The 57,671-nt window shown below is 49.8% G+C and carries 36 protein-coding genes and 1 tRNA gene (1 of these 37 running past the window's edge); 16 read left to right on the forward strand and 21 right to left on the reverse strand.

From position 1 onward, the window contains the following. From HYQ67_RS06190 to HYQ67_RS06225, 8 genes are all read right to left on the reverse strand, one after another. On the reverse strand, nt 1–1,442 hold a 1,442-nt coding region (locus HYQ67_RS06190), incomplete at its 3' end, for an OmpA family protein (RefSeq protein ID WP_202302430.1). A gap of 3 nt (nt 1,443–1,445) precedes the next feature. Continuing rightward, entirely contained in the window at nt 1,446–2,099 is a 654-nt protein-coding gene (gene tssL / locus HYQ67_RS06195) for a type VI secretion system protein TssL, short form (protein WP_202302433.1), read from the reverse strand. Further along, complete coding sequence (gene tssK / locus HYQ67_RS06200; protein ID WP_202302435.1) at nt 2,096–3,433, reverse strand: type VI secretion system baseplate subunit TssK; 1,338 nt, start codon at nt 3,431–3,433, stop codon at nt 2,096–2,098. The genes tssL and tssK overlap by 4 nt, the downstream gene beginning before the upstream one ends. Before the next feature lie 18 nt (nt 3,434–3,451). Then, a complete protein-coding gene (tssC, locus tag HYQ67_RS06205; RefSeq protein WP_202302437.1) occupies nt 3,452–5,002 on the reverse strand; it encodes a type VI secretion system contractile sheath large subunit in 1,551 nt (516 codons plus the stop codon). Nucleotides 5,003–5,042: 40 nt separating this feature from the next. Beyond that, nucleotides 5,043–5,540: a type VI secretion system contractile sheath small subunit gene (gene tssB, locus HYQ67_RS06210; protein ID WP_202302439.1), complete on the reverse strand. Its 498-nt coding sequence runs from the start codon at nt 5,538–5,540 to the stop codon at nt 5,043–5,045. Nucleotides 5,541–5,989: 449 nt separating this feature from the next. Then, nucleotides 5,990–6,310 (reverse strand): hypothetical protein, encoded by a 321-nt coding sequence (locus HYQ67_RS06215; RefSeq protein WP_202302441.1) that lies wholly within the window; start codon nt 6,308–6,310, stop codon nt 5,990–5,992. Nucleotides 6,311–6,332: 22 nt separating this feature from the next. Beyond that, nucleotides 6,333–6,968 (reverse strand): amidohydrolase family protein, encoded by a 636-nt coding sequence (locus HYQ67_RS24190; RefSeq protein WP_202302443.1) that lies wholly within the window; start codon nt 6,966–6,968, stop codon nt 6,333–6,335. Nucleotides 6,969–7,009: 41 nt separating this feature from the next. Next, nucleotides 7,010–7,279 carry a hypothetical protein gene (locus HYQ67_RS06225; protein ID WP_202302445.1) on the reverse strand — a complete coding sequence of 90 codons (270 nt, stop codon included), beginning with the start codon at nt 7,277–7,279 and terminating at the stop codon, nt 7,010–7,012. 582 nt (nt 7,280–7,861) lie between these two features. Between HYQ67_RS06225 and HYQ67_RS06230 the strand changes: the two genes are divergently transcribed. Beyond that, nucleotides 7,862–8,044, forward strand: a complete 183-nt coding sequence (locus tag HYQ67_RS06230) for a hypothetical protein (RefSeq protein ID WP_202302447.1) — start codon at nt 7,862–7,864, stop codon at nt 8,042–8,044. A 286-nt stretch (nt 8,045–8,330) separates the two neighbouring features. Here the strand turns inward: HYQ67_RS06230 and HYQ67_RS06235 are convergent, their stop codons facing one another. After that, a complete protein-coding gene (locus tag HYQ67_RS06235; protein WP_202302449.1) occupies nt 8,331–10,487 on the reverse strand; it encodes a dihydrolipoyl dehydrogenase family protein in 2,157 nt (718 codons plus the stop codon). A gap of 687 nt (nt 10,488–11,174) precedes the next feature. On the opposite strand from HYQ67_RS06235, the gene HYQ67_RS06240 reads away from it, so the two are divergent. Beyond that, nucleotides 11,175–12,074, forward strand: coding sequence for a LysR family transcriptional regulator (locus HYQ67_RS06240; protein ID WP_202302451.1), 900 nt, complete (start codon nt 11,175–11,177; stop codon nt 12,072–12,074). A gap of 314 nt (nt 12,075–12,388) precedes the next feature. Here HYQ67_RS06240 and HYQ67_RS06245 read toward each other — a convergent pair whose 3' ends face one another. The 8 genes from HYQ67_RS06245 to HYQ67_RS06280 all read right to left on the reverse strand — a co-directional run bounded on the left by HYQ67_RS06245 (nt 12,389) and on the right by HYQ67_RS06280 (nt 35,558). Next, nucleotides 12,389–13,450 carry a DUF4331 family protein gene (locus HYQ67_RS06245; protein ID WP_202302453.1) on the reverse strand — a complete coding sequence of 354 codons (1,062 nt, stop codon included), beginning with the start codon at nt 13,448–13,450 and terminating at the stop codon, nt 12,389–12,391. Nucleotides 13,451–14,533: 1,083 nt separating this feature from the next. After that, complete coding sequence (locus HYQ67_RS06250) at nt 14,534–19,771, reverse strand: Ig-like domain-containing protein (protein ID WP_202302455.1); 5,238 nt, start codon at nt 19,769–19,771, stop codon at nt 14,534–14,536. Between the two features lie 392 nt (nt 19,772–20,163). After that, nucleotides 20,164–26,061, reverse strand: coding sequence for an Ig-like domain-containing protein (locus HYQ67_RS06255; RefSeq protein WP_202302457.1), 5,898 nt, complete (start codon nt 26,059–26,061; stop codon nt 20,164–20,166). A 456-nt stretch (nt 26,062–26,517) separates the two neighbouring features. Then, a complete protein-coding gene (locus HYQ67_RS06260) occupies nt 26,518–27,402 on the reverse strand; it encodes an OmpA family protein (protein WP_202302459.1) in 885 nt (294 codons plus the stop codon). Nucleotides 27,403–27,492: 90 nt separating this feature from the next. After that, nucleotides 27,493–30,207 carry an Ig-like domain-containing protein gene (locus HYQ67_RS06265; RefSeq protein WP_237391134.1) on the reverse strand — a complete coding sequence of 905 codons (2,715 nt, stop codon included), beginning with the start codon at nt 30,205–30,207 and terminating at the stop codon, nt 27,493–27,495. A 283-nt stretch (nt 30,208–30,490) separates the two neighbouring features. Further along, a complete protein-coding gene (locus HYQ67_RS06270; RefSeq protein WP_202302463.1) occupies nt 30,491–32,044 on the reverse strand; it encodes a TolC family protein in 1,554 nt (517 codons plus the stop codon). Between the two features lie 32 nt (nt 32,045–32,076). Continuing rightward, complete coding sequence (locus HYQ67_RS06275) at nt 32,077–33,318, reverse strand: HlyD family type I secretion periplasmic adaptor subunit (protein WP_348519208.1); 1,242 nt, start codon at nt 33,316–33,318, stop codon at nt 32,077–32,079. Next, on the reverse strand, nt 33,318–35,558 hold the full coding sequence (locus HYQ67_RS06280; RefSeq protein ID WP_202302465.1) for a type I secretion system permease/ATPase: 2,241 nt from the start codon (nt 35,556–35,558) through the stop codon (nt 33,318–33,320). Before HYQ67_RS06280 ends, HYQ67_RS06275 begins: the two co-directional genes overlap by 1 nt. Before the next feature lie 547 nt (nt 35,559–36,105). Here HYQ67_RS06280 and HYQ67_RS06285 point away from each other — a divergent pair. Beyond that, a complete protein-coding gene (locus tag HYQ67_RS06285; RefSeq protein WP_202302467.1) occupies nt 36,106–37,053 on the forward strand; it encodes a LysR family transcriptional regulator in 948 nt (315 codons plus the stop codon). A 19-nt stretch (nt 37,054–37,072) separates the two neighbouring features. Further along, the gene (locus HYQ67_RS06290; RefSeq protein ID WP_237391127.1) at nt 37,073–38,332 is read left to right on the forward strand and encodes a tetratricopeptide repeat protein; all 1,260 of its coding nucleotides are present in this window, start codon (nt 37,073–37,075) and stop codon (nt 38,330–38,332) included. A gap of 83 nt (nt 38,333–38,415) precedes the next feature. Here the strand turns inward: HYQ67_RS06290 and HYQ67_RS06295 are convergent, their stop codons facing one another. The 3 genes from HYQ67_RS06295 to HYQ67_RS06305 all read right to left on the reverse strand — a co-directional run bounded on the left by HYQ67_RS06295 (nt 38,416) and on the right by HYQ67_RS06305 (nt 42,818). Continuing rightward, on the reverse strand, nt 38,416–39,312 hold the full coding sequence (locus HYQ67_RS06295; protein ID WP_202302469.1) for a LysR family transcriptional regulator: 897 nt from the start codon (nt 39,310–39,312) through the stop codon (nt 38,416–38,418). Nucleotides 39,313–39,375: 63 nt separating this feature from the next. Continuing rightward, nucleotides 39,376–40,317, reverse strand: coding sequence for a helix-turn-helix domain-containing protein (locus HYQ67_RS06300; RefSeq protein WP_202302471.1), 942 nt, complete (start codon nt 40,315–40,317; stop codon nt 39,376–39,378). A 1,016-nt stretch (nt 40,318–41,333) separates the two neighbouring features. After that, entirely contained in the window at nt 41,334–42,818 is a 1,485-nt protein-coding gene (locus tag HYQ67_RS06305; RefSeq protein WP_202302473.1) for an alanine/glycine:cation symporter family protein, read from the reverse strand. 783 nt (nt 42,819–43,601) lie between these two features. On the opposite strand from HYQ67_RS06305, the gene HYQ67_RS06310 reads away from it, so the two are divergent. The 3 genes from HYQ67_RS06310 to kch are packed head-to-tail and all read left to right on the forward strand — an operon-like array spanning nt 43,602 to nt 47,088. Next, complete coding sequence (locus HYQ67_RS06310; protein WP_237391128.1) at nt 43,602–44,516, forward strand: acetamidase/formamidase family protein; 915 nt, start codon at nt 43,602–43,604, stop codon at nt 44,514–44,516. Further along, nucleotides 44,513–45,856 carry an APC family permease gene (locus HYQ67_RS06315; RefSeq protein WP_202302475.1) on the forward strand — a complete coding sequence of 448 codons (1,344 nt, stop codon included), beginning with the start codon at nt 44,513–44,515 and terminating at the stop codon, nt 45,854–45,856. The genes HYQ67_RS06310 and HYQ67_RS06315 overlap by 4 nt, the downstream gene beginning before the upstream one ends. A 53-nt stretch (nt 45,857–45,909) precedes the next feature. Beyond that, nucleotides 45,910–47,088 carry a voltage-gated potassium channel protein gene (gene kch, locus HYQ67_RS06320; RefSeq protein ID WP_202302477.1) on the forward strand — a complete coding sequence of 393 codons (1,179 nt, stop codon included), beginning with the start codon at nt 45,910–45,912 and terminating at the stop codon, nt 47,086–47,088. A 69-nt stretch (nt 47,089–47,157) separates the two neighbouring features. On the opposite strand, the gene HYQ67_RS06325 is transcribed toward kch, so the two are convergent. Further along, nucleotides 47,158–48,003, reverse strand: coding sequence for a 5'-methylthioadenosine/S-adenosylhomocysteine nucleosidase (locus HYQ67_RS06325; RefSeq protein ID WP_202302479.1), 846 nt, complete (start codon nt 48,001–48,003; stop codon nt 47,158–47,160). Nucleotides 48,004–48,236: 233 nt separating this feature from the next. On the opposite strand from HYQ67_RS06325, the gene HYQ67_RS06330 reads away from it, so the two are divergent. The 9 genes from HYQ67_RS06330 to HYQ67_RS06370 all read left to right on the forward strand — a co-directional run. Beyond that, nucleotides 48,237–48,324, forward strand: a tRNA-Ser gene (locus tag HYQ67_RS06330). Nucleotides 48,325–48,908: 584 nt separating this feature from the next. After that, entirely contained in the window at nt 48,909–49,706 is a 798-nt protein-coding gene (locus tag HYQ67_RS06335; protein WP_202302481.1) for an HpcH/HpaI aldolase/citrate lyase family protein, read from the forward strand. Between the two features lie 22 nt (nt 49,707–49,728). Further along, nucleotides 49,729–50,478, forward strand: coding sequence for an electron transfer flavoprotein subunit beta/FixA family protein (locus HYQ67_RS06340; protein ID WP_202302483.1), 750 nt, complete (start codon nt 49,729–49,731; stop codon nt 50,476–50,478). A 10-nt stretch (nt 50,479–50,488) separates the two neighbouring features. Next, entirely contained in the window at nt 50,489–51,442 is a 954-nt protein-coding gene (locus tag HYQ67_RS06345) for an electron transfer flavoprotein subunit alpha/FixB family protein (RefSeq protein ID WP_202302485.1), read from the forward strand. 14 nt (nt 51,443–51,456) lie between these two features. After that, entirely contained in the window at nt 51,457–52,299 is an 843-nt protein-coding gene (locus tag HYQ67_RS06350) for an HTD2 family dehydratase (RefSeq protein ID WP_202302486.1), read from the forward strand. Nucleotides 52,300–52,309: 10 nt separating this feature from the next. After that, nucleotides 52,310–53,473 carry an acyl-CoA dehydrogenase family protein gene (locus HYQ67_RS06355; RefSeq protein ID WP_202302488.1) on the forward strand — a complete coding sequence of 388 codons (1,164 nt, stop codon included), beginning with the start codon at nt 52,310–52,312 and terminating at the stop codon, nt 53,471–53,473. Between the two features lie 42 nt (nt 53,474–53,515). Continuing rightward, complete coding sequence (locus HYQ67_RS06360; RefSeq protein WP_202302490.1) at nt 53,516–54,712, forward strand: CaiB/BaiF CoA transferase family protein; 1,197 nt, start codon at nt 53,516–53,518, stop codon at nt 54,710–54,712. Nucleotides 54,713–54,766: 54 nt separating this feature from the next. Next, nucleotides 54,767–56,140: an MFS transporter gene (locus tag HYQ67_RS06365; RefSeq protein WP_202302492.1), complete on the forward strand. Its 1,374-nt coding sequence runs from the start codon at nt 54,767–54,769 to the stop codon at nt 56,138–56,140. 34 nt (nt 56,141–56,174) lie between these two features. Beyond that, nucleotides 56,175–57,671 carry the 5' portion of an electron transfer flavoprotein-ubiquinone oxidoreductase gene (locus tag HYQ67_RS06370; protein WP_237391129.1) on the forward strand. 189 nt of this gene lie beyond the right edge of the window, so the window shows 1,497 of its 1,686 coding nt (coding positions 1–1,497); its start codon is at nt 56,175–56,177; the stop codon falls past the right edge of the window.

The following is a 57,671-nucleotide window of genomic DNA, read 5'->3' on the forward strand; positions in this document are numbered from 1 at the left end:
GTATGTCCGGCCACCACAATCAGCCAGCCCGGTTTGGCCTTAATGCCAACCAGCGAATTCACCAGCATTTTGGTGGAGCCGGTTTTCAGCTCTGCCTTGCCGGAATCGAACAGCGACATGCTGTCGAGACGGATGGTTTTCGGACCCTGAATGATTTTCTTAATGACCGGTGGAGGCGGTGGAGGTGGAGCCCAGTCGCTGACGGCGGCCTCAACGGGTGGAACCAGGCGCAGTCCCTGATACAGACCCAGGCGATAACGCAGTGGCTCCCCGCGACGCTGCCAGTCGTCCAGCAATGCGCCATCGGCCCTGAGACGCTGCTGGGCCCGCAGTTTCGGGGCAACAGGCTTACCCGTCAGCTGGTGATATAACGCAAGGTGATCGCCAACATTACGAATGAGGCGCTGGTTGTTCATCCAGGACGCCAGCATGGCCAGCGCCAGGAAAATTCCCCCCAGTAATCCGGCATAGCGCCAGAACACCATTCTGCGGCTGACACCCCGTCGGCGTGGTAACGCCGGTAGCAGCAGTTCAGGTAACGGCAGTGGCCCGGTGGTGACAACGGCATCCGGTGGCAGCGCCGTCACGGCAGTGATGTGCTGTTGCCAGAGATTGCCCGCGATACCGCTCACCGGCACCATGCACATACCCTGCACGCAGGGCTTCATCACCGGCAGCTCGCCCTGTCGTACCGACAGCAGGTCATTCACCGCGCTACTCTGCCAGGCAAGCAGACTGTCCAGCCACAGGCCCTGGCTCAGACGCGGAAGACGCCCGTCTGAGCCGGTCTCCCGGGTCCACTCCGTCAGTGACACATTGCCCTGTCCCGGCTGATACACCTGAATACCATTCCTCTGGTTTACCGTGGTAAACCAGACGGGCTCTGCCTCCGCGCAGGCCACTGGGGGCGATACCCAGGTCACGGTCCACAGCGGGGGGAGAGTGCCAAATGCTGCACGGCACTGGACGACAGCACGCTGCCAGCCCCGCAAAGACTGGGTAAAATCATCACCGGATGTGTGCAGCTCAGGCACCACCGCCAGCATGACGGAGATTTGCGACACCAGGGCCGGACGCATCAGGCTCAGGTGCAGTGCCAGGAGTGGCAGCTGTTCTGCATCCTTCACCCACAGATACCAGCCCTGCCGGGTTTCCCGATGACGGGAACCGGACACAAACAGCGGGGCATTGTCGCCACAGACGAGGATAACCGCCCCCTGAAAATCTTCCGGCGGCAGGTTTTCATCCACAATTTCCCGGACAGCGGTCGCCCGCGCCTGAGAAGCCCGACGCTGACGCCAGAGCATCACCCCGGACACCAGAACAACCAGCAGGCTGAGTACCACACGGCTCCCCGTGGACAGAGGCCAGAATCCCAGGATGAGCCACAGCGCCAGTACGGCACCCAGGGCAGTTAACAGACTTCGGTACGCATCCCGCATCGCTTACCCCGGCTTCATAGTCTGGCTTACCAGTTCAGTAAGCGAAGACGAAAGGAAGAACCAGAGAGCCGCGAGAGCGACAACGGCCACAACCCAGGTCAGCCAGTACCAGCGACGACCGCTGCGCAGGCGTGATGCCCGGGCAACAATGGGGGCGTCCTGTGCCAGCGTGAAGGCCGGCACCCGTTCCGCGAGCACGCGAACAATATCTTCCCGACGATTATCATCCTGGGCGCGATACTGACCGACGAACCCCAGTTGCAGAGTCCGGTACATACAGGTCAGGACTGCGGCGTCAGGGGCGGTTTCTTTCAGCAGATTTCGGATCCTTTCCCACAGCTCCTCACCGGCATTGAGGGTGCCAAAGAAGTGTGCCTGCAGCGGGTCACGGCGCCAGGTCAGGTAACCATCATCGGTGGTTCCCCGGTTCATCACGCTCTCATCAAGCAGTGCACACAGGGCATACACCATATGGTCACGGCTGATGTCGCTGTAACCTGCCTCCGTAAGCGCAGCCTTCGCCTCCTGCACCAGGCGGCAGGCCCGACGATAGAGCCCTTCCCCGTCACGGACTTCCTGACCGCCCCGCAGCTGGCTGGCCATCAGCCAGCCCGGGTAGAAAATACGTTCAATCTCGCTGGTATCGGATTTATTCATGAGCGCAGCACCGCAAAGAGTTCAAGATTCACATCCCCCAGTGAGCGCGGGGTGTAGAAGGTGCAGCTACCCATCTCAAGCATCGTCCGTGCCGCCTCAGTACTCAGATCCAGCGAGAAATACTGGTTCTCAAGGCGTAACGGGATAGCGGCCGGAACATGAGTCAGCGGCTTGATAACCATCCCGCTCAGAGCCACATTCACTACATCCGACACATCATCAAAGCTGCCCGCTTTACACAGCTGCGGGAATTTCGTCTGAAGTTCATGATTCGGCATGGAGGAGCGTACGGAGAGGTAGAAATCTGCCCCTTCGCGCAGGCGCGCATCGTGCAGGGCACCTTTCCAGATCTGGTCCTGATGCTCCAGGTGGATACTCACCACCCGCGACGGCAGGCTCGCTTCCAGCAGCTTATCGAGCAGTGCCAGCAGCGGCGGGAATACCCGCTCCGGTCCATCGTGCTGATAAACAGGAATATCCCCGGCGTCGTGCTCCAGTGAGAAGGTCAGCAGGCTGCCGGCCAGACGGGTCAGCTCCCGGTACAACAGTTCCGGGTGACGCTCAGGCGTCTGCAGCAGTTCCGTCAGCACCGGCTCGGCGCTGTTCAGGGCATTGAGCAACCAGAACAGGGAGACATCCGCGACCGCAAAGTCGGCCATCCGCTCATTGCTTTCACGACGCATGGCCATCAGGCGACGACGGCGGGCCTGCAGACGAACCAGCAGATCGCCCAGTTCGGTGGCAAGCCACGGACTGGCAGCAACGGAAAGCATTGGCGGAATAAAGGCCGTGTCACGGCTCCACTGTCCCTGCGCATTACGTACCAGCCGGGCCACCGGACAGGTCAGGTAGGCGGTGTTTTCCTGGCTGGACAGGCGCAGGGTCAGCGCATTACGCAGAATCGCAAGCTCCCCGCTTTCATGACCGGCCAGCTCCTGCACCACCACACGCTCAGCTTTCCAGCGACGCGGGCGCTCACTGTCCTGGCCGTTATCGAGGTTGCCACCATTCGCACTCAGCAGCGGCAGCGCGACAACCACGTCAACAGCCTCACTGCCGGCGGCAACTGACAAATCACAGACCGGAGGAAGCGTGTCTGCCAGGTCAGTATCAACAAGGGTACCGTCCTGAAAGCGCACCACCAGACGGGTGGCGTTCAGGCGCGAGAGCGCCAGTGCGGCATCATCAAATTCTGCCGCCACCACGCCCCAGGGATGAGAAATACCCATCCGGGCGACCATGTCGGCAACGTGTTCACTCCAGCGAGCCTGCTGCTGGAACTGTTGCGGGGCCAGAGCGGCCCCATCCTCCCAAAGTGGGCGGTAAATTTTCATCCCTGATTTCCCCTCGCCTTACGATTTGGCTTTCGGCATCTGAGAAACCAGTGACAGGTTGACGTCCATCCCTTCCACCTGGAAGTGCGGAATGGCGTACAACTTCACGCGGAAGAAGCCCGGGTTATCCTCAATATCTTCTACCGTCACTTTTGCATCGCGCAGCGGGTGAGAAGCCTGCAAATCGTCACCCGGATCGGTCATTTCAGTCACCAGACTGCGCACCCAGGTATTCAGCTCCAGCTCCAGCAGACGACGGTCTTTAGTGGTACCGATGTTTTCACGCTGAATAAGCTTCAGGTAGTGGGCGATACGCGACAGCAGGAAGATGTACGGCAGGCGCGCGTTAATACGGCTGTTGGCAGTAGCATCAGCCGTGTCATACAGCGCGGGCTTCTGGGTGGAGTTCGCCGAGAAGAAGCAGGAGTAATCGCGGTTTTTGTAGTAGGACAGCGGGATGAAGCCGAGGTTAGCGAATTCAAATTCGCGGGTTTCCGGGATCATGACTTCGGACGGGATCTTCACCTGATTGCCGGTACCCAGGTCATACAGGTGAATCGGCAGATCCTGCACGGCACCACCGGCCTGCGGGCCACGGATTTGTACGCACCAGCCGTTGTTGATGAAGCTCTTCACCATGTTGGCGGCAAACGCGAACGACGCATTGGTCCACAGGTATTTGTCGTGATCCGGGCCTTTCACTTCTTCGACGTAGTTGAAGCTGCGCACCGGCACGGTGTCCGGACCATACGGCAGACGACCCAGCACGCGCGGCATCACCAGACCAAGATAGCGGGAATCGTCCGTCTCGCGGAACGATTTCCATTTGATGTACTCGGCACGGTCGAAGTAGTTGCCGATATCTTTGATGGCGGCAACCTGCTCCATATCGTCTTTTAAAAAGAATTTCGGTCCCGCGGAGCCGATAAACGGCATATGGGCAGCAGCGGAAACTTTTGATATATTACGCATCAGCGCCACATCCTGAGCTGACGCATCAAATTCGTACGCAGAGATGACCGCAGCAATGGGCTCCCCGCCAGGGGTGTCATATTCGGCGATGTAGGTCTGCTTGTACAACCCGCTCTGGATAATTTCCGGGCAATCCTCGAAATCCTGACGCAACTCTTCTTTAGATAAATCAAGTAGTTCCAGCTTAACGTTCTGCCTGAAGTCGGTTTTTTTCACCAAATCCTGCAGTCCGCGCCAGACCGATTCCACTTTCTGGAACTCTTCGTTGTGCATGACTTCATCGAGCTGGCGGCTGATCTGGAAATCCAGTTCAGCGATGTGGTGATCAAGCAGGGTCTTATCAAGCTTTTCCACTTTCTGACCTGACTTCTGCAGGCACTGCATAAAGACCTGTACCGCGGCGGTCACACGGGCGTTTGTCGACGTTTCAGCCATCACCGTATTATCATCAAACCCATTAAGCGAGTTCATTTCGGCGACCGGCTCCAGGTTTATTTTGTCGAACAGTGAGGCATATACGCCGCCGGCTGGCAGTATTTTTTCAATGGTCGCGCCCGTCACCGGGTTCTGGGATTCGTTATTGGCTGACATAAGCATTATTTCCAGTTATTCCGTTAATGTTTCCAGTAGTACGTTATTAATCCTGGGACGGGGAAAGGGCATTAAGTTCGTTACGCAACTCATCACTCAGAGTCGGGTCTTTCAGAATCTTTTCAAATTCTTTCTTGAACGTAGTATTGTCGAGAAGATTGGATTTGAGGTCGCGCAGTAAATTACGCATGGCGAGCATGGCTTTCAGCTGTGGTATTTGGCGGGCTATCTGCTCTGGCTCGAAATCTTTCATATTCTGGAAGCTCAGGCGGACATTTTCTTCAGAGCCGTCATCGGCGAGGGTATTTTTTACGGTGAGACTGACTTCGGGGTTCAGCTCAGATAATACCGAGTCGAAATTATTTTTATTAACATTCAATTTACTTCTTTCTGACAGGGTACCGGTAGCTTTACCGTTGCTGAAGTCGCCTACACTCAGTAACTTAAGGGGGAGTTCAACTTTCTTTTGCGCACCTCCCGTGTGTAAATCTAACGAAATGTTAACGCGCGCCTTCGGGATTTCATTCTGAAAGCTTTGGCTCATCCGCTCATTCTCCATTTAATGTGTAATTGGGCTTCCTGCCAGATAAAGAGCATGCAACAGATATAACGGCAGGCCATTTATTTTTACACTTCTCGATACCGCACGTAAACAGGACAAACCCGAATTAATTACTCCCGGGAATTCTGCGTCGAATGCCAGAATGAGCTTAAAACCGCATGAATAGCGGGATTAATGGTAAATCCCAAAGATTGACTTCTAATAAATAAAATTTACTTTTAAACTTCTTTCATGATTTTTTGGGATTTTTTGTGACTCAAATCACTGGCGTGATTTATTAAGAAAAAAGAATAAGTCCAATATCGGACTAATAAACAAACGTAACTATTCAAAAATATGTTCTATACCCTGCGAAACTTTTAAGCCATCCTTTATCACATAAATAAGCACAGCTTAATTGAAATTAGTGGTGACAGCATTATCACTCATTTTCAAACTGGGTTTCCCATACGAAGAATGGCTTCGCTAATGGAATGGCCCCCCACGACGGTATCACAGTGCGAGCCTGTCACTAATGGCGGTTTTTTATCATTCAGTCCTTCACGCCGACCAATTAAATTACCAGCCGCATCCTGGGATACGCTAAGACCGGCAGCTTTAAACTCGTCTCGTAACCAATTTCGGGCTTCAGAAAATTCAGTTGAAAAAGCACTACGAGTCCAGGGGATATCTGCTTTCGTGAACGATGAGAGCATCTTCACCCGCTGCCATAAACGTTCGGCGCTAATGGGCGGCCAGGTAATCGTATTCATGATTGTTGCCCTTCCTGAACCTTTACTTTTTTGCCATGAGGCCGCAGAAAATTACCATAACCAGGTGCACTGGCAATTTTGTGCCCATCAAAAACCAGTGCTCCACGACAATACGTTGCCGCAACCCGCACGGTAAACTCCATCCCTTCAAACGAACTCCAGGGCTGTTCGACGGGTCGTACTTATAGCAATCAGGTTTAAGGATCACGATATCGGCATCCGCACCAGGGTTGAGCGATCCCTTACGGCCATCGAGCAAAAAGTGACGCGCGGGATTGCTACTTAGCTGGCGTGTCACCATGCTTGGGGAAATCCCCCTGACCTGACAACCAGTCCAGAACGCCGGCAGCAGAGTTTCAAGTCCCGGCCCACCAGACGCATTCTTAAATACATTGGGGTTCTCCTTACGCTCAAGGCCCCAACTGACATGGCCTGAGGAGACGGAGGTACAATCGTTATTGGCGATATGTTTCCACAGTTTTTCGGTTTCCGCTTTGGGACGGATGGGAGGATAGTGTTTGGTTCTGGCACCGAAACGCCGTGTATGCTCTTCATGATTGAGCATAAGATACTGAATACAGGTTTCAATGCTGCTGATATGTCCGGCTTGTCGATACATCTTGCATAGCTCGAAACCACGATCGGTGGAAACATGCACAACGTGAGCCCCCCCCCTCGATCAAACCAAGTGAAAACGCTCTACTTCTCGATGATAAGTTCCTGATAAATCCCTTCATCTTTCTCTGCATCTTCCTGCTGTGATACCTGAACGATACGCCATCCCTCTGTGCTTAATTCGGGAATCGTTCCTTTGACTTTCTCATCGCAGGTAAACTGCGTTTTATTCGATAAATTACTGATATTTCCCTGGTGATCCGGTTGCGCGGCCTTAGACTTACACACCAGCGCACTGCCCGCGTTCGCCGTTCCCGTTAATAAAAGCATGGCCACAACTATTAAACGCATCATCTTTAATCTCATCCTTTTTTGTTACAAAAATTCGAATATAGTCCCATAACAACAATTTAAGCTTAAACGAACGCGCCATCACAATTAAAAACAACTTATTATCGATTACATTTTAAAAAAATTGAATTCAATGCTGATGTAGAGGGCGTGTGCATCCCATCAGGAGGATGTATAAACAAAATACCGAGCGATGAAAAAGAATCATACTTCGAGTGCTGAAATAAAATCTGATTAACCATCAAGGTGAATTATCCTCCATGGACATTTCATTATTCAAAGTTCGCCCCACGGCGGGCTTATCATCTCAGGGCAATAATAGTCAGTCTATACAATCAGTTGATTTAAAAGCCCCCTACCCTCGTCTATTTTTAAACTTTAAACCAAACCACTTCATTTAATAAAAGATACGTTCACAAAAAATTACTCAGGGTATTCCGAGGAAATGGATGAAAAATGAATGACAAGTTGATTTATCTCAGGTATTAAAATAACATTATCTGCCAGTATCAATGACTACCACCGTTTGCTTCCAAAGTTGTGCCTTAACTGTATCAATAGCACTTGCCCCAGAAAGGATGACCTATGGCAAAGAGTAAGGAAAACTCCGATGAAGACTTTATCGAAATGGTAGGCCTCTGCTTTTCTGAGGATTTCTCATCACGCAAAAAAATAGATGCATTAATTAACTCGGTTTTTGACAATGAGAATGCTGAAAACACTCCGCTGGCTAGCGGTGAGGTGCAAAAAACTAAATATTCTATTTAATGTTGTGCACTTGTTCGTTCTGTTAATCATTCCTATCCTTACTCTTACTGGAATAGCAGAAGCTTGAACAGCTAAATCAATCTATCTGACCGCCACTAACTCATCGGGAAGAGTAAGTGACTTCATGTCATAAGCACGGGGTTCGAGGCCCCGGTGGCGGCCCATTTCTTCCCTTCGGTTCATGCCTGCCAGTAGCGAGCTTTCGCTGTGCTATTTCCAATACTTTGTCGGGTACCCGTCATTTGGGACTGATGATAATTTTCGTCACATTGCAGGATGACTGCCATCAGGATTTTTTACCCAACCGCCAGCGGTGGAAACGCGCCAGGATATGCAGAGTACGCCTGGGGGCGTGTGCCTTTTTCCATGCGCCGGCAACGTATTTATTGGCTTCACTCAGGGTAGGATAAATATGGATAGTGCCCAATATCTTGTTTAGCCCGTAGCCATTTTTCATGGCGGTAACGAACTCCGCGATCGACTCACCGGCCTGTTCACCGACGATAGTCACGCCCAGAATACGGTCCCGGCCAGGTTCGGTCAGGACTTTGATATACCCGTGTGCAACGTTTTCCGTAATTGCGCGATCCAGCTCGTTGAGTTCAAACCGTGTCACCTCATACGCGATCCCCTTTCGCCTGGCTTCCTGCTCATTGAGTCCTGCACAAGCAACTTCAGGAGCAGTAAACGTTGCCCGGGGCATTAACCGGTAATCCACTTTGAAACGTTTAAACTGGCCGAACAGACCATTCACCGCGGCAAACCAGGCCTGGTGAGCCGCAGCGTGGGTGAACTGGTAAGGCCCGGTGACATCTCCCACAGCAAAAATATGCGCGAAGCGTGTCGCCAGATACTCATCTGTCTCCAGGGTTCCGTCGTCTCTGACGGCAAGCGAGAGCGTCTCCAGGCCAAAGCCACTCACATTTGCCCTTCGCCCCAGAGCCAGCAGGACACGATCAAAGGGCAGCGAGATTTCAGTATCACGTTCTTCGTTATAGCAAACGAGTCGCTGCACGCCTGCTTGCGTTTCAAAACGTACCGTTTGCTGACGCAGGTGCACACACACGCCATCTGCAATGAGGGCCTGCATGACGGCCTCGCTGGCGTCGCTGTCTTCGCGCTTTAACAGGCGTGCGCCGCGTTCAACCAGCGTCACGTCGCATCCCAAACGCTGGAAAGCCTGCGCGAGCTCGCAGCCGACGGGGCCTCCTCCCAGGATCAATAATCGCTGTGGTTTTTCGCGTAATGACCAAATCGTGTCGGTAGTCAGGGCGTCAACCTGTTCCAGGCCGGGTATCTGAGGAATAAATGGCCTTGCGCCAGTGGCAATAATTAACGAGCGGGCAGTGAGATGTTGACCGTTGACTTCGACACTCCAGGGAGACGTAATCGTCGCTTTCCCCTGGATCACTTCAACCCCCAGCTGAGAATAGCGCTCGACAGAATCATGAGGCGCAATACGCTCAATCACCTGCTGCACACGTTCCATGACAGCCGCAAAATTCACCTCAAAGGAAGCGTGACTTAGCCCCAGTAATTCAGCCCGTTTCAGGTCATTGGCCAGTCGCGCCGCGCGGATTAATGCTTTTGAAGGCACACAACCGGTGTTCAGGCAGTCCCCGCCCATCTCGCTCTTTTCGATTAGCGTGACTTTCGCTTTGACGGCCGCCGCTATATAGGCCGAGACTAAGCCGCCCGAACCGGCGCCAATCACCACCAGATTGCGATCGAAGTGCGCTGGTTTGCGCCATCCGGCACAGCGCTGACGTTGCTTGAAAAGATCAAGCGCCTTACGGGAGACAAGCGGGAGCAGTGCCAGCAGAACAAATGCCCCAATCAGCCCGGGGGTCACTATTCCGGCAAGCGAGGTGATTTGTGCAAGTTCGCGGCCCGCATTCACATAGACCAACGTGCCAGGCAGCATCCCCAGCTGGCTGACCCACCAAAAAGTACGTACCGGCAGGCGAGTAAGCCCCATCGTCAGGTTGATAAGGAAGAAAGGAAACACCGGCACCAGGCGTAGCGCAAACAGGTAGAACGCACCATCCCGCTCGATCCCTCTATCAATCGTGCCAATTCGCTGTTGAAATCGTTGCTGAACCCAGTCACGAAGCAAAAAGCGGCTCAAAAGCATTGCCAAAGAAGCTCCGAGTGTGGAGGCAAATGAAACCAATAGCGTTCCTGCCGTCAGGCCAAACATGGCTCCCCCAAGCAACGTCATCAACGCAGCTCCGGGTACAGATAAGGCGGTAATCAGGACATAGAATAAGAAAAAAAGGCTACCTGCCGACCAGGGATTCCGAATAACCCAACTATTCAACATAGCCTGATGGCTCTTCAGTGCCGCCAGATTCAGATAATCTGCTGCCGGGGAGAAGATAAAGATAATCATCACCAGGAAAACTATTGCCAGTACAATAATTTTATTTTTCTTCTGCATCATGCTCATTATCCTTCTACTGGTCGACAAAAAGAACTCAAAAAAATATATTCCCGATGATGCATTATCAAGACCGGCTGCTCGACACCTGGTCCTTCCAGCACTCTATCAGAGCAATCCCTTCTGACGATAGAGTGGACAAACGAAGATGATATTTCCTGGTGAGCGAACCAGAGCATTAATTAACATATCATAACTGTTTCCCTGGCAGATGATATCATGATGGTGAGCAGACCTGACAGACACTTGTCAGAAAATGAATCCTCTGCAAGGGGTGACAAATGAATCAACATCGAGATGATTTTAATTTTAGAAATTTTGTTTTTCATCCCCAGTAAAACAGTCAAAATACTATTTTTCATTACGTTAATATGGCACCATAGATGCCAAAAGGGCCTTCAACTACAAAAATCACTCACACTAATTACCTCCCTTCATAATAATCCCTGCACTTATTTTACTTCAGGCTGCATTTATAAAGAAAAAAATCACTTCATTAAAGTGTTATTGTAATTTACTTATCACGACAAAGTCACAGCCGTATGTTCGATTGGGTCTCAATAACTTATCCTCTGCTTTATCAGCATCACTACTGACAATGACACACACGGCAAGTCAGCGAAAAAAAATACACCTGCAAATTAAATCATCGAAAAATAAAATTTCATATACCAAAAAGAGAGTAACAACATGTTTGATTCAATCGATATAAAAGTACTGAGGGCTGTTTATTTATTAATGACCTGTAAAAGCGTAAAGAAAACAGCCCAACTCCTTGATGTGACACCCGGTGCCGTAAGCTATCTATTGAATAAAGCCAGAAAAGAAACCGGCTCTGTTCTTTTTTTGAGAACGAAAGCTGGCATGATCCCTAACGATATAGCTAATGAGCTTGGGCAGCGTTATCTCAGCCTTTCCAGGCACTTGAGTGATAGCCACCAGACTGATTCATCCAGTGACAGAAAAATATCTATCTGCACCGACTCTATAGTGGAGTTTTTAATCTCAAAAAAAGTATCTGAAAGGAAAAATTACCCGCGACAGATCAGTTTTTTGCCATCAGAAATGGATGATGAAAACCGCCTTCTCGGACTGCGTTGTAAAAAGGTTGATATCGATGCCGGTACCCGACTGCCGCCCGACAGCCACATTGTCCAGAGTTTATTATTTTCCGGCGGTATGAAAATTTTGATGGCTAAAGATAACCCGTTGGCCAACGATGAGTTTACGCTTAAACAATGGAAAACGTGTCGTCATGTGCACTGGTCACGAAAGATAAACTATCTTTACGATGACAAAAAACAGGCCGGGCGTTTTAACAATTTAATGGACAAACGTAAAGTCAGGGTGATGTCCGGTGACTCTCTGAACATGGTGATGGCCTGCGCTTTCTCCGATCACATCATATTGATGCCTGAGAGTCTTTCCCGTTTGATAGTAAAAAGATTACCCATGATTGAACATTCCCCACCACCAGAATTAAACATGCACGTTAACTATTATTTACACTATAACCACAACGCCGCCAATGATGAACAACTACAGGACATCATGAAGACATTGCGGAATATTTTTAAACCTGATGAGTAGAAGTGTTATCGATTTTAAATCGCAGTGATAGCATGTTCCGGCGCTGACAACAAAAAATACAGGTGTATTGCTGGCGTTCTTTTAGCAGGTTTATTAAAGGAGCATGATGGTTAGTCAAGCCTTTTGACCATGCAAAAAAGCACCGAACGATTATCTCGCCGGTGCTTTGCCGATGTTTTGACTAACCCGCAATGTTTTGTCGCAACAGTCTGTCGTAAAATTTAAAAAGGCTATTATAGCAAATAACATATCACCGCGAGTTTCTAAAAGGCCTTCACAAATAACGGATGCATAGTTTCCGTAACCATGCCCGCTTATTCAAAAGGAGCCGGAATCAGATACGGAAAATAATGCGTATACATCTTTTTATTGGTCACCCGCTGGTCGACTGGCTCGCCTAATAGCAGCGTCAGCATTTCACTCATGGCATCATCACTCAGACTGCGGCCATTGATCGCCCCTGCCGTGAATCTTGCCGCGGTCCAGGTGTAATAGGTAATGACATCCGGCACCAGCATACTGGCGACTCTATCGCCATAAGCCTGAGGGTCTTTTTGGCTGTTGGTCACGCTGCTGGTATGGGCCACGCGGGCGGAAACGTATTTGCTCATATCCTGCATATTGCCAGGGCGGCTCCGGTTGTGTTCTGATTTTAATGTTTTATTGTCATCAAACATGAAATAAGAGAGTAGCGGCAGCGCCGAATACTGCACTTGCTCCCAGCTGGAATCCTTTGGCACTGCGGTGGTCATGAACACATTAACTGTTTTCCCCAGCAGCTTATTAGGGACATCCAATACGATGGCAGCACATTTTCGGCCAGAAAAACTGTTCTTCCCTTTTGCTGACGCCCAGATTGCGGGATCATAAGTTCCTTTGGAGAGCTGCTGTTGCAGGCGTTCTACGCCCTGGGAGTTGGCAAAGAAGGGATCTTTCACCACGCCAGCCCATACCCGAACACCTTCAGCCAGCGCGGTTTTTTTATTTAGTTCCCCCGTACCAATTGGCTGCCCTTTTTCCCCGACGGGTGCATCAGGTGCAGCTAATCGATAGACAGTGTATTCCCCATTGTTATTGAACATCAGCGAGAAGGTCTGGCCTGTCTTAAATTTAGCATCATTGGCAATATGGATGTTATAAAGGACACCTGGTTTAAAAACACCATCAGGAGCATTTTTGGGTGACGGGTTAACGTCCATGATGAAAGAAGTTGCATCCACAAGCGATGACTGGAAAACATAATTATCAAGTTGGATAATCCTCGTGTCCGTCATCTCATCTGCTGAATCAAAGTGTTGGCTGGCGAAGGCTCCCCAGGTCCATAAAAGTGAAGTAATCAGTAGAGTAAATTTAAGCACAGGTGTTTGTATTTTCATAATTATTCCTTAATTAGTCTACAGAAAATATATAAAGCTTCCCTGTTGGAAGTGCAGTTATATAGACTTAATACTCTATCCTCTGACGTTATCAGCCTCGTTGAGGAACAGCACAATAGGTGCTTTAAAAAAGGGAACATGTGATTTTCCGCTGTCACATCTACATTTAAAACTTAGCTTTACATGCTTACAGTCATTAACCTCTCTCTTTTCATTCTGTTTAGATCATTTAAAAACGATGCCAGATGACTCATTTCCTATGGTTCCGTAACCCCCCAAAGAATTAAGAACAAGGCTGAAATTTTATCTGCCGCACATATTACAACAAAAAAAACGCCCCGCTTGAACCCCCATCCAAAAAGCAATTTTGATTATTTGAAACAACCGTTACCAGTGACATGACTCTTAATTTAAGACTAGTTTAACAAAAGTTATTGCTCAACCTATAAATCAGCACACGAAAATAACCATGTCATTTGAAAGGTTTAAATGAAAATTAATATACTTTAAAACAAGAACTTCGCAGAATTAAAAGCCAACAAATCGCATCCATCAAGATATAAACACCATGAAGTTGCGATGTGCAGATATTAAAATAGAAACTATGAATAATTGTATATTATTTCATTGAACCTTGATGAGTAAGGGTAATGTTTGCGGATGTTGATATGTTTATTTATCCCTCTCTCAAGCCAGATACTCTCTCCATGTCTTTATCTTCCGACTGTTTCTCTCTAACTCGTGATTCAAAAGCGCCGGGGTGTTTTATCCGTACTGCGTTATCGTCAATTCCAGCGTAACATTAAGGACAAATATTAAAAATGAGAAATCAGAAAATTATCACCATTTTTCCAGATCATGGTTTCAATGCATTAAGAAATGTCGCGATTCAAATGATATTAACCGCTCCCGACTGCGGCTCGTGTTGGTAAACTGAAGTCACTGAGCACATATCGAATACGATCCGCAATAGCGTATAAAAAAAGCACCGACGATATACTCGTTCGGTGCTTTAAATTTTGTGAGGCTTCAGTCAAATGAATTGAAAGCCAGACACAGTTTAGCCGGTTGGTTTAGCCACGATCAGGATTGATGCAGTTCAACCCCCTGCTGGACAAACAGTTCGGCATGACTCTCTGTCTGCTGGTAAACCTCATAAGTAACACCGGCTATCGTAGACTGCCCTGTTTCCTGCCACTGGCTCTGCACGTCATCCAGTTTCAGCTCGATCGTATCTCCCCGCTCCCCCTGGACCGCGAGCTGCTGCTGTCCATCGGAGGTAAACATATCGCTCTGCCCGTGGCTGAGCACATCATTCAGGGTCAGGGCAAGCGTGTCCTCGCTACCGTTATGCAGATTTAACATTGAGCTTTGCGCCACTGTATTCGCTTCGGATGGCGACAAGGCTGACAGATTAATGACCCCATTGGCAGCATCAGACTGGGTCAGTACATCTGTATTGTGAACGTCTGCCACTGCATGTAGCGGCTCTACCGCGGCATTTTGCAAAGCCAGAGAAGAATAGTACGGATAATCCGTAATATCATTCACCCAGACATCGAAGCTCTGGTAGGCATGATCGGCCACTTCATTACCATTGCTGTCCAGCGGAACGATTTTCCAGCTAGCCAGATAAATCCCCCCATTCCAGATGTTATATCCGTTGCCAATTTGGGCGGTAAAAGTCCAGGATCCGTCACTGCCAACCTTGACGGTGTCCATCGTTGTTCCCCCTTCATTAGTATAAATATGAAGCGTACTGTTCGCAGTCCCGCTTCCGTACAAAGTCGGTGAAAGGTCATTAACCATAGGAAGATCGGCATAGGGATCGCCTGGTGGTGCGTAGTTATCTCCATAGACATTATGATTAATCTGAACATTATCAAACACATAAGATAATGTTGGTTTATCGGGTGTGGTCACGGCATCCACATTCACGACAAAGCCGCCTGACTTAACGCTGGCATTCCCTGCAGCATCCGTTGCGGTGGCAGTGAAGGTATGCTTACCATCATTGAGCTGCGGAGTGGTATAGCTCCAGTCACCCTGGCTACCCGCTGTGACGGAACCAATCTCTGTAGTGCCTTCGAATATTTTCACTACACTGTCGGCTTCAGCCTTTCCGTGTAGCTCGGGTTTAGTGTCGTCCGTTTTACCACCGTTACCATCACTTCCCTGAGATCCCCCTACATCATCGTAGTAGCTGTTGATAGTTGGCGCATCCGGCGCGGTGGTGTCGTCATGGTTGCCGGCGACATAATCCACCTTGAACTTGTCGCTGCTCGCACTGTTGCCGGCCTCATCCGCTGCCGTGACCTGAAACGTCCAGTTACCCCGATTTCCGAGCTCGCGCGAACCGTCACTGAGCTGAATGTGCCAGTTTCCGTCGCTGTCGGTTACCGTATGGGCAACATTGCTGTATTTCATCCCCTGCGGTCCCCACATGGTCAGGCTGATTTGGCTACCCGCTTCAGCATGACCGCTCAGCAAACCGTTGCTGTCATCGGTACGACCGCCATTCTCCACCGTACCCGTGGCGGCACCCACGTCATCCAGGTAACCGACTATAACCGGTGCGTCCGTGTGCGTGTCCAGCGTAAAGCCAATGTCCTCCGAGGCCGGGCTCTTGTTACCCGCAGCATCCTCAACCACCGTGCTGAAGCTGTGGCTGCCGTCGGCAAGCTTAACGTCTGGCGTGAACGTCCATTTACCATCATCACCCACCACCGCTGAGCCAATCTGCTTGCCGTTGTCAGAGACAATCACCGTCGTCCCGGCTTCCGCCTGGCCGCTCAGCGTTGGCTGTGCGTCATCGGTGTGGTCGCCATTGTGGATATCGCCTTTCACCGGGCCAACATCATCGGCCAGAACCTGGTGTGTTGTTGCCTCCGGCGCGGTGGTGTCGTCCTGGTTGCTGGCGACATAATTCACCTTGAACTTGTCGCTGCTCGCACTGTTGCCGGCCTCATCTGCAGCCGTGACCTGAAACGTCCAGTTACCCCGATTTCCGAGCTCGCGCGAACCGTCACTGAGCTGAATGTGCCAGTTTCCGTCGCTGTCGGTTACCGTATGGGCAACATTGCTGTATTTCATCCCCCGCGGTCCCCACATGGTCAGGCTGATATGGCTGCCCGCTTCAGCATGACCGCTTAGTACGCCGTTGCTGTCATCGGTACGACCGCCATTCTCCACCGTACCCATGCGGGCACCCACGTCATCCAGGTAACCGACGATCACCGGTGCGTCCGTGTGCGTGTCCAGCGTGAAGCCAATGGCGTCCGAGGCCGGGCTCTTGTTGCCCGCTGCGTCCTCAACCACCGTGCTGAAGCTGTGGCTGCCGTCGGCAAGCTTAACGTCTGGCGTGAACGTCCATTTACCCTCGTCACCCACCACCGCCGAGCCAATCTGTCTGCCGTTGTCAGAAACAATCACCGTCGCCCCGGCTTCCGCCTGGCCGCTCAGCGTTGGCTGTGCGTCATCGGTGTGGTCGCCATTGTGGATATCACCTTTCACCGGGCCAACATCATCGGCCAGAACCTGGTGTGTTGCCGCCGCCGGTGGTGTGGTGTCCGCACCGTTATCGAGCGGCACGACATTCAGGTAGAAAATATCGGATGCGTCGAAGTTACCAGCAGCGTCCTGCGATACAACATTGATCGGCGTTTGGTTATTGTTGTCCCCCACCAACAGAGGGTGGTTATCAGGGATCTGGAAGCTCCAGTGGCCCGTTGCATCCGCGACCGTTGAACCAATAGTATCCGAAGCGATATTACCGCCAACGTTAATGAATACGATGCTGCCCGCTTCCGCTGTCCCTTTCAGCAGAGGCGTGGTGTCATCAGTGGTCCCCCTGCTCAGCACATCCCCCTGATTCACCCCCACATTATCCACAGCGAGGGTAATCACCGGTTTTTCAATTGCCGTATCAACAGTAAAGCCAATAGCCTCCGAGGCCGGACTCTTGTTACCCCCGGCGTCCTTAACCACGGTGCTGAAGCTGTGGCTGCCGTCGGCAAGCTTAACGTCTGGCGTGAACGTCCATTTACCATCGTCACCCACCACCGCTGAGCCAATCTGCTTGCCGTTGTCAGAGACCATCACCGTCGTCCCCGCTTCCGCCTGGCCGCTCAGCGTTGGCTGTGCGTCATCGGTGTGGTCGCCGTTGTGGATATCACCTTTCACCGGGCCAACATCATCGGCCAGAACCTGGTGTGTTGTTGCCTCCGGCGCGGTGGTGTCGTCCCGGTTGCTGGCGACATAATTCACCTTAAATGAGTCGCTGCTCGCACTGTTGCCGGCCTCATCCGCTGCCGTCACCTGGAACGTCCAGTTACCCCGATTTCCGAGCTCGCGCGAACCGTCACTGAGCTGAATGTGCCAGTTTCCGTCGCTGTCGGTTACCGTATGGGCAACATTGCTGTATTTCATCCCCCTCGGTCCCCACATGGTCAGGCTGATTTGGCTGCCCGCTTCAGCATGACCGCTTAGTACGCCATTGCTGTCATCGGTACGACCGCCATTCTCCACCGTACCCGTGGCGGCGCCCACGTCATCCAGATAACCGACGATCACCGGCGCGTCCGTGTGCGTGTCCACCGTGAAGCCAATGGCGTCCGAGGCCGGGCTCCTGTTGCCCGCTGCGTCCTCAACCACCGTGCTGAAGCTGTGGCTGCCGTCGGCAAGCTTAACGTCTGGCGTGAACGTCCACTTACCATCGTCACCCACCACCGCTGAGCCAATTGGCTTGCCGTTGTCAGAGACAATCACCGTCGTCCCCGCTTCCGCCTGGCCGCTCAGCGTTGGCTGTGCATCATCGGTTCTGTCGCCGTTGTGGATATCACCTTTCACCGGGCCAACATCATCGGCCAGAACCTGGTGTGTTGTTGCATCCGGCGCGGTGATGTCATCCCGGTTGCTGGCGACATAATTCACCTTAAATGAGTCGCTGCGCGCGCTGTTGCCGGCCTCATCCACTGCCGTCACCTGGAACGTCCAGTTACCCCGATTTCCGAGCTCGCGCGAACCGTCACTGAGCTGAATGTGCCAGTTTCCGTCGCTGTCGGTTACCGTATGGGCAACATTGCTGTATTTCATCCCCCTCGGTCCCCACATGGTCAGGCTGATATGGCTGCCCGCTTCAGCATGACCGCTCAGCAAACCGTTGCTGTCATCGGTACGACCGCCATTCTCCACCGTACCCGTGGCGGCACCCACGTCATCCAGGTAACCGACGATAACCGGTGCGTCCGTGTGCGTGTCCAGCGTAAAGCCAATGGCCTCCGAGGCCGGGCTCTTGTTACCCGCTGTGTCCTCAACCACCGTGCTGAAGCTGTGGCTGCCGTCGGCAAGCTTAACGTCTGGCGTGAACGTCCATTTACCCTCGTCACCCACCACCGCCGAGCCAATCTGTCTGCCGTTGTCAGAGACAATCACCGTCGCCCCGGCTTCCGCCTGGCCGCTCAGCGTCGGCTGCGTGTCATCGGTACTGTCGCCATTGTGAATGTCGCCTTTCACCGGGCCAACATCATCGGCCAGAACCTGGTGTGTTGCCGCCGCCGGCGGTGTGGTGTCAGGAGCATCAACGATAAAGTCCGTAGCCGGGGATTGTTCACCTGGCTTGCCGTCGGCGTTCACCTCTGCCGCGGTAATGCTGTGCTCGCCGTCTGCCAGCGGGGTTTCCGGCGTGAATGTCCAGTTTCCATTATCATTAGTGGTTACCGAACCAACCGGCTGACCATTGTCGTAAATCACCACGACGCTGCCCGGATCTGCCTTACCAAAAATGGCCGGCTGGGCGTCATCCGTGGTGTCACCATTGTGTATCGGCCCTTTCTGCTCACCGATATCATCCCAGAGCCCATCCACCTCAGGGATAGACGCCGTATCGCCATTGCTGGCGGTGGTAATAATGGTGTAAGTCTCTGACGCGACCAGGATCTCGTCGGTTAAAGGGTCTTTGAGGACAACCTCAAAAGCATACTTGCTGCCCCCTTCAAGCGTATCAGGAGTGAACGACCAGCTACCGTCCGCGCCTACGGTAGTGCTGCCGAGTTGTACGCCGTTGGCGTAAATACGTAGCACCTGCGCTTCACCGCCTTCAATTGTGCCCTGTAGTGTGGGGGTCAGGTCGTCCGTTGTCCCGAAATGACCAATATCTCCCTGCTTGCTGCCTACGTTGTCATTAACACTATCAGTATTAATCAGGCCAGGCGCGCCCGGCGTGGGTATGCTATACCCCGGCCGTTCCACGTTGCTCAGCGCTGCGGCATCTGCCAAAGTATTTACAGTTACAGTTTTATTACGAGTCTCATGATTATCCATAAAGGTATCTCCTGAATATTATTCGATAAAAAATAAAAGAGTCAGCCCGGAAATAACAAAATCACTCATCTTTTATTTTTTTATTTTAAGACGGATCCCAGACCATCCGACAATAATGTTTTTAGCAAACCTTAATCAGGAAATAAAGACCAGAACAGGCCATGAATTGAAATAAGAAAAGCAGATAAAACAACCCTTAACAAACACCAAGAAATACAAAACCTTACACTGCAACATAGCTATTAGAATGAGGTGCTATTATTTTAGAATGTCACAATTTAAATTATAGAAAACATCCACACACAGCATAAGTACACTAATAAAAAATGCCAGCCATGGTTCCCCATGGCTGGCAGGTCATATTTTAATTAAATATCTTAATGACTATTTAATCACACAGTATGAAGTTCAATACCATGCTGCACGAGCAATTCGCTGTTTTGATTTGCTACGTTATACACATCATAAGTCACACCGCTCTCAGTGATTGACCCAGTTTGTTGCAGGCTGGCTTCATTCACACCGGACAGTTCAACCTGCGAACCATCTTCACCCGTAATGGCCAACTGCGTTTTGCCATCATCAGTGAACAGATTCTGCTCGCCGTGGCTCAGAACATCATCAACAGACAGCGCCAGCGTTCCTTTACCCAGTTCATGGATATCCACCACGCCCGGTTCAGTTGTGGAATTGCTGTTCAGACTTTCCAGCGAAATGGCTGAAGAATCCACATGCTGTGCATCTGTACCCAGCAAGGCTGTTGCCAGCTCATGCGCAGGCATCTCTGCGGAATGCAGTTCAGCAGACTGTTGTGCTGGTGCGATGTCTGATTGGCCCCATGTGAAACCATCCACACGAATACCGGTATCACCAGCCCCTTCAGGACCCACGTTAATGGTCATGTAGGAGATCAGTTCACCCGCAGGCGCAGTCCAGGCAATGGTATCCACGATAGAGCTGGAAGTGCCTGCCTGAGCTTCAATCGGCGTGGTGTGTAGCAAGTTACCCGCAGCATCGTAGTAGCTCACGCTCGATCCGGCATAGTTAGCGCCAGCAACATCAAAGCTCACGCTGTTAGTGAGGCCACCAAACTCATATTTGGTTTCAGATTCCGCTAACAGTACCAGCGCTTGTTTACCAAAATCAGGGGTAAACAGTGCAATACCTTTTCTGGTGATTTCAGTTGCGGTGTTATTCGCACTGCCATCAACACCTTCTTTGGTATAGGTAATGGTCAGACCCGTCGGCAACGCCAGCGAATCACCTTCGCTGAATACATGCGTCTCATCAGTATCAAAGTTGTCGCTACCCTGAACAATCACGTCAAAGTGAGTAGGTTCGCTCGGACCACTTGAGTTCCCGGCTTCATCGACTGTTTCAGTAGTGACATCATGCGGGCCAGTATCGAGCGGAGTTTCAGGCGTGAAGTCCCACTTACCATCGTCACCTGCAACCGCCGATCCAATCACTTCGCCATTATCACTGATAATGACCGTTGAGCCTGGATCTGTGTTGCCGTTGAAGGTTGGCGTGGTGTCATCCGTTGCGCCACCCGGTACGACGATCCCCTGGTCAGGACCAGCGTTATCGTTGATGACAACCGCGTCGTTCGCAGGAGCCGTTGTATCAACAGTGAAGTTAAATGGATCCGATGGATCGCTGGTGTTACCCGCCGCATCAGTCGCAGTCAGCGTGATGTCATGTGGACCATCGGCAAGTGCGGCATTTGCATCGGTTTTCCAGGTGCCATCTTCTGCTACCACTGCGGAGCCGATAGCCTTGCCACCATCCAGGACAGTGATGATTTCGCCAGGTACCTGGCCCTTGCCGGAGAAGGTCGGCAGGTTATCATCAGTTACGCCGCCATTCTCAACAGGCCCCTGAATCGTCCCCTGGTCATCGCTAACCGTCAGGTCATCAGGTGTTGCAATAGCAGGTGCATCCGGTGCAGTCGTATCGATGTCCAGCGTGAAAATACCAGACGGTTCGCTTTCACCCGCCACGCTAGTCTGCACTGTCGCTGTCAGAGCGTTAGCTCCTTCACTCAGGTCGCTGGCCGGCGTGAATGTCCATTTTCCGTCAGCGTCGGAAGTGGTGGAACCAATTTTCACATCGTTGTCGTAAATGAATACGGTGCTATTGGCCGTCGCGCTACCGTGCAGTTCCGGGCGCAGATCGTTAGTCGAGCTGTTATTTTCCAGCTCACCGACAATCGGAGCAATATCATCATAAGCGCCATCGATGGAGATAACGATCGCTGAAGTATCAACGGTAAAGTTGAACGCATCAGACGGCTCGCTGGTGTTACCGGCTTCGTCTGTAGCGGTCAGGGTGATGTCATGTGGACCATCGGCCAGTGCCGCTGTCGGATCGGTTTGCCAGGTACCATCTTCTGCAACAACAGCAGAGCCGATAGGCTGACCACCATCCAGTACGGTGATGATTTGACCAGGCACCTGATCCTTACCGGAGAAGGTCGGCAGGCTATCATCGGTCAAACCGCCATTTTCAACTGGCCCCTGAACCGCACCCTGGTCATCGCTGACGGTCAGGTTATCAGGTGTCACAATCGGAGGCGCATCCGGTGCCGTGGTATCAACGGTGAAGTTGAACGCATCAGACGGATCGCTGACGTTACCGGCTTCGTCGGTTGCAGTCAGGGTGATGTCGTGTGGACCCTCAGCCAGTTCCGCTGTCGGATCGGTTTGCCATGTACCATCTTCTGCAACAACAGCAGAGCCGATAGGCTGACCACCGTCCAGTACGGTGATGATTTCACCAGGCACCTGGCCCTTACCAGAGAAGGTTGGCAGGGTATCATCGGTCACGCCGCCATTTTCAACCGGGCCCTGAACCGCACCCTGGTCATCGCTGACGGTCAGGTTATCAGGTGTCACAATCGGAGGCGCATCCGGTGCCGTGGTATCCACGGTGAAGTTGAACGCATCAGACGGATCGCTGACGTTACCGGCTTCGTCGGTTGCAGTCAGGGTGATGTCGTGTGGACCCTCAGCCAGTTCCGCTGTTGGATCGGTTTGCCATGTACCATCTTCTGCAACAACGGCAGAGCCGATAGGCTGACCACCATCCAGTACGGTGATGATTTCGCCAGGCACCTGGCCCTTGCCGGAGAAGGTTGGCAGGGTATCATCGGTCACGCCGCCATTTTCAACCGGGCCCTGAACCGCACCCTGGTCATCGCTGACGGTCAGGTTATCAGGTGTCAAAATCGGAGGCGCATCCGGTGCCGTGGTATCAACGGTGAAGTTGAACGCATCTGATGGCTCGCTGACGTTCCCGGCTTCATCGGTCGCGGTTAGCGTGATGTTATGTGGGCCTTCTGCCAGTTCAGCCGTTGGATCGGTTTTCCAGGTACCATCAGCTTCAACCACCGCGGAGCCGATGGCCTTACCATCATCAAGTACGGTGATGATATCGCCAGGCGTCTGATCCTTACCGGAGAAGGTCGGCAGGGTATCATCGGTCACGCCGCCATTATCAACCGGGCCCTGAACCGCACCCTGGTCATCGCTGACGGTCAGGTTATCAGGTGTTGCAACACCGGTAGTATCCACGGTGAAGTTGAACGCGTCTGACGGATCGCTGACGTTCCCGGCTTCATCGGTTGCAGTCAGGGTGATGTCGTGCGGACCCTCTGCCAGTTCAGCCGTTGGGTCGGTTTGCCATGTACCATCTTCTGCAACAACCGCAGAACCGATAGGCTGGCCACCGTCCAGTACGGTGATGATTTCACCTGGTACCTGGCCCTTGCCGGAGAAGGTCGGCAGGGTATCATCGGTCACGCCGCCTTTTTCAACCGGGCCCTGAACCGCACCCTGGTCATCGCTGACGGTCAGGTTATCAGGTGTCAAAATCGGAGGCGCATCCGGTGCCGTGGTATCAACGGTAAAGTTGAACGCATCAGACGGATCGCTGACATTACCAACTTCGTCGGTCGCGGTCAGGGTTATCTCATGTGGACCCTCTGCCAGTTCAGCTGTTGGATCGGTTTGCCATGTACCATCTTCTGCAACAACGGCAGAACCGATAGGCTGGCCACCGTCCAGTACGGTGATGATGTCACCAGGCGTCTGACCTTTGCCGGAGAAGGTTGGCAGGGTATCATCGGTCACGCCGCCATTATCAACCGGGCCCTGAATAGCCCCCTGGTCATCGCTGACGGTCAGGTCATCAGGTGTCGCAACGGAAGGAACATCCGGCGCAGTGGTATCAACGGTGAAGTTGAACGCGTCTGAAGGTGCACTGGTGTTGCCAACGCTGTCTGTCGCCGTCAGCGTGATGTCATGTGGACCATCTGCCAGCGCTGCTGTCGGATCGGTTTGCCAGGTACCATCTTCTGCCACTACCGCAGAGCCGATAGGCTCGCCGCCATCCAGCACGGTGATGATGTCGCCAGGCGTCTGATTCTTACCGGAGAAGGTCGGCAGGTTATCATCAGTCACGCCATTCATTTCCACTGGACCCTGAACCGCGCCCTGGTCATCGCTGACGGTCAGGTCATCAGGTGTCGCAATTGGAGGCACAACCGGCGCAGTAGTATCCACGGTGAAATCGAACGCATCTGAAGGCGCACTGGTGTTACCGGCTTCATCGGTCGCGGTCAGCGTGATCTCATGTGGACCCTCTGCCAGTTCCGCTGTTGGGTCGGTATGCCACGTGCCGTCAGGCCCAACGATAGCAGAACCGATAGGCTCGCCACCATCCAGTACGGTGATAATTTGGCCTGGCGTCTGGCCCTTACCGGAGAAGGTTGGCAGGGTATCATCCGTCATACCGCCATTTTCAACTGGCCCCTGAATTGCACCCTGGTCATCACTGACCGTCAGGTCATCAGGCGTCGCGATGGAAGGAGCATCCGGAACAGCAGTATCAACAGTAAAGGAACCGGCAAAGCCCGGTAAGCTCACATTACCTGCGCTGTCTGTCACGGTGGAAACAAAGTTGTGTAATCCATCCGGTAAGGCTTCAGTCGGCGTAAAGCTCCACTCACCCGCTTCGTTGGTTACCGTTGAACCGAGTGGAACACCATTTTCGTAAATCGTAATGATATTGCCGGCATCACTCTTACCCGTGAATTCAGGCAGGTTATCGTCGGTTACATCGCCAGGATTAATGACACCCGTAATGGCACCGACATCATCGTTAACAACCACTTCGCCAGCAAAAGGTGGCGCCGTAATATCGATAGTGACATCGAACGGAGCAGAGGTTTCCCCCTGGATATTGTTATAAACAGGTACCGCGGTGAAAGCGTGTTCGCCTTCCGCCAGCACTGCTGTCGGAGCGTATACCCACTTGCCGTCAGGACCCGCTACCGTTGAACCCAGCAGCGTTTCGCCATCATACACGCTGACGACGGCGCCGGCAGTTGCACTACCCTGTACGGTCGGGGTGCTGTCATCTGTCACGCCACCGCTGGCCACTTCGCCTTTGTAAGAACCCGTGTCATCAAACAGAGAGTCAATCGTCGCGACCGGAACAACTTCCGGGGCAAAATTAACTTCATATGGGAGCGTCAGGTAAGTTTGCTTACCAACCGGGTCAGTCACCATTGCAAGGAAACTATAAGTGCCGTCAACAGGCTCTAACACGCCTTCAGGGGTGATGGTCCAGGTGTCATCGTCACCAATGGTTGCTTTGCCAACTAAGTTACCGTTGTTATAAAGCTCGACGATTAATGTTGACCCCCCTTCCAGATGACCAGAAATGGTTGGCATGGTGTCGTCAGTGTAACCGCCATTTTCGATGGAGCCTGTTTGATTGCCCTGATCATCGACAACATCATCAATGGCGAACGGGCTGTCAGAGGCTGCTGTTAACGCAGGTTTAGCAACAGGCTCTTCCGCTACAGGCTGAGCTGCTGGCTCTGCTGATGCAGCAAGCGTATTGACGCCATGCGTCACGGTTGCAGACAGAATATTCTCAGTTGGAGACGTCGCAACGGCTTGTAGCTCGCCATTTTCTGAAACCTGAGCACTATCGATTGTTTGATAGTTACCGTGGCTGTCAAGGACGCTGATATGGTTTGCCGAAGAGAAATAGTTAGGGAAAGTAATATCCGCAGGCGAGTCGTTTACGCTAACAATACGTAAATCGTTCCCATCCTGCACAAAAGAAATCGCTTCAGCGGAGACTTCACCGTCAGCTGAGCTAATGACATATTGCGCATTGACCAGCTCAGGCACGACGTAAGCACTGCCAGTCTCGTCGATCTGAGCAATATTTTTAATCGCACTATTTTGTAGCGATACAATATTAATTTTGTTCATTAAAAGCACCTATTTTAAATAGCCGGAATTAGTATCCAAGGACTAAATATAACTATAAGAAGAGAGAGAACGCTCTCACAAAGAACGTACCAGAAACACCTGAAATTATTGCACCTCCTTTTTAACTTACTCCACTCCATATATTTCCTGAATACTTAAAATAATCGACCCATCACCACACCAAGTCAACACCAACAATTAAAAACAGTAACAACAAAAAACGCTCGTTAATCCCACGCAATGCCAGAAAAAAAACAAAAAGATAAAAATACCTCAAAATCAATAAGATACATCAAGACGTAATTAACCATAAATTACTTACGTAACAATATAAGTGGAGTCACGCAATGAAAAATAAAAAAGCCAATCATAATCAATAAAAAACACGCAGAGAATAACCCCTGCGTGTTCATAATAAATTTAATTTATTGTTCAAAGAGCTAATAATTTAATTACTTAATTATCGATACGAACCACTACCCGGCGGACCGGTGCGTAACAAGCAATTTGTTTATTACGAGTTAATCGGGAGCATTCCTGGGTCAGACTATTGTCACTCCCCTGCGATGAGATTTTTAATTGGCTGGCACTAATGCCATCCGCGATGAGCAGATTACGGACGGTGTTTGCCCGGTTCATTCCCAACTGCCTATTGCTTTCTTCGGAGCCAATAGGATCCGTGTAGCCAATAACAGCAATCTTTTTGTCATCCGCAAGCAGCTGCTTTGCCACATCATGGATGGCCACTTTTCCATCCTGCGTAATGTCTGTTTCTTTATATTTGCCAAACGGGAACATGACATTGCTTTGTAAAACATAATCCTTATAGAGATAGTGGCAAGGTTCAACCGTAGAGGCACGTGACAGCAGGTGAATTTGCTTTCGTGTTTTTAATAATTCGGCTACAGGCGGTGAGGATAATTGCTCCTGAAGCATCTCCTTTCCCTGTTCATCAACCTTGAAGTAATAAGTCGTGCCTTTCTTAAGCTCGATGGATTTAACATTGTCACTTTTCCCGTGATAGAGAGGCTCATCCTTTAGATAAGCCCCTAACTGATGTACCCCGGGCTTTACGCAGAAGGCAGTATAGCCTCCCGGCATCAGTGCAGTCTGAAACTCGCGATCGATGTAAACATGAGCTGCGCCGTTCGAATCCGAAGCAGATGCAGCTCGGTAATAGACAATCTGAGCCTGGTTATCGCTAACGTTTGCAACAGGTTGATAGCTATCCCCAAAAATACTTTTTGCATTTTCATCGGCAAAGCTTAAGCCAGTAGCAGAGACCAGCAGGCAAAGTGCGGCAGCCGCACCCAGCGAAGAGTTTTTATTAAAATATTTCATACATGACCTTAAATATTGTGCATGCCGCTATTGAATGCCTCATGTCATAAAACACGATGTTTTATTATCATGAGGCCAACCTCAATACTTTTAAATTGAATGAATATCAATGCTGTGCTGAATCAATAACTCAGCCATGCCCGTATTCTGCTGATAAGTGTCATACACAACACCGCCTACGGTTGCACTGCCAATGCTGGACCAGTCGGCAGCATCAATATGCACCGTATCACTTTCGTTGCCCTGCACGGCAAATTGCTCTTTACCATCGTCGATGAACATATTTTTACTTGCATGCGCCAGCACGTCATCAATGCTCAGGACCAGGTTGGTGTTATCCTGCAGATGAACAATACCTTGCTGCTCGTTAATACCCGCGGCGGTGTAGAGCTGCGACAGGGTTGAAACATCACCGGAGTGAGTATCAGAAAGCGCAAGGGCTTGCGGCTGCGCGGAATGCGTATCGGCCGATTGAACAGCGGCATCTCCCCAGGATAAAGCATCGATTCTGAGACCATCAACCTCATTAGGGTTTTCGGCATGCCCTTCATCACCCACGGTGATAATGATAGAAGCAATCATCTCACCCTCTGGTGCAGTCCAGCCCACCTTAGCGACGGACTCATCTGGCTGAACCGGCAGCTCCTGAGAATGCAATAAAGTCCCGTTGGCATCATAGTATTCAACCGTGTTCCCGGCGTAGTTCGATGAGTTAACGTTAAAACTCACTGCCTGCGCAGGATCGGGGAATGAGTACTGCATTGATGATTCAGCGAGCTGCATCATGGCCTTATGACCAAACTCTGGTACAAACAGCGCAATCCCTTTATTGGTAATTTCCGTCGCGGAATTAGCCGCAGAACCATCAATGCCCTGACTGATACAGGTCATTGTCATGCCGCTGGCAAGCGTCACGGAATCGCCCGTGTGGAAAACCCTGTTCTCTGCCGAGTCAAAATCTTCGCTGCTGCCGTTGACCACTGTCGTACTGGTGTCTACGGTGAAGTCGAACGCATCAGACGGCGCGCTGGTATTACCGGCCTCATCCGTTGCCGTTAGCGTTATCGTGTGTTCACCGTCAGCCAGCGCAGTTTCCGGCTCCATGCTCCAGCGCCCCTCATCGTTGACGACTGCACTACCGATAATCTCACCGCCATCGAATACGGTAATCACCTGGCCTGGCTGCTCACCCATGCCCGAAATTGTTGGGATGTTGTCATCCGTCACGTCATTGAAGGCAAGGGGTCCCTGGACAGAGCCCACGTCATCAACCACGGTGAAATTATCAGGTGAGACAACAGAAGGAATATCTGGACTGGTTGTATCAAGATTGATGACGAAGGCGCCTGAAGGTGCGCTTTCACCGTTTGCCTCTGTCACAACGGTCGCCGTCAGCGAGTTAGCTCCCTCGCTCAGCGGTTGCGATGGCGTAACACTCCATTTCCCGGCAGCATCTGAGGTCGTTGACGCAATTTTGACCCCATTATCATAAATATTGACGGTACTGTTTGCCGTGGCAATACCATTCAACGTCGGCAGGGCATCGTTGGTATAGCCATTATTGACAACATCACCCACAATAGGCGCAACATCATCCGTCACGCTTTGAATACTCACCATACTGCCACTGGTATCAACGGTAAAATCAATCGATTCACTGGGAACACTGACGTTACCCGCATCATCAGTGACAACGGTATTAAAGCTGTGCGAGCCATCGTCTAATGGGGTGGATGGCGTGAAGTTCCAGTTGCCGTCACCGTCTACTGCAGCCGTGCCAATAACGGTACCGTTGTCCGATACCGTGACAACGCTGCCTGGCTCTGCTTTACCGTTGAATGTCGGCGTATTATCGTCAGTCACGCTATTATCAACGATGGGGCCAACGATCTCACCCGCATCATCGTTAAGCGTCCCTGTTGCCGGGGCTGGCGCAACGGTATCAACAACAACAATGACGGGATCGGAAGGCGCTGATTGCTCGCCATCTGGATCAACGACCACCACCACCACGGCGTGGTTGCCATCCGGCAGCGAAGTATCAGGCGTGAAACTCCAGTCTCCGTTGCCATCGGCGGTCGCAGAGCCAATCTCTTTGCCGTTATCAATAATCACCACCGTATCGCCCGGCGTGACACCGCCACCGCTGAATGTCGGTGTATTGTCATCCGTCGCGCCGCCGTTGGGAATATCACCCTGCTTGTCCCCGACATTATCCGTCACGGCATCAATGGTGCCTGGGGCAACGCTGGTGGTACTGTTGCCATCGCCGTTATCGGAATGATTAGAACTGTGGTGATGATTATTAGCGATTGCCGCACCGAGTAAGCCCAGCCCCAGAAGACCCAGGCCAGCTAGCGCCGCGTAAAGGCCATAATTATTACTGTCCGCAACCAGACCATCAGCAAAACCAGGGATATCGTCACTGCCAAGCGCCAATGGCACCGCCGTCCCTTCAGGCAAGTTCGCTGCTTCATGAGAGATGATGCCGTCAGTGGTAACGTACTGATGGTAGGCCCCATCTTCCCCCATCCCAACCAGCTCGCCAGGATGTTGATAAAAATCTTTAATAATTAACTGCGGATCCTCGGTGTCAGTACCCTCGGTAGATACATACAAATCGTTACCGACGCGTTTTGCAGTGATATTTTCCGGTGCAACGCCAGTGCCATCCTCTGCAAAAATGTATTTACCTTTATCAACAGCATTAATAGTGATCGTTTTGCCTGTGCCTGGTCCGGCGGGCAAATCAATACTACGCTCGATTTTTTTACCGCTGATAATAGCGACTTTAACAGTTTTCATTTCCACGAATTAAAAAACCCCTTTTTTGATTTATAAAATTGTCCTCCATTCAGTGATGAACCCATCCATCAAGTAGCATAAAGCCTGAATCGTTAATTAAATACCACGGAGAACAAGGGTAACAGCTTCCAGACAATATTGTTTTGGTTACAGCTTGAGACAAATGCTAGCATAATGTTTTAAAACCCATTTAGATGGATTTTAAAAATCTAAACTAGACTAAATGACTTCCAGTGCGGTTGGACAATGGAAGCCCTTGATGGATGAGGAGGGTTCTCCTCCGTTACAGACCAAGCCAGCTTGTTAATTCACCTGAGTTAGCGTAGCTATTGAATATTTGATCATAACCATTAAAGCGGGTCGTGACTTCATTAACCTGATTATTGTAATAATCACTTTCAGCGGTAAGCACATCAAGCAGCGTACGTTTATTTAGCTGGCGCCACTGCTCGAAAAAGTCTTTCCGAACCTGATTCGTTTCCTGGGCCAGTTGATGGTACTGTTCGGCCTGGGAAAGCATTGTTTCCGAATCATGGACTGCCGCCATTATATTATTCGTTAATAACAGCTCTTGTTCTTCGACTTTATGTTTCGCCGCTTCGGCTCGTGCCGCAGCTGCCTTTTCCTGGGCGTTACCGGACCCGCCCTGGAAAAGCTTCCAGCTTACGTTCAGGTAAGTTTGCCAGGATTGCTCGTAGGCACTGTTATTAATGGGTATCGTTTTTTGTACCACCCAATTAAGCTGAGGAAGATTTGATGATTTAACCGCGCTTGCCTGGTTATAGGCTGCCATTGCCTCATTTCTTGCCTGACGAATCGTGGGATGATTACCAACCTCTTTTAGCAACGCTTTGGTGGACGCTGGTTTAAACCCCCAATTTTCCTCGGTGGGCAAATCCTTAAAGGAGCTATAGCCGGTTAGCTTATTCAAGGCTATTTCTGCATCGCGAATTTTCGCCGCGGTGCTGTCTTTCGTTGCTAACGCCTGAAGCAGTTTAGCCCTTGCCTGGGTCAATTCGCTGACGCGACCTGAATCGACCTCACTGATTTCCTGGACCATAGTGACAAGGCGCTGCATACGGTCGACAAACTCCACGCTGATGGAATAAATCAGTTTTTGTTTGGCTAACTCAGCCAGCTGCGAACACACTTTATAAGAAGTATCTTCATATTGGGCACTGAAATTGTTATGGGCAGCTTTCGCGGAATAATTTTTGCTTTCGATTGTTTCGCTGTTATAGCCCCAGTCATAGACAGGGGTTGTCATATTGACTGACAGACCGTTGGTTTGCTCATCATCAGGTACACGTTCGCCTGAGCCAAATTGTGCGGGTTGAGACTGTAAGCCAACGCTAACCTGAGGAAGTCGCTGTCCTTTAGCCTCATCAACGTCCGCTTCTGCTGCCTGTGCGTTTGCATCCGCCTCTCGCAATTGGGGCGTATAGGCCTTGGCTGCCTTGACCATTTTTGCAATATAATGTTTTAACATTATGCTATTAGCTGACCTTCCGGTGGCAGTCTTCTGCGGGCTATCAAGCTCGAAAGTACTAGTCATTGCCTGCTGGCGGTCATGCTCATCGCTGACACGCGGCTGATTATCAGGTTTGAAAAAAGATGATGTCGGCGCTGGCGGCGCTAATTTAGCGCCCGACAGAGTGCTGCTGGCAGTCGTCTCACTGGCCGTGTCTGACGCTTGCCCGGATGAAAAAAATGCAGACTTATTTGTTTGAGGACGATTGTCCGAAAAAAACTTACCGGCATAAACAGGATAGCTAATTCCTGATAATCCAATAGCCAGAAGCATAATGGTAATTTGATTTTTCTTATCATTCAGCATGAGCAATACATTCCCTTAGATCGATATTATTATTAACGTTCTCTGAACGCCTCTTTGACCTTTAATATTGGCTTAAGAATATAATCAAGAATCGTTTTTTCTCCGGTTTTAATCTCTACTCTTGCGACCATACCCGGAATAATCGGCAGTTTTTTATTCCCGGCATGTAAATTGCTATCGTCAGTAAGGATCATGACCTTGTAATAGGTACTGTCAGGTTTACCCGTTGCTTCTTTATCTTTATCCGTTAAGGTGTCGGGACTTATTTGCTGTATCTTGCCATGTAAACCACCATAGATACTGAAGTCATAAGCTGTGATTTTTACTGTCGCCTCAAGTCCAGGACGCAAGAAAGCGACATCAGCGGGCCTGATTTTAGCTTCGACTAATAGCTGATCGGCAAGGGGGATCAGGCTCAGAATATGCTCACCGGGCTGAATAACGCCGCCAACGGTATTGAAGTTAATATCTTTAATGGTGCCGCGAGTAGGTGCACGAATAATAGTTCTGGTTAAGACATCTTTCTTTCCAACCAGTGACTCTTCGGCCTGAGACAATTCTAGCTGCATACTGGAAAGCTGCGAATTCGCATCAGCACGGAATTTATTCTGTCGTTCAACTATCTGAGAACGTAAATCCGTTGCCTGGCGACGAGTACGCAGAAGTTCAACCTCAGACATTAAACCTCTTTTAACAAGTGGGGCTGCGAGGTTAATTTCTTTCATCGTCAGATTATAGCTATGCTCCAGCGCATCGACACTTGCCTGTAAATCTTTCTTTCGCGAGTTATAGGCATCGGTCTCATTTTGGATAATTTCCTCGTCTGTAATTGAAGGCGAAAAAACCAATGGTTTATTATATGCCTCAGCACTCAAACGCTCGATAGCTGCTTTCAAGCCATCAACTTTTGATAACGTCTCTTTATAATTTGAATCTGAGCGAGTGGGATCAAGTTGTACCAGCACCTGACCTTTTACAACCGTATCGCCTTCTTTTACTTCCATGCGGGATAAAATCCCGCCCTCGAGACTCTGAATGACCTGCTCGCGAGATTTAGCGATAATTTTAGCGTCGCCCTGTGTTATCTCTTCTACCTTTGAATACTTCGCCCAAACAAAACCGATAACGACCAACAGAGCGATTAACTGCAAAATAATTTTTGAGCCTGGTGTTTTCTGTGCCAGCAAAGATTCCTTAACATCATTCATAAAAACTGCATCTTCCGCAGTCACTTCCTCAGATGTTTTTTTCTTTTTAAATATATTAAACATCATTAAGCCTCATCCATTTGTTTGACTTTCCTGACCGGCTCAGGCTTTTTGGGAGCGCTCGCAGGTTGAGTTTTTGAAAGAGAAGCTAAAACTTCAGCCTTAGGACCATCGGCAACGATCTTGCCGTCATCAACGATAATGATTCGATCAACCAGTGCCAGCAGAGAAGGCCTGTGCGTCACGACAATTAATGTTTGCCCTTTAGTCGCATTTTTTAATCGCGCAATGAATTGTGATTCCGTCTGGGCATCCATTGAGCTGGTCGGTTCATCCAGCAGTAGTAAGGAAGGCCGGGCCAGAAGGCTGCGAGCAAGTGAAACCAGCTGGCGTTGTCCGCCTGACAATCCCTCCCCCATCTCACCAATCGGCAAGTTAATACCCAATGGATGTTTCGCCGCAATCTGATCAAGACCTGTCATTTTAAGGACGCGTAAAAACTCATTCGTGGTCGCTGAAGGTTTGCCGATCATGACGTTTTCCCGCAGCGAACCGAAGAATAAACGGGAGTCCTGCCCCACGAAGCCAACATGCTTGCGCCAGTCTGCGGGATCAATCTGCGATACATCCAGGCCATCGCAGAAGATCTGTCCAGACGTTGCGGTATATAAACGCGCCATAACCCTTAGCAGCGTTGATTTGCCGCTCCCTATTTTCCCCAGGATGGCAATATTTTCCCCTGTGCGGGTGGTGAAATTAATATTCTTTAAAACCGGGTAAATAGGCTGCATTGGGGGTGCAGGGTAGCCAAAACAGACATCTTTTAACGTCAGCTGTCCGGTGAGTTCAGGCTCGGCGATATACTGCAGCTCCTTGTTACGATCGACAGGCAAGATCATAAGTTTATTCAACGAATCAAGCGCTGCCTTGGCTTGCTGGAAGCGTACGGCAAGACCAACAATCTGCCCTAAGGGTGCAGTGGCGCGGCTGGCCAACATCACGGTACCGATCAATGCACCCTGGGTGAGTTTCCCATCACTGATCAAATACACCCCGGAGACCACAATCATCACCGTTTGCACCTGCTGGAAAAATGCAAACGCACCGGTAGCGAGGCTTGCTAACCTTTTAGATTTCATGGAGGTGTGTGCCGACAGCGCGCTGAAGTTTTCCCAGCGTCTTTGCATATGCGACTCTCCGCCCACTGCTTTTAACGTCTCCAGCCCTTCAATGGACTCGATCAATACGCCCTGCTTCAGGGAAGACTCACGTAAATTCTCCTTCATGGTTTTTGCCAGCGGCCATTGAATGGCCAGACTGATTGATAAAATAATCGGCAGCATGATCAGGGGGATAAATCCAAGCATCCCGCCAATGAAGAAGATGACGCCGATAAACAGCAGTACGAAGGGGATATCAGCGATGGCGGACAACGTTGCAGAGGCGGCGAAGTCGCGTACGGATTCATACTCTCTGAGTTGGTTTGCGAACGAACCTGATGAGGTGGGTTTATGCTCCATTTTTATAGAGAGCATCTGTTTGAAAAGTAACGTCCCAAGTACGATGTCAGCTTTTTTACCTGCGATGTCCAGAAGGTGAGCACGCGTATAGCGTGAAACGGCCTCAAACATCATCGCAATGCCTGTCCCTATCGCTAACGTCCATAGCGTCACAAAAGCCTGGTTGGGGACGACCCGGTCATAGACATTCATCGTAAAGAATACGCTGGCAAGCGCCAGTATATTGATAAGAATAGTGCCGTATGCCGCACTACGATAATAGCGACGGTAACGCCATAACGTACTTAACAACCAGTGGCCGGCCGGTACCGGTTCATTTAAGTCACCATGGCGAATCTCAGCTTTAACTTTTGGTTTAACAAGAATGGCATAGCCCGAATAAATCGCCAGCAATTCCTCTTCCGTTAATGAGACGGCATCATTGCCTAATTCCGGAAGAACGACCTGGTAGACAGTTTCTTTTGCTTTTTTGCCTTTTTGCTTTCCAAGAAGAATGCATCCCCCTTCATTATTTTTCCGTAAGAGAATGATGGGAGCTAACTGTAATGGAATTGCGCTAATATGCCTCTCGACCAAACCAGCTACCAAACCAACATTTTGCAAGGCATGTAGAGACAGACCCGAAGTGATAAAACGACCAACCGGCAAACCCGCAACCAATGATTCTCTTGAAACCCTTAAACCATATTTTTCGCAGATATAAGTTAATGACATTAACAGGGTATCATCTATTGTTGTTGCGCCCAGTTCTTTAGTTGTGCCGGACTCATCTTTTACATTTTCCATTGAAAGCACCCTTTTCTACATTATTCCATTCACGCACAAGTGAAACCTGACCCACTGACACCCTGAAATAGGTACATAATGCGTTTGATCATCCCACCAGGTTGCAACTGCTAATTCCTGTTCTAATACTTCGCAAAACCGCCTGTTTTGTCTATATTATTTTTTGCTGGTTACTGTTTTTAAAAAATAAACATCACCAAAGGACTTTTCATAACTATATGATTTTAATGATGTTATACAAAAGACTCTCACCAGAATGTTGTTTGGCAATGGAATATAAAACGATAAACAGAACATTCAATCTATGTATTTCTCGGCTGTCCACATCCTACACTTTGGCTGATGTTTACTTTTTAAAATTCCCTATTTGTTATTATATGCTAGTCATAACATCTCTGATGTATAGAGTAGATAAAGTTAGCAGGACAAATTTCACGCGAATATCTCTTGCTTAAGGATGATGATGACTATTATAAAAAGGATCGTCCATGAATTTTTGAATGCATTTCAGGAATGAAATATAAATTTAAAAACAATGGTAACGACAATGCTTAAAGACTTTGATTTGAATGCCTTGCAAATATTAAGCTCGGTTATAAAATGCCGTAGCGTTACAGAAGCTGCGAATTTATTGGAAATTTCACCATCCTCTGTTACCTACGCCATAAATAAAATAAGGAAAGCGACCGATAATCCGCTATTCTCTCGTTCTAAGAATGGTATTGTTCCAACGACAATGGCTCTGGAATTAAACAACCGCTATATTAAAGCAATGGAGCTTATCAGAGATGGGATGGCCTTCTCATCTGACCAGACCAGCACAGAGATAGAACAAAACATCACTCTCAGCACTTATACATTTCTGGAACTTTGGTTTTCTTGTATTGCATTGAAAGAAGAGAGCATGAATCATATCTGTCTCAATTTCATAAGCAATAAATATGAAGATAAAGAAAGAATCCTACGTATTCGTAAACATCATATCGACATTGATATTGGCAGCGTCCTTCCTTATGATCCGTCGATAATCTCGACAAAGTTATTTTCATCCAACTATCAGGTGCTGGTAAGCAAGAACCATTCAACCATCAAAGATACCTTTACGATGGATGACTGGAACAAAAGCAAATACATACGATGGATGAAAAGCCATGAAGAGATCTATAAGCATATCGGTAATGCAGGGAACATCGATGAGATAAAAAATATTGATTTCCATGTTACCTCTGACTCTTCACTGAACTCGCTATTTTTATGCGCAATGTCTGATTTTCTGTTGCTCATTCCGGGGTATATGGCAGAGTTCTACATGGAGATTTTGCCGGTAAGAACATTCGATCTCCCATTTGAAAATGATTTAAGATCAGAATGTTATGCACACCACCATCGTTCAGAAAAGAACAATGCAAGAATTGCAACTTGCCTGAAATTATTGAAAAAAATGCATTCTGAATTTGATGATACGGAACACTCTCGCAAACAATTAATAACTTGAACTAAGGTGAATCGTCGGGATGACAACATTAAATCGAAAATATTCCCTTTCTGCGATGCAAAAAAAGATCAATGTGTTTTCTGCTGGGTTCAAAAGGGCAATGCAGCTGGCAGATTATCCTGCGGCAAAAGACTATTGTGAAAAGGTGTTAGCCATTATGCCGGACAACAGTCATGTCCTGGCTGATTATGGATTAGCCTGCATGAGAAACGGTGATTATCAGCAGTCGTATGATATTTACTTGAATTTATATAAGAAAATCGATGTATCAGCACATCCTGGCAACTGGTTAGACGGTCTTGCTGAAGTTTGTGGCTGGTTAGGTAAAGAAGAGGAGCTGGCGTTTTTCGGCAACTTATCACTCACTCTTGCTGATGCCGGGTATCGTGATGGCCCTGTCTACCCTGCTATACAGATGTCACCACCAAAATTTGTTGCGACGCAGCAAGATAAAAATGTCATTGCATTTAGCCTCTATGGTGCGAATCCAAAATATACTGAAACGCTGGTGAAAAATGTGGAGGTTGCAAAAGACCTCTATCCAGACTGGACGTGCCGGGTCTATTTCAATAACAGCGTACCCGATCACGTTATTGACAGGTTACGCACGCAGAATGTTCAACTTATTGATATGTCTGAAGATGAAGGAATCCCTCCCACGATGTGGCGTTTTTTAGTCATGGATGATCCTTCCATTACACGCTTCATCGTCAGGGATGCCGACTCACTGATTTCAGAAAAAGAGGCTGCAGCTGTCGCTGAATGGCTCGATTCGAATTTTTGGTTCCACCATATGCGGGATTATTTCACCCATACAGACCTGATGTTGGCGGGATTATGGGGAGGCTGTAACGGCGTATTTAAAGATGTCCGAACATTGATGCATCAGTTTATCACCGGCTATAAGGGCGCAGAACGGTTCACCGATCAGCAGTTCTTGAAAAAAGTGCTCTGGCCAACGGTCCGCAAGAGTATTTTAAACCATGACGAAACGTTTAAATTTCACAATGCCCAAAGATATCCGGCACATGCTCCGGTGCGCTGGAAGACAGCAGCATTCCATATTGGAAGCAATGCGGGCTATTTGACAATCTCTGGAGCAGTACGCTCGTTAACGAACGGCAAACAGGCAATTGATTTGACGTTTAATAATACAAGTGTGACTTACTATGCCGACGCTAATGAACAATCATGGTCGCTCAATATGCCATTTTTTCTCATCGAACTGCTCCGTAAGGATGAACTAACTGTATCCATTAAAGATGCCAGTGATAAGTAAATGAGGGCCAGGGGAATTGTACTCTTTTCGAAAAAAACAAGTGGCCTACCAATGAAACCACTTGCCATAATTTATTGCTGTAGTTAATTTTGTTGATCACAAAGGATATTAAGGATATCGGCAACCCCTTCATCGTTAGCCAGAGAACGATGATAGTGTACATAGCAACTTAAGTTAAAATTACATGATCCCGGCATATCGTATGATTGCAAAGGAAAAATATTCTTAAGCATATTCTCAAACACTTCAGGAAGTGCAATTATCATGTTACTTTGGGCACAGCGTACTATTATGTTCATTAAGTTGCTACTTTCATACTTTATATTTCTTGTCTTTAGCAAATCAATTAGCCCTTCTTTATTATCACACGCTTTTTCTACAATGTTATCGACTCTTGACCAATCTGCGTGTTCACATTTATGCCAGTCGTCGATGGTGAGTATATCGCCGATTTCATTATTATCTTTACTCGCAAACACTTTCAGCTTTGAGCTAAAAAAAAACTTAGAGATGATCGCACTTTCATCCGGCAGTTGTGAACCAATATCAATGTCTACTTCCGAATTCCTAAGTTTTAAGATTCTTTCCTCATCTGATAAGCAAAGAGAGTTAAATTGAATGCGATATTTCCCGTTTTCAATGTCCCTTGCGTACAAATGTTGGCTTAAATAAAATTCAATCAGTGAGTAAGTACTGATCACGACTTCGCGATTAAATATACTTTGTTTCTCTACACTGACATCGTAGAGATGCTTAGTCAATTTGTGATATTTTTCTTGCAATGCGAAAGCATTTTCATCAGGAATCAGTCCCCTCCCACTACGGATAAAGAGCTTGTGACCGGTCGTTTTACGTAGTTCCTTGAGTAAATAATTAATTGATGACGACGATTTATTCACGGATTCCGCAGCACGCCGGATATTTTTATGAGTAACCAGTGCATCAATGACTTTCAATGTCTTTAAACTTATCTCATTCATTTAAAACACCTTGTCCTTATCTGGTGCAATACACAGCGATATGATCAATATTTGAAAAATTTGTTATGAAGTAATCTCTCCCTTAGGAGAAGCAGGAAATGTATAACGCGTGGCATCATCACTCCCATTAAATATATGTCCAAAGGATTCGATCACTCCCTCTTCTTCAAATAACTCGCTATTGCAGTGCAAATAACAATCATAAAAAATCTCTAACTTATCCGGTAACGGATAAGCCACCACCGGGAAAAAACTCTTTAATTTTTCCACAAAAAAGTCGGGGATTAGCATGACGGAGTCGCTGTAGGCACAGAACGCTATCAAATTCAGCGAATTTGCAGAGGTCAGAGAAGCATTTCCTTTTTCGAGATATTCTTTTGTTTGTATCGATGACTCGATATTGTTGCAAAAGTAATCCATTGTATCAGCCGACATTAACAGATTTTCTTTTATATTCCAAAGACTTCTCGCGTGCTCATCTGACATGTTTCTATTGTTCACACTGGCCAGCAGTGAAACTTTCGATGAGAACATCTTAATTTTCATGATATTGCTATCTTCTGGCAGTCTTGTGCCAATATCAATATCGACACTTTTATTTTTCAAGCTATAAATCCTTTCCTCACTACTCTTAGACTGCGGAAGATAGATAGTCTTGCATTTATTTTTTTTATTGTTCGAACTTAATGACTGCATTAGCTCTATCAGAGCATTACTTCTTATCGTCAGTTGCGTTCTGGGTTGATCTGTTACTTCACTTTCGCTCGGCGTTTCTTCCTTGAGCATGCTCATATATCTTGCACTGAGATCTCTTGCAATCGAATCCGGAATCATCCCTTTTTTGGTACGAATAAAAAGATGAGATCCTACCACTCCTCTTATTTTGTTGATTGCGTAACTCACTGTCGCAGGTGAAACCTCCAGTACCTCGGCAGTTTTAATCACGCTGCGATACTGGACTAATGTATGAACAATTCTGAGATGCTTAAGGTCAATAGTTTCCATTATGTATATATTCCCTTGCAGTTACCGCACTCGGTTTTCGGGTAAAAAAAACCCACACATAGCGGTGATGGTGGTTATATCTTTCGATATTCACCGCAAAAGCAGCATTTCGTAGCCAGTCCTACCCCTTTCTTAGCCGCAACCCATCCGAATATACATTTTAAATTAGTATAAAAAGTGGGTGATTAAAAATGATTATTTGTGAATAACTTGTAGCACCACCTTAACAAAATCCAGAAGACAATGTAACACTATGTTTTTAATATAAAATTACATGAAATCTGTTTTTTAATAAAATATATTTTATTTATAATTAATCTTAAAAATTCGATCAATAAAGGAGCAATTTTTAATATTTAAAATAAATAAACGGGAAATTGAATCAATATAAACACACGTCAATTCATTGATATTTAGAACAAATATTCAGTTATTGCTATTGATATCAACAATGGGTATAGGCCCTAAGTAAAATTCCATTTTTCCACCAGAGCTTTGATGTTTAAATTTAAATTAATAAAATTAATAATACAGCAACCTTAATTTTTTAAAACGTTAAAATCACTGATGAAAAACATGACTAAAGTCAGTTTTTTAGAATTTTGATCTGCACAAAGGAGCTCCTGGAGGATTCCCCACGATTTATCGTAGGTTTACGAAAAGAGTCTTCGATTGGCGAGCATCTGAATGGACGAAACATAAAATTAACATATCAACAACAACCTGGGCGGAATCCTTCTTGTTGAACAGAGCGTAAGGCAAGCAGTGAATGAGGTGTATTGAGGGCGCTGAATAGGGGAATGGAGAGTGAGACTTTCTAACCAACAACGCTATCATGAGCAAATAAACTCGAAAGCCGTTTCTTCATTTGAGGCGTACTAATTTAACAGCATCATTTAAGCATCATTCAAAAGTCGGAGAGGCCTGCCGGGGTGACACATATCCGTAATCATTAATAAGGACCTGGGAGCATTATAACGTCTGACCCAGGCCCTGAGGCTGCTCTTCATTAAGAGCTACCTGGTCACAGAAGAAACCTCATCCAGCCCTTTAGATCCCGCCTCCTTTCCTTCGTGACGATCGTACCAGTAATCTGCATTTTTTATATCCAGATTAGCCGGATCGAACACTGGGTCAATGCCTTCCGCACTCTGCTTTTCATAGTCCTTCAGGCAGGTAAAAGCGGTTTTGCGTAACAACACGATGGCAATGATGTTGAGCCAGGCCATCATGCCCACGCCCATGTCCCCCAGTCCCCATGCAAGATCTGCCGTTCGAACCGTTCCGTATACCGTCGCGCCCATGAGGCAAAGCTTGAGTAGAAACGTCAGCCAGGGGCGATTGATCTTCCGGTTGATGAAGGCAATGTTGGTTTCCGCAATGTAGTAATAAGCAATGATGGTCGTGAAGGCGAAGAAGAAGAGCGCAATGGCAACAAAGGCGTTACCAAACCCAGGCATCATGCTTTCCATTGCCGTCTGAACATAGCCAGGCCCTGCTGCCACCCCCGCAATCCCCGTATAAATAGCCTCACCTTCGACGCCCTGGACATTATAAAGTCCTGTTATCAGCAGCATAAATCCAGTGGCCGAGCAGACAAAAAGAGTATCGATATACACCGAAAACGCCTGGACCAGTCCCTGTTTAGCCGGATGGCTTACCGCGGCGGCTGATGAGGCATGCGGTGCTGTCCCCTGAGCCGCTTCGTTGGAATAGACCCCTCTTTTAACCCCCCACATAATGGCCTGTCCCAGAATGGCGCCAAACCCTGCTTCAAGACCAAAAGCACTTTTCCAGATCAGGAGAATAACGCCGGGGAGTTTATCAATATTTATAGCAATAATAACGCAGGCAACAATAATATAGCCAAGCGCCATAAATGGAACGACCATGCTGGTGAAGCTGGCTATTCTGCGTATGCCACCAAAAATAATAAATCCGAGCAGCAATGCTAACAGCGCAGCGGTGACATTGGGGCTGATACCAAAGGCAGTATTGAGTGCTGCACCGACAGAATTAGCCTGCACGCCCGGTAAAAGGATACCGCAGGAAAAAATAGTAACGACTGCAAATATCCATGCATACCATTTCATACCCAGCCCTTTTTCTATATAAAAGGCGGGGCCCCCACGATATTCACCATTGATTTTTTCTTTATAAACCTGCCCAAGCGTGGATTCAGCGAAAGCCGAACTGGCGCCAAAAAAAGCGACGATCCACATCCAGAATAATGCCCCTGGCCCACCAAAAGTAATGGCTGTTGCGACACCAGCAATGTTTCCCGTCCCCACCCGACCCGCCAGAGTCATGGTCAAAGCCTGAAATGAGGAGACACCAGCATCAGTAGCTTTCCCTTGAAAAATAAGACGAATCATACTTCTGATGTGGCGCAACTGGAGGAACCGACTGCGTAACGTGAAGTAAAGTCCGACAGCCAGACATAAAAAGATGAGCGCCGGACTCCATATCACACCGTTTATTGCACTAATTAATTCATTCATCTATGACCCCTTATCTATGCCGGAGCAAATTAATTTCAGAGAACATTAATCCCCGGGGTTTATTTTTCGGTTCAATTATTCACTGAATGAATCTGGAACATAGAGAATTCATGTTGCTGAGCCAAACTAATTCTGTCTTACATCTATTAAGTTGTGACACACCGCACGATTAATTGTCCGAATAGCGAAAAACAGCCTGAATATTAAATTTTTCGTGATAAGTAGCATAATTTGAATGTCGTCACTTTTATTAAAAATAAACAAAAAGCAATCGAAACAATAAATTTGTACTTTTAAATAATACTAACCAGCCTATTAATTAATACGAAAAGAGATGGTTTTAGCGGAATTTCTCGCCAAACTGACAATGGTCAGAGCCCCCTGAACAAGCACGGGATCGCCCACAGTTAGGTGCTGCCGGTGCAACCGGATAGCGCATAGCTCGTTCAGCTTTCTACCCAAATCAGAAGCTCCACAAAACCTTTACAGGGACACTGTGCTCATCTTACGACAAGTTGAGGGTGGACTATTTGGGTTGCAGATTGAGTCATGTTGCTCTGCATATTCTTCAGACCGATATTTCGTCCATATTTCGTTCTCAATTCCTGCGATCCCTCTGTCGCGCTTAAGTTTAGAAAATTAAAAAACCAAATTAAACAATCCGGTTGTATCGCCGCACGAACGCATTTGCTTTTGATTGGGGTAACCGTAAGATTAATGGCTCACTCCTTTTTCAAAAAGGAGAAGTAAAAGAAACAACAATAACAGCAGACAGGGAAAATAATGATAAGAATAAGCAACGAACAGGTTATCTACGCTATGTCCCGGGATAACCAACCCGTAGCAACGGTAAAAAGTGGAAATGAGGTCGTATTTGAAACCTGCGACTGTTTTTCCGACCAAATCACCGCCGAAGACACCGTGTTTCAGGCACTCGACTGGCAGCGTATTAATCCTGCCACCGGCCCGGTCTTCGTTGAGGATGCACAGCCAGGTGACGTGCTGCGCGTGACTATCAAGCAGATCAGCTTTACCCGCGAGCACGCCGTCATGGTCACCGCCCCGGGCCTTGGCGTAATTGGCGATGAGCTACACGCTCCGCAGGTTTCGATTATTCCCGTCGCCAATGGCAAAGCACGACTGACTGGTGGCATTGAGGTGCCCCTGCGGCCAATGATCGGCGTTATCGGCGTTGCGCCTGCTGGTGAGCCCATTTCCTGTGGAACACCAGATAGCCACGGCGGCAACATGGATTGCAAAGAAATTGTTGCTGGCAGCACCCTCTGGCTGCCGGTGAATGTACCCGGCGCGTTGTTTGCCCTTGGGGACCTTCACGCAGCGATGGGAGATGGCGAAGTCTCAGTTTGCGGACTGGAAATCCCCGGCGAGGTCACCGTAAAACTAGAGGTCGTTAAAAACCGCACTTTACCGCTGCCAATGCTGGAAAATGACCACACGCTGTTCACGCTGGCTTCCGCCCTGACGCTGGACGACGCCGCAGCGATGGCAACCCGCAACATGGCACATTTTATTGCGGACAATTCAGACCTGTCGCTTGCAGAAGCGATTAGCGTCATGAGTATTACCGGCGACCTGCAGATTTGCCAGGTCGTTGACCCGCTTAAAACCTGCCGTTTCGCCTTACCTAAAACCGTTGCCGTCCAGCTCGGGTTGTCCGTAGCCGGGGTGGAAGAATGAGCGTAGAACAATTTGGCTATAAGCAAGAGCTGCACCGGGTGCTGACTTTTAAGGATCTGCTCATTTATGGCATGATTTTTATGGTGCCTATCGCTCCCTTTGGCGTCTTCGGTTACGTCTGGGACGGTGCTAAAGGAATGGTCGCCCTCGCCTATCTCATCGGTATGGTGGCCATGTTTTTTACCGCCATGAGCTACTGGTCGATGTCACGGGCCTTTCCGGTTTCCGGCTCCGTGTATGCCTACGCCCAGCGTGGTATTCATCCGATGGTCGGCTTTTTCGCCGGCTGGCTGATCCTGCTCGATTATATTCTTGTCCCCTCCCTGCTTTATATCGTCAGCGCTGCGGCCCTGGCGCCTATGGTTCCCGGCGTACCGACCTGGGTATGGATTGTGGGCTTTATCGCGATTAATAGCCTCATCAACCTGCGAGGGATAACGTTTACCGCTAAAGCCAACAACACGATTCTGGTAGCCGAAATTATCGTGCTGGCAGTGTTCGTAGTACTGGGTCTGATCGCCCTTTATTCCGGCGCAGGTGCAGGACATTTAACGCTGGACCCGCTCTATAATCCGCAGAAGTTCAGTCTGCCGCTGGTCATGGGCGCGGTGTCCATTGCCGTGCTCTCTTTCCTCGGATTTGACGGTATTTCTACGCTGTCAGAAGAGACAAAGGATGGTGCGGATACGGTTGGCAAAGCCTCTCTTGTCGCACTGATTCTTGTCGGCTCACTGTTTATTCTCCAGACATGGATTGCCGCAGACCTGTCGCAAGGCATGACATTCTCAAGCCTGGATACCGCCTTCTACGATGCGGCTAACACCGCCGGAGGGCAGTGGCTCAAATATGTCACTATGTGGTCGACCGTCATCTCCTGGGGGATTGCAAATGCACTGGTCGCTCAGGCTGCCGTGTCACGCATCCTGTTTGCCATGGCCCGTGATAAACAGCTGCCGGCGCTGCTGGCCAAAGTTCATCCACGCCTGAAAACACCCTATGTCAGTACGCTGTTTGTTGCGGTCATCTCGCTGGCCTCTGGCCTGTGGTTTAACGGGGATATTGATAACCTGAGCCGTCTGGTCAACTTTGGTGCCCTGATGGGCTTTCTGGTGCTGCATGTGGCGGTCATCAATCACTACGTTATTCTTCAGAAATCACGTAACCTGGTGATGCATCTCCTCTTTCCACTGATTGGTTTTTGTATTATCGGCTTTGTGATTTACGAAATGGACGCCGAGGCAAAAATCCTCGGCATCAGCTGGTTGGGCATAGGGATTGTTTATTATCTCGTGATGCGGCTGCTGTTTAAGCGTAACGTTGTTCTCAACCTGGAAAGTTAACTCCGTGCCCCAGGCGTCGTGAGCTCCTGGGGCCGTGCAAAAATAGGGATGTTATGAAAGCATTTTCTAAACAGCTCACCCTTTTCAAATCGGTCTTCTTGCCCCATCGCTGGATTGGCTTCCTGACGCTCATTATCGGCGGTCTGTTTCTTAAACCGGTCTTGCTGGAGCTTTACCATCTCGTTCCCGAGGCTATGGGGGAGTTCCCGGGCTGGAAGGAGCTGATTTCTACTCTCGGGCTTCTGACGCTGCCGCAGGTGGTGCTCGGTATTGCGATTGTCCTGATGAGCATTGGCCTGTTTTTACGCGCGCGCGTGGCCTGGTCATTTTCATTAATTTTGCTGGTAGCGGTAGTGCTGTTCAATTTTCTGCTCCCAACCGGGGATCACCGCATCGGCTATCTCTCGCTGCTCAACTGCTTCTTTCTGCTGTGGTTCTGGCGGGATTTCAATCAGTCCAGCCTTGCTGCCGGTACGCTGTTTGCGTTGATAAGCTTTGCGTCTCTGCTGGTTTATTCGCTTTGTGGCGCGCTCTATCTGGGTGATGAGTTTCACCCGGTCATTAACGAACTGTCCACGGCGCTCTATTTCTCGACGGTCAGCATGTCCACAGTGGGCTTTGGCGATATTGTACCGGTGACGCCTTCTGCCCGCCTGTTCACCGTCTCCATCATTATTCTCGGCATTACCGTGTTTGCCACGTCGATCAGTGCCATTATTGGCCCGATGATTGGTGGCAATCTGAAACGCATTATCAAAGGAAGAATTTCACACGCCATGCGTAAAAATCACATCATTATCATCGGCGCGACACCGCTGGCGCTGAGCGTTTATAACGGACTCACAGCAAAGGATGAAACGGTCACCGTCATTATTCCACCGGAGGTGACGCACGATTATCCGCCGGAAGCGGACGTGCTGATGGACGATCCTTCATCTGACAAAACGCTGCGCGAAGCCGGGGCGGATAAAGCCCGCTATATCCTGGTGCTGCGCAATGATGATTCGGATAATGCCTTTATTGTGCTGGCTGCTAAAGAGGTGGTCAGCCCCGAGGCGAAGATCCTGGCGCTGGTCAATTCCGATAAAAACTTGAACAAGATTAAACGCGTTCAGCCGGATATCGTCTTCTCGCTTCAGACGCTGGCAAGCGAAATGCTGCTGCGTAAGCTGAGCGGCGAGAGCATGAACACCGACAATCTGATGGATCTGTTGTTCCAGGACGGACATTAACCAGGCTTGAGGGAAAGACTAAAAAAGCCGATGGGATCATCGGCTTTTTTGATTTTTAGTACAGCGTCATCAGTGGGTCTGAATTTTGGCGATGTAAGCTTTTACCACCTGGTAAACATAATCCTGACAGGCAAGGCCCGTCTGCGGATCGTATTTTCCCTGGTTGGTGATGTTGTTGGACAGAATACGAATACCGATAAACGGAATGTCGAACGCCGCGGCAATTTGTGCCGCAGAAGCGGTTTCCATCTCTTCAACGGAGGTCTGGTAGCTGTGATGGAAATGGCTGATACGGTCCAGTTCGCTGTTCCACATATCGGCTGAGCCGATAACGCCCTCCACTACGGAGCCCCTTTTGTAGCCGGCCTTTACGCTTTCCGCCACGGCCAGGAGCTGCGCGTCTGCCGGGAATTTACGGATGGTGTGCGGAGTTTTATCTTCTCCCGCGCTGCCTTTCGAGGCCAGCAAATCCATCGGCTTCCACTGCAATGAGTCGCTTCCCTCGCCCGCCGCCTTTTTCGGTGATTTAAAGGCCCCCAGGTTGACCGAGTATTTCCCCAGCACGATGTCGTAGACCTTCAGGGCCGGGTCATGACCGCCAGCGGTTCCCTGATTGATTATCGCCACCGGATGAAACTGAGTAGCAGCAATAGCCGTGGCCGCCGATGAGTTAGACATGCCCTTCAGCGTCTCTGAGACGATCACCGGATAACCGTCAACCGTGCCACGCCAGAAGCGCCAGCCCCCGATTTCAACCGCCTGCGGGTTATCGAGCCGCTGGGCGAATCGTTCCGCCTCAACGGGCATTGCCCCCTGTATAACCACAGGGCCTGCGGCACGCTGCTGCGCATAGCTAAATGAAGAAACGGCCGTACAGCAAACGGCCAGCGTCATCACGATTGTCTTTGTATTCATCACCACGGCTTCCCAATAAAACGCAAACGATTACTTTAACCAAAAACAGCCACTTAAGGTACTTTTTTAATCCAGCCGTCCGTTTTTGCCTGAGAGCAAAATGCACTTTTCACGCCCTTTGCTCATCCATTAAGCAAACGCGTTATAAAGAACAAATTACGCTTGACCAAAGCGGGCTGACTCCCTATAGTAGCGCCCCGTTGCCCCCCATAAGTGGGTAACAAAAACAATACGGTGAGGTGTCCGAGTGGCTGAAGGAGCACGCCTGGAAAGTGTGTATACGGCAACGTATCGAGGGTTCGAACCCCTCTCTCACCGCCACATTCAAAGAAGAGCTCGCATGCAAATGCGGGCTTTTTTTTCGCCTATAGCACCATACGAGAGAGGGTGAGAATCCTCGACAGGGTTCGACAACAGGCTTTAGCCTGTTGGACGTCAGGGACAGATATGGCCATGACGCCCGCAGGGTGAGCGCAGCGAATCAGCCCCTCTCTCACCGCCACATTAAAAGAAGAGCTCGCATGCAAATGCGGGCTTTTTTTTCGCATATGGTGGCTAAAATCATTGGTAAAAGCGTTCAAACACAGCATCTCTCTGCTTCATAGCACCTCAAAAACAACAATTGCGACACACAATGCAAACATTGAATTAAAAATTATTTTACAAATTACATTTCATTGTCTTTCCTTCCTAACACAAAATAATTGAAAACTAATATTTTTCAGTCTATTACCTTCAAACCACCGGCCTGTCTCCCCCGATAATATTCAGCTCGCCATAACAGATCTGCAGCACATATTTAGCTCTGACTAAATGGGTATTAGGCAAAAACTAATTCTGTAAACCCGGTAATTCCCCTATTCCTGTTAAGCATCCGATGTGGATTGTTTAACCAGGAGATAACCATGGCTGCCGTGCAGCGTTCCTTTCTTTTTGTTCCCGGCGACCGGCCTGAACGGTTTGAGAAAGCCCTCAACAGCGGAGCCGACGCGGTCATTATCGATCTGGAAGATGCCGTTACCGCAGACAATAAACAGCTTGCCCGCCAGAATGCCCTTGCCTTTTTCGCAAGCCAGCGGCAGGCATGGGTGCGGATAAACGCTGTAGATACCCCGTGGTATAGCGAAGACCTTAACGTTATCAGACATACCGGGTGTCTTGGGGTGCTGCTCCCGAAAGCAGAAGAGCCAGGCAAAATCATTCCCCTGACTCAGCCTGGAAAACCTGTGCTCCCCATCATTGAAACGGCCAAAGGCGCAATGAATGTCAGAGCGATAGCAGCGCTTAGCGGCGTACAGCGGCTGGTATTCGGTACGCTCGATTTCAGCCTGGATACCGGTATGGCGGATGATGAAAAGACGCTCGTTGCTATCCGCACCGAGTTGGTACTGGCCTCCCGAGTGGCTGACATCCTCTCTCCGATAGATGGTGTCACCACCGAATTTCGCCATAACACGTTAACCGCCACCAGCGCCCGCCATGCCAGCGATATGGGATTTGGCGGCAAGCTGTGTATCCATCCTTCGCAAATTGGCGTGGTGAATGAAATCTTCAGCTACTCCGCCGAAGAGATCCGCTGGGCGCAGGACATTGTCAACCTCAGCGAATCCGCCTTTGGTGCGCTCAGCCACAACGGGCGAATGGTAGACAAGCCGGTGCTGGAAAAGGCGAAAAAAATTCTGGCTCATCACCTTATGCCCTAACCCCTGATGGAGGGAATTCAAGATGAAAGTTTTAGTCTGTATCAAGCAAGTCGTTGACCATAAAGTCAAAATTCGCATTAAGCCCGATCGCTCCGGCGTGGATATCGCCGACTGCAAGCTCAGTATCAATCCCTTTGACGAGATTGCCGTTGAAGAAGCTGTTCGCCTGAAAGAGCAAGGCCAGATTGAAGAAATTATTGTCGTCTCCATCGGAGGTGTAAGGGTGACAGATGCTCTGCGCACGGCACTGGCTCTCGGAGCCGATCGCGGGGTTCATGTGTCAACCGACAGCCTGCTCGCCCCGTTGACGGTGGCAAAAACGCTGGCCGCTATCGCCAGAATCGAGCAGCCCGCATTGATTCTGGCGGGTAAGCAAGCCATTGATGATGACTGTAACCAGACGGGACAAATGCTCGCCGCCCTGCTGGCATGGCCTCAGGCCACCAATGCCAGCACCCTCATCCTCAGTGAGGATGCTCTTCAGGTGATTCGAGAGATGGATGGCGGTATGGAAACGCTGTGTCTGCAGCTGCCGGCGGTGGTCACCACCGATCTACGATTGAATACCCCGCGCAACATTAGTCTGCCCAATATCATGAAGGCGAAGAAGAAGCCTCTGACCGAGATGACGCTACAGCAGCTCGGTATAGATCCCACCTCCAGACTCACCCTGCTGAAAGTCAGCGAACCACCCCAGAGAGCCCCCGGTATTGTTGTCACCGATGTTGATGCCCTTATCCATAAGCTAAAAAACGAAGCAAAAGTTGTCTAAGGAGAATGCCATGCCCTCTTTAATTATTGCTGAACACAATGGCAGCACGCTGTTGCCATCAACTCGCAGCACCATTACGGCCGCTAAATACATCGATGACGACATTCACCTGCTGCTGATGGGAGATGACATCGCGGCGCTCGCCCATCAGGCCAGCCAAATCGATGGGGTTAGGGTGGTGTTTATGGTCGACAGCCCTGTTTTTAAGCATGTGCTCGCAGAGAACGTTGAGCTGCAGATCGGCACTTTTTTGCACCAGCAGGGAAACGTCTATCAGGCCATTCTCTTTCCGGCCAGCACCTATGGCAAAAACTGCGCCCCCCGTTTAGCGGCGAAACTGGATGTCTTCCAAATCAGTGATATCACCGCCGTTATCGATCCGCATACTTTCGAGCGCCCAATCTACGCCGGTAACGCCGTGGCAACGCTCCGTAGCAATGACACGATCAAGGTGATTACAGTCCGCCCTACAGCCTTCGAACCTGCTACCGATGGGGGCAACGCCCGTGTTGAGTCGATCGACGCCATTTCCGGGACTCAACAGACTGAGTTCATCAGCCAGCAGGTCACACAAAACACTCGTCCGGATCTGCAGGCTGCGAAAATTATTGTCTCCGGCGGGAGAGCCCTGGGCAGCGCCAGCGCTTTCGCGGAGGTCGTGGAAAGGCTCGCCGATACGCTCGGTGCTGCCGTGGGGGCCAGCAGAGCCGCCGTAGATGCAGGCTACGCCCCGAATGATTATCAGATTGGCCAGACCGGCAAAATTGTCGCTCCCCAGCTTTATATTGCGCTGGGGATTTCCGGGGCGATTCAGCATATCGCCGGGATGAAAGAGTCCGCGGTAGTGGTGGCTATCAATAAAGATCCTGATGCGCCTATTTTCGCCGCCGTGGACTACGGGCTGGTTGCCGACCTCTTTACCGCCGTTCCTGAACTGATTGAAAAATTGCCCTCCAGCCACTGATGACAAGGACATTTATGTCAACCGCAACCTTATGGCAGCCGGCGCCACTGCACGATGCCGATTGTCTGGCAACGGGGCCAGCTAACCGCCTTGCCGCTATGTTCGACACCGCAATAAAGCCACTTAAAGAGGGAGATGCGCTCCCCGAACTGTGGCACTGGCTCTATTTTTTGCCAGCGGATCGTCAGTCAGCACTGGCAGCCGACGGGCATCCTGAAAAAGGGCATTTCCTGCCGCCAGTATCTTTACCAAGAAGGATGTGGGCTGCCAGCCATTTGCTCTGGCACTCCCCTTTCAGGTTGGGTGAAGCGATCGACAAAACCTCCCGCGTGAAGCAGGTCAGCGAAAAAAATGGCCGCAGCGGAAAACTGGTTTTTGTCGATGTAGAGCACCACTACACCGCAGGTGAGAGGAAGGTGTTAACCGAAGTTCATTCTATTGTCTACCGGGAGCGAGCTTCCTCCTTCGCCGCGGAAAGGCGTAACACCAGCAATATGGAACTGCCACAGGCGCAATTCTCACAACAGATTGTCCCCGATCCCAGACTGCTGTTCCGTTACTCCGCCCTGACATTTAATACCCACCGTATCCATTACGATCTTGATTACGCCAGGCACGCCGAAGGGTATCCGGGGCTGGTCGTTCACGGGCCACTCACGGCTACATTGTTGGTGAATCTGCTGCGGAAAACCGTCCCGGACATCAGGATCCATAGCCTGCAATTTAAGGCTCTGGCGCCGCTGTTCAGCCCCAACCCAATCACACTCTGCGGCCGTATCGATGGTAATGAAGTCACCCTGTGGGCCTGTGGCCCGCAGAATTTGCTGTCCATGAAAGCAACGGCATTACTCAACTGAGGGCAATTTAATGAAAAGCATTGAACAGGACAATTATCAGGACATTCGTGAGGCTGTACGTGCGCTGTGTGCCGGGTTCAGTGATGAGTACCATCGCCAGGTGGATGAGAAGAAAGGTTATCCGGAGGCCTTTGTGGATGCGCTGACGCAGGCGGGATGGCTTGCGGCCCTGATCCCCGAAGAGTATGGCGGTGCAGGCCTGGGACTGACGGAAGCATCGGTCATCATGGAGGAGATCAACCGCTCTGGCGGCAATTCAGGTTCCTGTCACGGCCAGATGTATAACATGAACACCCTGTTACGCCACGGCTCAGAGCAACAGAAAGCGTTCTGGTTACCTCGTATTGCCAGCGGGGAATGGCGGCTCCAGTCGATGGGGGTCACAGAGCCTACCACCGGCACCGACACCACCAAAATCAAAACTACGGCCATTAAAAGAGACGGTCGCTATGTCATCAACGGCCAAAAGGTCTGGATTTCTCGGGTACAACATTCGGACTGGATGATCCTGCTGGCGCGCACGACCCCTCTGTCCGAGGTACGCCGCAAATCTGAAGGTATGTCAATTTTTATGGTTGATATCAAAGAAGCCATGCAAAGCGGCATGACGGTTCGCCCCATCGCCAACATGGTCAATCACGAAACCAATGAGCTGTTCTTTGAAAACCTCGAAATCCCGGAGCAAAACCTAATCGGTGAAGAGGGGATGGGATTTCGTTACATCCTGGATGGGCTAAATGCCGAACGCACGCTGATTGCCGCAGAGTGTATTGGTGACGGCTACTGGTTCCTGGACCGCGTCACTAAGTATGTCAGCGAGCGCGAAGTGTTTGGCCGCCCTATTGGGCAGAACCAGGGGGTGCAGTTCCCGATTGCCGAAGCTTTTATTGAAGTGGAAGCGGCGAATCTGATGCGTTTCAAAGCCTGCGAACTCTTCGACAGGCATCTCCCCTGTGGCGCACAGGCCAATATGGCCAAATATCTCGCCGCTAAAGCTAGCTGGGAAGCTGCCAACGCCTGCCTGCAGTTCCACGGCGGATACGGCTTTGCTAACGAATATGATATCGAGCGAAAGTTCCGTGAGACCCGGCTTTACCAGGTCGCGCCTGTCTCGACGAATCTTATCCTCAGCTATATCGCCGAGCACGTGCTGGATCTGCCGCGTTCGTTTTAACGATCCGACTTCTCTTTTTCTGGCTGAAGCCGGAGGTCTTATATGAAACAGTTACCCTTGACGGGGATCACCGTGGTCTCCATTGAACATGCGATCGCCGCCCCATATTGCACCAGGCAACTTGCAGATTACGGCGCTCGCGTCATCAAAATAGAACGCACGGGCAGCGGTGATTTTGCCCGTGGTTACGATGAACGAGTAAACGGTATTTCGTCGCATTTTGTGTGGACCAACCGTTCAAAAGAGAGCATCGCGGTGGATCTCAAAACCCCCGCGGGGCAAGCGATCCTCAAACAGCTGATCGCCAAAGCAGATGTGTTTGTGCAGAACCTGGCACCCGGTGCGGCAGCCCGTATGGGGCTTGACTGGGGCACCCTGTCGGCAGCACACCCCGGATTGATTGTCTGCGATATTTCCGGCTACGGGGATGACCCCCAGCAACCTGGCCCTTATCGCGACAAGCGGGCTTACGATCTGCTGATTCAGGGAGAGTCAGGATTTTTATCTGTCACCGGCACACCGGAAGCACCCTCGAAAGCGGGCAATTCGATTGCCGATATCTCCGCGGGAATGTACGCGTTGACCAATATCCTGGCGGCCCTCCTCCAACGTAGCCTGAGCGGTAAAGGCCGTAGAATCGATATCTCGATGCTCGAAAGCATGGCGGAATGGATGGGATACCCCCTCTATTACACCTTTGATGGGGCAGTCGCCCCTGTTCGTACCGGCGCGGCACATGCCACTATTTACCCTTACGGTCCCTTTCCGGCTCAGGGTGACGAATCCATTCTGATGGGCATTCAGAACGATCGTGAGTGGCAGCGCTTCTGCCAGACGGTAATTGAACGCCCGGAGCTGGCAAAGGATGACCGCTTTGCGCAGAACTCTTCACGAGTGCAAAACCGCGTGCTGCTGCGGGAGATTATCGTTTCTGTGTTCCGGGATTTTAGCGCCGCAGAGCTGATTAACCGGCTGGAGGCAAGCCAGATAGCCAACGCCAGAATGAGTGATATCAGCGACTTATGGACCCATCCGCAGCTGAGCGCCCGCAAACGCTGGGTTGATATCACTACCCCCGCCGGGACAGTCCCAGCCCTGTTACCGCCGGGTATCAGGGATATCAGGGATACACAAATGATGGCGGTACCTGCGCTGGGTGAACACACGAGCAAAATCCTCAAAGAGCTAAATTACAGCCAGCAACTTATTAATGAAATGCGTACCAATAACATCATCTGACACTTAATTATAAAAACATCTACCTCATATTCTCTTTATCGTGGAGTACACCTTATGAATACAACGAATGACATCGCCGAGGGCCGCACGCATGACATAAGTAATAAACTAAGAGTCAAATCCATACTGAGTGCCTGTGCAGGTAACCTTGTTGAGTGGTATGACTTTTTTATTTATGCCTATACGTCGATCTATTTTGCTGCGCTCTTTTTCCCAGACGGTAATCAGACCACGCAATTAATGGCCACCGCAGGCATCTTTGCGGTTGGCTTTTTTATGCGCCCGATCGGCGGCTGGATTTTTGGTTATATTGCCGATAATAAAGGCAGAAAAATCGCCATGATCATCTCAATTTTCCTGATGTGTGGCGGATCGTTGCTGATTGCTTTCCTGCCGACCTACGAATCGATTGGCGTCATCGCTCCCTTATTGCTGTTGGTTGCACGTTTAATGCAGGGGTTATCGGTTGGTGCGGAGTACGGCACTGGTGCGACATATATTAGTGAAATATCCCGTAAAGGGACGCGCTGTTTCTTTGGTTCTTTTCAGTACATGACCATCATTGCCGGGCAATTGCTGGCGCTGCTCACGGTCTCGGTGCTGCAGTTTGTGCTCAGCGCCGAAGAGATGCGGGCCTGGGGCTGGCGCGTTCCGTTCCTGATTGGCGCGGTGAGCGCAATCATCGTGGTCTGGCTGCGCCGTCATATGGTAGAGACTATCGCCAACAAGAAAGACAAAAATGCGCAGGCTGGTACGATCAGGGAGCTGATGAAATATAAAAAGGCCATCATTGTCACTTTATTCATCACCATGGGCTGCTCGCTCTACTTCTATACCTTCACCAGCTATATGCAGAAGTTTCTTGTCCTCTCCGTAGGCCTGCCCCCAGAGAAAGCTGGTTTCATCATGACGGCTGCGCTGGTGCTGTTTATGTTTCTGCAACCGGTATTTGGCGCGCTTGCCGATCGTATTGGCTCAAGAAACAGCATGATGTTGTTCGGGTTGCTCGCCACCTTCTTTGTTATCCCACTAATGCAGACACTGCAGGGGGCGAATGACATCTGGACCGCTATGGCTCTGGTCATTGCCGGGTTATTGATTGCCAGCTTCTATACCCCTGTAACAGGGGTCATGAAAGCGGATCTGTATCCGGCCAACGTCCGGGTGTTGGGCGTTTCACTTCCCTATGCTATCGGCAACGCCCTTTGTGGAGGCACCGCAGAATATATCGCGTTATATACACGATCTGTCGGTGTTGAGAGCCATTTCTATATTTATGTCGCGGTCATGACTTTCCTCTCCTTTGTTGCCGCCTGGATGCTACCGGATTTGAAGAAGCACGGTTGGCTGGATGGCGACGGCAAGATCGAAGAGATGACCGTCCTGCGTAATAAAAAAGCTGCGCTGATTTCAGACACTCAGCTTTGATTGCCGTTTCTGTTGCTGACTACAGGAGTCAATAATGACTGATTTTTCTTCCACAAGTCCGTTAGCACGCGAAACCATGGAATGTGATGTGCTGATAGTAGGGGCGGGTCCGGCAGGTCTGGCGAGCGCTATCAGGCTAAAAACACTGGCCGATGCCGCAGGTCAACCGCTCTCTGTGATTGTTATAGATAAGGGATCGGAAGCTGGCGCTCATATCTTAAGTGGTGCCGTGATGGATCCTCGTGCACTCAATGAGCTGATTCCAGACTGGCGGCAACAAGGGGCTCCGCTGAAACAGGCCGTCACCTGCGAGGACGTTCTACTTTTGTCAAAGCACAAAGCCTGGCGAGTCCCTGACTGGCTCGTACCGGGCAATCTTCACAATCAGGGGAATTTCATTATTAACCTTGGCAATCTGATTAAATGGCTGTCGGATTATGCGGAAAAACTCGGCGTCGATGTCTTTGCTGGCTTCCCGGCCAGCGAAGTGTTGTACAACAACGAGGGCGTGGTTATCGGTGTTGCTACCGGAGATGCAGGCCGTGACCGCGAAGGCCATCCCAAAATGGAGTTCCAGTCAGGCATTGAGATACTCGCCAGCTATACCGTGTTTGCGGAAGGGGCCAGAGGACAGCTAGGAAAAGAATTAATTGAACAGTTTCAGCTGGATGCAGACAAAGCGCCCCCCAGTTTCAGCCTCGGTATCAAAGAGCTTTGGGAAGTCCCGCAACGCTTGTCCCGACCCGGTCTGGTCGTGCACACCACGGGATGGCCAATGGACGCCGAAACCTTTGGTGGAGGGTTCCTTTACCATCTCGATAATAATAAAGTCGCCGTCGGGATGGTGATCGGCCTTGACTATCCTAATCCCTGGTTAAGCCCTTTTGAGGAGATGCAACGCCTCAAAACACACCCGGCTATCTGCCAGCATCTCGTCGGGGGAAAACGCCTCGGCTACGGAGCACGAACCATCAATAATGGGGGCGTACCTTCCATGCCCACTCCCTGTTTTGCCGGTGGTCTGCTGATTGGTTGCAATAGCGGGACGCTCAACGCCAGCCGCATTAAGGGTAGCCACACCGCGATGAAAAGCGGGATGATCGCTGCAGAGGCCATTTTCTCTGCCCTTAGTGCGGGTCGGCGTCATGACGTGCTGATTGAGTATCAGCACCAGCTGCAACAGAGTTGGCTGTGGCAGGAGTTGACCCGCGCCAGTAACTTCAAACCCTGGTTCAAAAAAGGCCGTCTTACTGGTTTGCTGATGACGGGTATTGAGCACTGGCTGCTACCCCGGCTGGGTATCCGCACCATTCCCTGGCAACTAAAGCACCACCAGCCCGATCACGCCACGCTGCAACCCGCCAGTCAATGCCAGAAAAAGCAGTACGCCCGACCTGATGGCATACTGACTTTCGACATTCCCTCCTCGGTCTACCTCAGCAACACCTGGCATGAGGAGGCGCAGCCGGTACATTTAAAACTTAAGGACCGGGGCATTGCGTTGACGGTAAATTATGCGCTCTACGCCGGG

It is taken from the genome of Dryocola clanedunensis subsp. sulfonylureivorans, assembly GCF_016756775.1.
Classification (GTDB): Bacteria; Pseudomonadota; Gammaproteobacteria; order Enterobacterales; family Enterobacteriaceae; genus Dryocola; species Dryocola clanedunensis.

Coding starts and splice junctions, on each gene's coding strand:
- tssL (WP_202302433.1), bottom strand. CDS start 2,099: ATGAATAAATCCGATACCAGCGAGATTGAACGTATTTTCTACCCGGGC.
- tssK (WP_202302435.1), bottom strand. CDS start 3,433: ATGAAAATTTACCGCCCACTTTGGGAGGATGGGGCCGCTCTGGCCCCG.
- tssC (WP_202302437.1), bottom strand. CDS start 5,002: ATGCTTATGTCAGCCAATAACGAATCCCAGAACCCGGTGACGGGCGCG.
- tssB (WP_202302439.1), bottom strand. CDS start 5,540: ATGAGCCAAAGCTTTCAGAATGAAATCCCGAAGGCGCGCGTTAACATT.
- HYQ67_RS06215 (WP_202302441.1), bottom strand. CDS start 6,310: ATGAATACGATTACCTGGCCGCCCATTAGCGCCGAACGTTTATGGCAG.
- HYQ67_RS06225 (WP_202302445.1), bottom strand. CDS start 7,279: ATGATGCGTTTAATAGTTGTGGCCATGCTTTTATTAACGGGAACGGCG.
- HYQ67_RS06230 (WP_202302447.1), top strand. CDS start 7,862: ATGGCAAAGAGTAAGGAAAACTCCGATGAAGACTTTATCGAAATGGTA.
- HYQ67_RS06235 (WP_202302449.1), bottom strand. CDS start 10,487: ATGATGCAGAAGAAAAATAAAATTATTGTACTGGCAATAGTTTTCCTG.
- HYQ67_RS06240 (WP_202302451.1), top strand. CDS start 11,175: ATGTTTGATTCAATCGATATAAAAGTACTGAGGGCTGTTTATTTATTA.
- HYQ67_RS06245 (WP_202302453.1), bottom strand. CDS start 13,450: ATGAAAATACAAACACCTGTGCTTAAATTTACTCTACTGATTACTTCA.
- HYQ67_RS06250 (WP_202302455.1), bottom strand. CDS start 19,771: ATGGATAATCATGAGACTCGTAATAAAACTGTAACTGTAAATACTTTG.
- HYQ67_RS06255 (WP_202302457.1), bottom strand. CDS start 26,061: ATGAACAAAATTAATATTGTATCGCTACAAAATAGTGCGATTAAAAAT.
- HYQ67_RS06260 (WP_202302459.1), bottom strand. CDS start 27,402: ATGAAATATTTTAATAAAAACTCTTCGCTGGGTGCGGCTGCCGCACTT.
- HYQ67_RS06265 (WP_237391134.1), bottom strand. CDS start 30,207: ATGAAAACTGTTAAAGTCGCTATTATCAGCGGTAAAAAAATCGAGCGT.
- HYQ67_RS06270 (WP_202302463.1), bottom strand. CDS start 32,044: ATGCTGAATGATAAGAAAAATCAAATTACCATTATGCTTCTGGCTATT.
- HYQ67_RS06275 (WP_348519208.1), bottom strand. CDS start 33,318: ATGATGTTTAATATATTTAAAAAGAAAAAAACATCTGAGGAAGTGACT.
- HYQ67_RS06280 (WP_202302465.1), bottom strand. CDS start 35,558: ATGGAAAATGTAAAAGATGAGTCCGGCACAACTAAAGAACTGGGCGCA.
- HYQ67_RS06285 (WP_202302467.1), top strand. CDS start 36,106: ATGCTTAAAGACTTTGATTTGAATGCCTTGCAAATATTAAGCTCGGTT.
- HYQ67_RS06290 (WP_237391127.1), top strand. CDS start 37,073: ATGACAACATTAAATCGAAAATATTCCCTTTCTGCGATGCAAAAAAAG.
- HYQ67_RS06295 (WP_202302469.1), bottom strand. CDS start 39,312: ATGAATGAGATAAGTTTAAAGACATTGAAAGTCATTGATGCACTGGTT.
- HYQ67_RS06300 (WP_202302471.1), bottom strand. CDS start 40,317: ATGGAAACTATTGACCTTAAGCATCTCAGAATTGTTCATACATTAGTC.
- HYQ67_RS06305 (WP_202302473.1), bottom strand. CDS start 42,818: ATGAATGAATTAATTAGTGCAATAAACGGTGTGATATGGAGTCCGGCG.
- HYQ67_RS06310 (WP_237391128.1), top strand. CDS start 43,602: ATGATAAGAATAAGCAACGAACAGGTTATCTACGCTATGTCCCGGGAT.
- HYQ67_RS06315 (WP_202302475.1), top strand. CDS start 44,513: ATGAGCGTAGAACAATTTGGCTATAAGCAAGAGCTGCACCGGGTGCTG.
- kch (WP_202302477.1), top strand. CDS start 45,910: ATGAAAGCATTTTCTAAACAGCTCACCCTTTTCAAATCGGTCTTCTTG.
- HYQ67_RS06325 (WP_202302479.1), bottom strand. CDS start 48,003: ATGAATACAAAGACAATCGTGATGACGCTGGCCGTTTGCTGTACGGCC.
- HYQ67_RS06335 (WP_202302481.1), top strand. CDS start 48,909: ATGGCTGCCGTGCAGCGTTCCTTTCTTTTTGTTCCCGGCGACCGGCCT.
- HYQ67_RS06340 (WP_202302483.1), top strand. CDS start 49,729: ATGAAAGTTTTAGTCTGTATCAAGCAAGTCGTTGACCATAAAGTCAAA.
- HYQ67_RS06345 (WP_202302485.1), top strand. CDS start 50,489: ATGCCCTCTTTAATTATTGCTGAACACAATGGCAGCACGCTGTTGCCA.
- HYQ67_RS06350 (WP_202302486.1), top strand. CDS start 51,457: ATGTCAACCGCAACCTTATGGCAGCCGGCGCCACTGCACGATGCCGAT.
- HYQ67_RS06355 (WP_202302488.1), top strand. CDS start 52,310: ATGAAAAGCATTGAACAGGACAATTATCAGGACATTCGTGAGGCTGTA.
- HYQ67_RS06360 (WP_202302490.1), top strand. CDS start 53,516: ATGAAACAGTTACCCTTGACGGGGATCACCGTGGTCTCCATTGAACAT.
- HYQ67_RS06365 (WP_202302492.1), top strand. CDS start 54,767: ATGAATACAACGAATGACATCGCCGAGGGCCGCACGCATGACATAAGT.